49 protein-coding genes and 1 tRNA gene (1 of these 50 running past the window's edge) are annotated in these 56,720 nt (G+C 67.8%); 29 read left to right on the forward strand and 21 right to left on the reverse strand.

All coding sequences use genetic code 11. From position 1 onward, the window contains the following. Window positions 1-230: 230 nt before the first annotated feature. Window positions 231-2,282 (forward strand): oligopeptide transporter, OPT family, encoded by a 2,052-nt coding sequence (locus tag DOM67_RS01955; protein ID WP_110674008.1) that lies wholly within the window; start codon window positions 231-233, stop codon window positions 2,280-2,282. A gap of 19 nt (window positions 2,283-2,301) precedes the next feature. Here DOM67_RS01955 and DOM67_RS01960 read toward each other — a convergent pair whose 3' ends face one another. Next, window positions 2,302-3,174: an SMP-30/gluconolactonase/LRE family protein gene (locus tag DOM67_RS01960; RefSeq protein ID WP_110674009.1), complete on the reverse strand. Its 873-nt coding sequence runs from the start codon at window positions 3,172-3,174 to the stop codon at window positions 2,302-2,304. 254 nt (window positions 3,175-3,428) lie between these two features. Between DOM67_RS01960 and DOM67_RS01965 the strand changes: the two genes are divergently transcribed. Both DOM67_RS01965 and DOM67_RS01970 read left to right on the forward strand, forming a co-directional pair. Beyond that, on the forward strand, window positions 3,429-4,307 hold the full coding sequence (locus DOM67_RS01965) for a sugar nucleotide-binding protein (RefSeq protein WP_110674010.1): 879 nt from the start codon (window positions 3,429-3,431) through the stop codon (window positions 4,305-4,307). Beyond that, window positions 4,304-5,062, forward strand: coding sequence for a lysophospholipid acyltransferase family protein (locus DOM67_RS01970; protein WP_110674011.1), 759 nt, complete (start codon window positions 4,304-4,306; stop codon window positions 5,060-5,062). The genes DOM67_RS01965 and DOM67_RS01970 overlap by 4 nt, the downstream gene beginning before the upstream one ends. A 146-nt stretch (window positions 5,063-5,208) precedes the next feature. On the opposite strand, the gene fabB is transcribed toward DOM67_RS01970, so the two are convergent. Both fabB and fabA read right to left on the reverse strand, forming a co-directional pair. Next, the gene (fabB, locus tag DOM67_RS01975) at window positions 5,209-6,426 is read right to left on the reverse strand and encodes a beta-ketoacyl-ACP synthase I (protein ID WP_110674012.1); all 1,218 of its coding nucleotides are present in this window, start codon (window positions 6,424-6,426) and stop codon (window positions 5,209-5,211) included. A 13-nt stretch (window positions 6,427-6,439) separates the two neighbouring features. Beyond that, window positions 6,440-6,955, reverse strand: coding sequence for a 3-hydroxyacyl-[acyl-carrier-protein] dehydratase FabA (gene fabA, locus DOM67_RS01980; RefSeq protein WP_106418797.1), 516 nt, complete (start codon window positions 6,953-6,955; stop codon window positions 6,440-6,442). Window positions 6,956-7,221: 266 nt separating this feature from the next. Between fabA and DOM67_RS01985 the strand changes: the two genes are divergently transcribed. After that, the gene (locus tag DOM67_RS01985; protein ID WP_110674013.1) at window positions 7,222-9,054 is read left to right on the forward strand and encodes an EAL domain-containing protein; all 1,833 of its coding nucleotides are present in this window, start codon (window positions 7,222-7,224) and stop codon (window positions 9,052-9,054) included. Here the strand turns inward: DOM67_RS01985 and DOM67_RS01990 are convergent. The 8 genes from DOM67_RS01990 to DOM67_RS02025 form a co-directional block, all read right to left on the reverse strand. Next, window positions 9,045-9,539 (reverse strand): DUF2878 domain-containing protein, encoded by a 495-nt coding sequence (locus tag DOM67_RS01990; RefSeq protein WP_110674014.1) that lies wholly within the window; start codon window positions 9,537-9,539, stop codon window positions 9,045-9,047. The two genes, DOM67_RS01985 and DOM67_RS01990, sit on opposite strands and share 10 nt — an antisense overlap. Window positions 9,540-9,561: 22 nt before the next feature. Next, complete coding sequence (locus DOM67_RS01995; RefSeq protein ID WP_110674015.1) at window positions 9,562-10,842, reverse strand: cyclopropane-fatty-acyl-phospholipid synthase family protein; 1,281 nt, start codon at window positions 10,840-10,842, stop codon at window positions 9,562-9,564. Next, entirely contained in the window at window positions 10,839-11,636 is a 798-nt protein-coding gene (locus DOM67_RS02000; protein ID WP_110674016.1) for a DUF1365 domain-containing protein, read from the reverse strand. Before DOM67_RS02000 ends, DOM67_RS01995 begins: the two co-directional genes overlap by 4 nt. Beyond that, a complete protein-coding gene (locus DOM67_RS02005; RefSeq protein WP_110674017.1) occupies window positions 11,636-12,976 on the reverse strand; it encodes an FAD-dependent oxidoreductase in 1,341 nt (446 codons plus the stop codon). Before DOM67_RS02005 ends, DOM67_RS02000 begins: the two co-directional genes overlap by 1 nt. Next, the gene (locus tag DOM67_RS02010; RefSeq protein WP_110674018.1) at window positions 12,973-13,764 is read right to left on the reverse strand and encodes an SDR family NAD(P)-dependent oxidoreductase; all 792 of its coding nucleotides are present in this window, start codon (window positions 13,762-13,764) and stop codon (window positions 12,973-12,975) included. The genes DOM67_RS02005 and DOM67_RS02010 overlap by 4 nt, the downstream gene beginning before the upstream one ends. A 65-nt stretch (window positions 13,765-13,829) precedes the next feature. Next, window positions 13,830-14,273, reverse strand: a complete 444-nt coding sequence (locus DOM67_RS02015; RefSeq protein WP_110674019.1) for a nuclear transport factor 2 family protein — start codon at window positions 14,271-14,273, stop codon at window positions 13,830-13,832. A 61-nt stretch (window positions 14,274-14,334) separates the two neighbouring features. Continuing rightward, a complete protein-coding gene (phrB, locus tag DOM67_RS02020) occupies window positions 14,335-15,750 on the reverse strand; it encodes a deoxyribodipyrimidine photo-lyase (RefSeq protein WP_110674020.1) in 1,416 nt (471 codons plus the stop codon). Between the two features lie 50 nt (window positions 15,751-15,800). Further along, a complete protein-coding gene (locus tag DOM67_RS02025; protein WP_110674021.1) occupies window positions 15,801-16,718 on the reverse strand; it encodes a MerR family transcriptional regulator in 918 nt (305 codons plus the stop codon). A gap of 702 nt (window positions 16,719-17,420) precedes the next feature. Here DOM67_RS02025 and DOM67_RS02030 point away from each other — a divergent pair. Beyond that, a complete protein-coding gene (locus tag DOM67_RS02030) occupies window positions 17,421-18,326 on the forward strand; it encodes a TIGR01777 family oxidoreductase (RefSeq protein WP_110674022.1) in 906 nt (301 codons plus the stop codon). Between the two features lie 23 nt (window positions 18,327-18,349). Here DOM67_RS02030 and rapA read toward each other — a convergent pair whose 3' ends face one another. Beyond that, on the reverse strand, window positions 18,350-21,295 hold the full coding sequence (gene rapA, locus DOM67_RS02035) for an RNA polymerase-associated protein RapA (RefSeq protein ID WP_110674023.1): 2,946 nt from the start codon (window positions 21,293-21,295) through the stop codon (window positions 18,350-18,352). A gap of 180 nt (window positions 21,296-21,475) precedes the next feature. Here rapA and DOM67_RS02040 point away from each other — a divergent pair, with 180 nt between their 5' ends. Continuing rightward, window positions 21,476-21,706 carry a hypothetical protein gene (locus DOM67_RS02040; protein WP_110674024.1) on the forward strand — a complete coding sequence of 77 codons (231 nt, stop codon included), beginning with the start codon at window positions 21,476-21,478 and terminating at the stop codon, window positions 21,704-21,706. Between the two features lie 125 nt (window positions 21,707-21,831). Here DOM67_RS02040 and DOM67_RS02045 read toward each other — a convergent pair whose 3' ends face one another. From DOM67_RS02045 to ispB, 6 genes are all read right to left on the reverse strand, one after another. Next, window positions 21,832-22,644: a metal ABC transporter permease gene (locus DOM67_RS02045; RefSeq protein WP_110674025.1), complete on the reverse strand. Its 813-nt coding sequence runs from the start codon at window positions 22,642-22,644 to the stop codon at window positions 21,832-21,834. A gap of 167 nt (window positions 22,645-22,811) precedes the next feature. Then, window positions 22,812-23,594 (reverse strand): molybdopterin-binding protein, encoded by a 783-nt coding sequence (locus DOM67_RS02050; RefSeq protein WP_232825106.1) that lies wholly within the window; start codon window positions 23,592-23,594, stop codon window positions 22,812-22,814. Beyond that, on the reverse strand, window positions 23,581-24,462 hold the full coding sequence (locus DOM67_RS02055) for a cytochrome b/b6 domain-containing protein (protein WP_110674026.1): 882 nt from the start codon (window positions 24,460-24,462) through the stop codon (window positions 23,581-23,583). The genes DOM67_RS02050 and DOM67_RS02055 overlap by 14 nt, the downstream gene beginning before the upstream one ends. 145 nt (window positions 24,463-24,607) lie before the next feature. Further along, complete coding sequence (locus tag DOM67_RS02060) at window positions 24,608-24,946, reverse strand: hypothetical protein (RefSeq protein WP_110674027.1); 339 nt, start codon at window positions 24,944-24,946, stop codon at window positions 24,608-24,610. Between the two features lie 166 nt (window positions 24,947-25,112). Continuing rightward, window positions 25,113-25,189: transfer RNA gene (locus DOM67_RS02065), tRNA-Pro, on the reverse strand. A 193-nt stretch (window positions 25,190-25,382) separates the two neighbouring features. Beyond that, window positions 25,383-26,357, reverse strand: a complete 975-nt coding sequence (gene ispB / locus DOM67_RS02070) for an octaprenyl diphosphate synthase (RefSeq protein WP_110674028.1) — start codon at window positions 26,355-26,357, stop codon at window positions 25,383-25,385. Window positions 26,358-26,781: 424 nt separating this feature from the next. On the opposite strand from ispB, the gene rplU reads away from it, so the two are divergent. The 17 genes from rplU (at window position 26,782) to DOM67_RS02155 (ending at window position 44,905) form a co-directional block, all read left to right on the forward strand. Then, the gene (rplU, locus tag DOM67_RS02075) at window positions 26,782-27,093 is read left to right on the forward strand and encodes a 50S ribosomal protein L21 (RefSeq protein WP_035470431.1); all 312 of its coding nucleotides are present in this window, start codon (window positions 26,782-26,784) and stop codon (window positions 27,091-27,093) included. A gap of 32 nt (window positions 27,094-27,125) precedes the next feature. Next, window positions 27,126-27,383, forward strand: coding sequence for a 50S ribosomal protein L27 (rpmA, locus tag DOM67_RS02080; protein ID WP_110674029.1), 258 nt, complete (start codon window positions 27,126-27,128; stop codon window positions 27,381-27,383). A gap of 178 nt (window positions 27,384-27,561) precedes the next feature. Then, a complete protein-coding gene (gene cgtA / locus DOM67_RS02085; protein WP_110674030.1) occupies window positions 27,562-28,758 on the forward strand; it encodes an Obg family GTPase CgtA in 1,197 nt (398 codons plus the stop codon). A 50-nt stretch (window positions 28,759-28,808) separates the two neighbouring features. Then, window positions 28,809-29,945 carry a glutamate 5-kinase gene (gene proB, locus DOM67_RS02090; protein ID WP_110674031.1) on the forward strand — a complete coding sequence of 379 codons (1,137 nt, stop codon included), beginning with the start codon at window positions 28,809-28,811 and terminating at the stop codon, window positions 29,943-29,945. 212 nt (window positions 29,946-30,157) lie between these two features. After that, the gene (gene rpsT, locus DOM67_RS02095; RefSeq protein ID WP_106418782.1) at window positions 30,158-30,424 is read left to right on the forward strand and encodes a 30S ribosomal protein S20; all 267 of its coding nucleotides are present in this window, start codon (window positions 30,158-30,160) and stop codon (window positions 30,422-30,424) included. A gap of 211 nt (window positions 30,425-30,635) precedes the next feature. Then, window positions 30,636-32,249, forward strand: coding sequence for a murein biosynthesis integral membrane protein MurJ (gene murJ, locus DOM67_RS02100; RefSeq protein WP_110674032.1), 1,614 nt, complete (start codon window positions 30,636-30,638; stop codon window positions 32,247-32,249). Window positions 32,250-32,352: 103 nt separating this feature from the next. Then, a complete protein-coding gene (gene ribF / locus DOM67_RS02105; RefSeq protein ID WP_110674033.1) occupies window positions 32,353-33,519 on the forward strand; it encodes a bifunctional riboflavin kinase/FAD synthetase in 1,167 nt (388 codons plus the stop codon). 115 nt (window positions 33,520-33,634) lie between these two features. Then, complete coding sequence (ileS, locus tag DOM67_RS02110; RefSeq protein ID WP_110674034.1) at window positions 33,635-36,508, forward strand: isoleucine--tRNA ligase; 2,874 nt, start codon at window positions 33,635-33,637, stop codon at window positions 36,506-36,508. A 46-nt stretch (window positions 36,509-36,554) separates the two neighbouring features. Beyond that, on the forward strand, window positions 36,555-37,070 hold the full coding sequence (lspA, locus tag DOM67_RS02115) for a signal peptidase II (RefSeq protein WP_110674055.1): 516 nt from the start codon (window positions 36,555-36,557) through the stop codon (window positions 37,068-37,070). Beyond that, complete coding sequence (fkpB, locus tag DOM67_RS02120; RefSeq protein ID WP_110674035.1) at window positions 37,067-37,534, forward strand: FKBP-type peptidyl-prolyl cis-trans isomerase; 468 nt, start codon at window positions 37,067-37,069, stop codon at window positions 37,532-37,534. The genes lspA and fkpB overlap by 4 nt, the downstream gene beginning before the upstream one ends. A 69-nt stretch (window positions 37,535-37,603) precedes the next feature. Then, window positions 37,604-38,605 (forward strand): 4-hydroxy-3-methylbut-2-enyl diphosphate reductase, encoded by a 1,002-nt coding sequence (gene ispH, locus DOM67_RS02125; RefSeq protein ID WP_110674036.1) that lies wholly within the window; start codon window positions 37,604-37,606, stop codon window positions 38,603-38,605. A 122-nt stretch (window positions 38,606-38,727) separates the two neighbouring features. Next, entirely contained in the window at window positions 38,728-39,231 is a 504-nt protein-coding gene (gene pilV, locus DOM67_RS02130; RefSeq protein ID WP_110674037.1) for a type IV pilus modification protein PilV, read from the forward strand. Beyond that, window positions 39,231-40,184, forward strand: a complete 954-nt coding sequence (locus tag DOM67_RS02135; protein ID WP_110674038.1) for a PilW family protein — start codon at window positions 39,231-39,233, stop codon at window positions 40,182-40,184. Before pilV ends, DOM67_RS02135 begins: the two co-directional genes overlap by 1 nt. Beyond that, complete coding sequence (locus DOM67_RS02140; RefSeq protein ID WP_110674039.1) at window positions 40,177-40,662, forward strand: PilX N-terminal domain-containing pilus assembly protein; 486 nt, start codon at window positions 40,177-40,179, stop codon at window positions 40,660-40,662. The genes DOM67_RS02135 and DOM67_RS02140 overlap by 8 nt, the downstream gene beginning before the upstream one ends. Beyond that, window positions 40,646-43,954: a PilC/PilY family type IV pilus protein gene (locus DOM67_RS02145; RefSeq protein WP_157958769.1), complete on the forward strand. Its 3,309-nt coding sequence runs from the start codon at window positions 40,646-40,648 to the stop codon at window positions 43,952-43,954. Before DOM67_RS02140 ends, DOM67_RS02145 begins: the two co-directional genes overlap by 17 nt. A 142-nt stretch (window positions 43,955-44,096) precedes the next feature. Further along, window positions 44,097-44,543, forward strand: a complete 447-nt coding sequence (locus DOM67_RS20050) for a type IV pilin protein (RefSeq protein WP_110674041.1) — start codon at window positions 44,097-44,099, stop codon at window positions 44,541-44,543. A 152-nt stretch (window positions 44,544-44,695) separates the two neighbouring features. Continuing rightward, window positions 44,696-44,905, forward strand: a complete 210-nt coding sequence (locus tag DOM67_RS02155; protein ID WP_110674042.1) for a hypothetical protein — start codon at window positions 44,696-44,698, stop codon at window positions 44,903-44,905. A gap of 45 nt (window positions 44,906-44,950) precedes the next feature. Here the strand turns inward: DOM67_RS02155 and DOM67_RS02160 are convergent, their stop codons facing one another. Further along, window positions 44,951-45,487 (reverse strand): GspH/FimT family pseudopilin, encoded by a 537-nt coding sequence (locus DOM67_RS02160; protein WP_110674043.1) that lies wholly within the window; start codon window positions 45,485-45,487, stop codon window positions 44,951-44,953. Between the two features lie 81 nt (window positions 45,488-45,568). On the opposite strand from DOM67_RS02160, the gene thiO reads away from it, so the two are divergent. Beyond that, on the forward strand, window positions 45,569-46,654 hold the full coding sequence (gene thiO / locus DOM67_RS02165; RefSeq protein WP_110674044.1) for a glycine oxidase ThiO: 1,086 nt from the start codon (window positions 45,569-45,571) through the stop codon (window positions 46,652-46,654). Window positions 46,655-46,766: 112 nt separating this feature from the next. Continuing rightward, on the forward strand, window positions 46,767-48,407 hold the full coding sequence (locus DOM67_RS02170) for an NAD+ synthase (protein ID WP_110674045.1): 1,641 nt from the start codon (window positions 46,767-46,769) through the stop codon (window positions 48,405-48,407). 146 nt (window positions 48,408-48,553) lie between these two features. On the opposite strand, the gene DOM67_RS02175 is transcribed toward DOM67_RS02170, so the two are convergent. After that, window positions 48,554-49,366: an outer membrane protein assembly factor BamD gene (locus DOM67_RS02175; protein ID WP_110674046.1), complete on the reverse strand. Its 813-nt coding sequence runs from the start codon at window positions 49,364-49,366 to the stop codon at window positions 48,554-48,556. A 119-nt stretch (window positions 49,367-49,485) separates the two neighbouring features. Here DOM67_RS02175 and rluD point away from each other — a divergent pair, with 119 nt between their 5' ends. The 3 genes from rluD (at window position 49,486) to clpB (ending at window position 54,014) form a co-directional block, all read left to right on the forward strand. Then, entirely contained in the window at window positions 49,486-50,445 is a 960-nt protein-coding gene (gene rluD / locus DOM67_RS02180) for a 23S rRNA pseudouridine(1911/1915/1917) synthase RluD (protein ID WP_110674047.1), read from the forward strand. Between the two features lie 29 nt (window positions 50,446-50,474). Beyond that, window positions 50,475-51,245: a peptidoglycan editing factor PgeF gene (gene pgeF / locus DOM67_RS02185; protein ID WP_110674056.1), complete on the forward strand. Its 771-nt coding sequence runs from the start codon at window positions 50,475-50,477 to the stop codon at window positions 51,243-51,245. A 183-nt stretch (window positions 51,246-51,428) separates the two neighbouring features. Further along, window positions 51,429-54,014 (forward strand): ATP-dependent chaperone ClpB, encoded by a 2,586-nt coding sequence (clpB, locus tag DOM67_RS02190; RefSeq protein WP_110674048.1) that lies wholly within the window; start codon window positions 51,429-51,431, stop codon window positions 54,012-54,014. Window positions 54,015-54,150: 136 nt separating this feature from the next. Here clpB and DOM67_RS02195 read toward each other — a convergent pair whose 3' ends face one another. Next, window positions 54,151-55,713, reverse strand: a complete 1,563-nt coding sequence (locus DOM67_RS02195) for a sugar porter family MFS transporter (protein ID WP_348627293.1) — start codon at window positions 55,711-55,713, stop codon at window positions 54,151-54,153. Window positions 55,714-56,192: 479 nt separating this feature from the next. On the opposite strand from DOM67_RS02195, the gene DOM67_RS02200 reads away from it, so the two are divergent. Next, on the forward strand, window positions 56,193-56,720 hold the start of the coding sequence (locus DOM67_RS02200) for an acetolactate synthase 3 large subunit (RefSeq protein WP_110674050.1). The gene runs 1,197 nt beyond the window's last position; only the first 528 of its 1,725 coding nucleotides appear in the window; its start codon is at window positions 56,193-56,195; the stop codon falls past the right edge of the window.

The raw sequence follows: 56,720 nt of genomic DNA on the forward strand, positions 1-56,720 counted from the left end.
TCGCTGCGCGACGTGCAAAACCGCTCCCGGCGGTTTTTGCGATGGGCGCCTTCCCTGGCCGACATCCCGCGTGACATCGCCTTACCGGCGGTGTGACTCGACGCCTTGCGGGCGGCGGATTAGAATGGCGGGTTCGATAGCCTTCTAATGATCACCCCGGTGCCGACGTCCGCGTCGCCGCCAGGCTGGGGCCCGGCGGGCCCTGTCTTCCAGCTCGAGAGTCTCTTGTCATGTCACACCGGATACCCGACGCCGTCAGGCTGCCTGAACTGACGCTGCGAGGTGTTTTGCTGGGTGCCGCCATCACCCTGCTGTTTACCGCCTCCAACGTCTATCTGGGGCTCAAGGTGGGCCTTACCTTCGCCTCGGCGATCCCGGCTGCGGTGATCTCGATGGCGGTGCTCTGCCGCCTGCCAGGCGCCAACAAGCTCGAGAACAATATGGTGCAGACCCAGGCCTCGGCGGCGGGCACCCTCTCGGCGATCATCTTCGTGCTGCCGGGACTACTGATGATCGGCTACTGGCAGGGTTTTCCGTTCTGGCAGACGTCGGCGATCTGCGCCATCGGCGGCATTCTGGGCGTGCTCTACACCATTCCGCTGCGCCGGGTGATGGTGGTGCAGAGTGATCTGCCCTATCCGGAGGGGATCGCCGCGGCCGAGATCCTCGAGGTCGGCAGCCAGGCGACGCAGCGCGCCGAGTCCGCGCCGGAGAGCGCCCGGCGCGAGCAGACGGGGGCCGGCGAGATCGCCCTCGGCGCCGGCGTGGCGGCGGCGTTCGCCTTCGCCAGCGGCGGGCTGCGGCTGCTGGCGGAGAGCATCAGCGTCTGGTTCGCGGTGGGGCGCAGCGCCGTCCAGCTCGCTACCGGCTTTTCGCTGGCGCTGGTCGGGGCCGGCTACCTGGTGGGGATCGTCGGCGGCATCGCGATGCTGATCGGCACGCTGATCGCCTGGGGGATCGCCGTGCCCTGGCTCACCGCGATCACCCCGGCGGCGGGGCAGGGCCTGGCCGCGGCGGGGATGGCGCTATGGTCGGAGAAGGTGCGCTTCATCGGTGCCGGAACCATCGGCATCGCCGCGCTGTGGACCCTGGCAACGCTGTTCAAGCCGATGCTCCAGGGTATCCGCGCCTCCTTCGGGGCGATGCGCGGTGGCACTGCCGCGCGTCCGCCGCGCCGCGAGCAAGACCTGCCCGCCGGCCTGCTGCTGGGGCTGGCCGCGCTGCTGCTGGTGCTGCTGACACTGGTCTTCGCCCACTTTCTGCATCAGGCGGCGCCGACGCTGGCGGCGGCGTGGCTGTGGACGCTGACCCTGGGCTGCGTGCTGTTCGCCGGCGTGTTCGGGTTTCTGATCGCCGCCGCCTGCGGCTATATGGCGGGCCTGGTGGGGTCGTCGAGCAGCCCGATATCGGGCATCGGCATTGTCGCGGTGATCCTGGTCTCGCTGATGCTGCTGGGCTTCGGTGCCGTCAGCGATGCCTTTGCCAGCCTCGACCCGGCGATCGCCCAGCGCCTGCCGACGGCGCTGGCGCTGTTCGTCACCTCGGTGATTCTGGCGGTGGCGGCGATCGCCAACGACAATCTGCAGGATCTCAAGACCGGTTACCTGGTCGGGGCCACCCCGTGGCGCCAGCAGGTGGCGCTGATGATCGGTTGTGTGGTCGGTGCGCTGGTGATCCCGCCGGTGCTCTCGCTGCTCTACCACGCCTACGGCTTCGCCGGCGCCATGCCGCGCCCGGGCATGGATCCGAGCCAGGCCCTGGGGGCGCCGCAGGCATCGCTGATGACCGCGATCGTGCGCGGCGTCTTCGATCACGACCTCGAGTGGGGCATGCTCGGCATCGGCCTGGCGCTGGGGGCTATGCTGATCGGGGTCGACGAGCTGCTGCGCCGACGCGGCGGCAGCGCACGGTTGCCGGTGCTGGCGGTGGGGATCGGCATCTACCTGCCGCCGAGCATCATCATGCCGCTGGTGATCGGTGCGGTGATTGGCTGGCTGATCGAGCGGCGTCTGCGCGCACGTGCCCGGGCGCGCGGCGTCGAGCTGACGACCTATGCCGAGCGCCCACGTCGGCGTGGGGTGCTGCTCGCCTCGGGGCTGATCGTCGGCGAGAGTCTGGTCGGTGTCGTGTTGGCCGGGGTGATCGGGCTGAGCGGGTCGCCGGCACCGCTGGCGCTGGTCGGCGCCGGCTTTGCCGGCACCGCCAAGTGGCTGGGGCTGCTGATTTTCGTCCTGGTCTGCCTCGGCTTCTATCGCCGCGTGCTGCGTCCGCACGGTGCCTGAGGTCGGCGCTCGCTGCGTTTCACACCGGCAGTGATAGCGGCGTCTGTGCGCTGCCGCCGACCTCCACCGCAATTTCGAACAGCGCCCCCGCGAGCGGTTCGTCGGCACAGCCGATCGCCGCCGAGGTGACGAACAGGCGGTCGAGTGCCTCGCCGCCGAAGGCGCAGGAGGTGGGCCGCGATACCGGCAGCGCGACCTCGCGGTCGAGGCTGCCGTCGGGGTGGTAGCGGGCCACGCGCTGGCCATCCCAGATCGCCAGCCACAGGCCGCCCTCGCGGTCGCAGGTCATGCCGTCGGGGTAGCCGCTGCCGGGGGCGAGACGAATGTGCTCGCGCTTGCGCGAGAGCTCGCCCGAGGCGCTCAGGTCGAAGGCGAAGACGGTCTGGCGGGCGCTGTCGTTGTGGTAAAGTGTGGCCCCGTCGGGTGAGATCGCCGGGCCATTGGTGATGTGGTAGTCGCTGTCCATTTCGACCAGGCCGCGGCCGTCGAGGCGGTAGAGATAGCCGCCGGCATGGACCTCGGCATCGTCCATCGAGCCGAACCACAGCCGGCCGTGGCCGTCGCTCTTGGCGTCGTTGAGGCGGTCGCCCTCCGGCAGCCATTCGATCGGCGTCAGCCGCTTGCCCGGGCGCGGCCCCTGCTCGAGATCGACATCGAGCTCGACCACCCCGGAGCGCAGTCCGGCGACGAAGCCGCCGGTATCGCGCGGCAGCAGCCAGCAGCAGGCCTCGCTGAGCGTCCAGCTGCGCCGGGTATCGTCCGCGGGGCGCCAGGCGTGAAGGCGGGCGCCGAGAATATCGACGAACAGCAGGGCGTCGTGGGCCGGCGACCAGACGGGACCTTCGCCCAGTTGGGCGTTGACTTCCCACAGCGCGGTGGCGTCTCGGGACATGGGGGTTCTCCTGTCGAAAGGCGGTGGCCTCCAGCATAGCCCGAGTCCGCTGGGCCTGTTGAGATTCCCATCGCCGCGCGGTGACTCTCGACCGGTCCGGGTTTGACGCCCCGGATCTCCGCGCGGCGAGCCGACATAGATCAAGGAGAGAACAGCGTGGAAGCTATCGAGGCGGGTGCCGCAAGGGCACAAGTCACCGAGCGGCGAGCCATCGCGCTAGAAGCCATCGAGCCACCAGCCCTCGAGGTAGCCGCGTGAAGTGCCTGCTCGTCCATCCCCGCCACTGCCTCGGCGTGGCGCTGACACGTCTCGCCGAGAGCCGCAGCGATATCACCTTCGCCCCGCTCGAGCAGCTGCCGGATGTGGCCACGCTGGCGGCACTGGGTGCGAATGCGGTGATCGTGCCGCCGCTGTCGGACCCGGGGCAGGCCGAGCCGGCCGAGGTCTACGCCCACTGCGATCACGTCGAGGCGCTGATCGATCTGTGCCGGCAGCAGCAGATCGCCCTGATCTGGTGCGTCTCGGACACCCTGTTCGAGGATGGCGCCGATACCCCGATCGACGAGACCACGATGCCCGCGCCACGGGACGAGACCCTGCGCCGGCTGGTCACCACCGGCGAGCGCTTGCGCGCTCATCCGCGCCATCTGGTCCTGCGTCTGGGGCCGCTGTTCGGGCTGGACGGCGAGGATAGCTGGCTCGGCCCGCTGATCGAGGCGCTGTGCGGCGGCGAGGCGACCCGCTCGGCCCAGGACCTGATCGTCTGCCCGACCTCGGTCAGCGCGGTGGCGCGGGCGCTGTGCGGGATCCTGCTGCAGCTCGACAGCGGCGCCAGCGCCTGGGGCACCTACCATCTCTGCGGCGTCGAGCCGATCAGCCGCTACACCTTCGTCTCGGTGGTCAGGACCCAGCTGGCGACCCGCCTGGAAGGCGTCGGCCAGCCCGCCGAGCTGGGTGAACTCAAGGCGCTCAATCAGCACCACGACACGCCGCTGCGGCGGGTGCTCGACTGTCGCCGGCTGCTCGATGTCTTCGGCATCCACCAGAAGGCGTGGCGGGTGGAACTCGGGCTGATGCTGGATAGCTGGTGTCAGCAGCACTATGGAAGCCAGGAAGCGGTGGCCGAGAGATGAACGTGATTCGCAGTCTGATCTTCTATGCCGGCTATTTTCTGGCGATTCTGGTCTCGGGGCTGCTGATGCTGCCGCTGGGGATGATGCTGCCGCTGCGCGGCCGCTTCCGCCTGTTCAACTGCCACAATCGCTTCATCATGCGCTGGCTGTCGCTGACCTGCGGCGTGCGCTATCGCGTCGAGGGGCGCGAGCGCGTGCCCGAAGGGCCCTGTGTGGTACTGGCCAACCACCAGAGCGAGTGGGAGACGGTCTATCTGCAACTGCTGAAGACGCCGATCTGCACGGTGCTCAAGCAGGAGCTGCTGAGTATTCCGCTGTTCGGCTGGGGGGTGCGCCTGCTCAAGCCGATCCCGCTGGATCGCTCCAAGCCCTCCACCGCCATGCGCCAGGTGCTCTCCCATGGCAAGCAGCGGCTGGACGAGGGGCTCTCGGTGCTGATCTTTCCCGAGGGCACGCGGGTGGCGCCGGGACAGCGGCGGCGCTTCAACAAGAGCGGGGCGGTGATCGCCTGCCGCGCCGGGGTGCCGGTGCTGCCGGTGGCGCACAATGCCGGCGAGCGCTGGGGACGCCACTGGGTCAAGCAGCCCGGCGAGCTGAGGGTGGTGGTGGGTGAGCCGATCGCCACCGAAGGGCGTACGCCGGATGCCGTGATGGCGGACGTGGAACAGTGGATCGAGGCACGTCTGGAGGAGATCTCCGAGGTGCCGCGGCCGCCGCAGGGCGTGCGCGAGGCGCCGACCAAACTGCCCTCCTGAGCGCGGCTTGGCATCCACCCCATTCAGCCACGCGCGCTGCACGCAGCGAGCGTGAAACCATCTCGGATGCCAGCCAGAAACGAGAAGTCCGGCCACGAAAAAGGCGCCCCGAGGGGCGCCTTTTTCACTGCCGATCTGACCCGCGCTCAGCCGTCGTAGCGGTCGAACACCAGACAGGCGTTGGTGCCGCCGAAGCCGAAGCTGTTGGAGAGCACGCGCTTGACCTCGACGTCGTCACGGCGCGTTCGCACGATATCGAAACCGCTGGCCTGCTCATCGAGATTGTCGATGTTGGCCGAGGCACACAGGAAGCGGTGCTCCATCATCAGCAGCGAGTAGATCGCCTCCTGGACCCCCGTGGCACCCAGCGAGTGGCCGGTAAGCGACTTGGTCGAGCTCATCGCCGGCGTGCTGTCACCGAAGACCTCGCGGATCGCCTTGAGCTCGGCGACATCGCCCACCGGCGTGGAGGTGCCGTGGGTGTTGACGTAGTCGACCTTGCCTTCCAGCCCGGCGAGCGCCTGACGCATGCAGCGCGCCGCACCTTCACCCGAAGGGGCGACCATGTCGTGACCGTCGGAGGTGGCGCCGTAGCCGGTGATCTCGGCATAGATCTTGGCCCCGCGCGCCTTGGCGTGCTCCAGCTCTTCGATCACCAGCATGCCGCCACCGCCGGCGATGATGAAGCCATCGCGATCGGTGTCGTAGGGGCGCGAGGCTTTCTCCGGCGTGTCGTTGTAGCCGGTGCTCAGCGCGCCCATGGCGTCGAACAGGCACGACAGCGTCCAGTGCTCCTCCTCGCCGCCACCGGCGAAGACCACATCCTGCTTGCCCAGCTGGATCTGCTCGACCGCGCTGCCGATGCAGTGCGCGGAGGTGGCGCAGGCCGAGGAGATCGAGTAGTTGATCCCCTTGATCTGGAACGGTGTCGCCAGACACGCCGAGACGGTGCTGCCCATGGTCCGCGTGACGCGATAGGGGCCGACACGGCGCAGGCCCTTCTGGCGCATGATATCCGCCGCTTCGACCTGGTTGGCGCTGGAGGCGCCACCGGAGCCGGCGATCAGACCGGTGCGCGGATTCGAGACGACGTCGGCTGCCAGCCCCGAGTCATCGATCGCCTGTTGCATGGCGATATAGGCATAGGCCGCGGCGTCGCCCATGAAGCGCAGCTGCTTGCGGTCGACGAGCGCGTCGACGTCTATCTCCACGCTCCCCGCCACCTGGCTGCGGAAACCGAGCTCGGCGTATTCCGGCTTGTAGCGAATGCCGGAGCGTCCCTGGCGCAGGGCATCCAGTACCTGCTGGGCGTCATTGCCCAGACAGGACACGATACCCAGTCCGGTGACTACCACTCGTTTCATGGAAGCCTCCCGCTCAGAAAGTCTCAGTGTTGGTGAAAAGGCCGACACGCAGATCCTTGGCCTGATAGATGTCCTTGCCATCCACTGCCAGGGTGCCGTCGGCGATCCCCAGGACCAGGCGACGCGTGATCACGCGCTTGATCTCGATGTGGTAGGAGACCTGGCCAGCATCGGGCAGGATCTGGCCCGAGAACTTGACCTCGCCGCAACCCAGTGCCCGACCGCGCCCCGGATTGCCCAGCCAGCCGAGGTGGAAGCCGACCAGCTGCCACATGGCGTCGAGGCCGAGGCAGCCAGGCATCACCGGGTCACCGGGGAAGTGGCACTGGAAGAACCACAGGTCGGGATGGATATCCAACTCGGCGATGATCTCGCCCTTGTGGTACTTGCCGCCGTCCTCGTTGATCTGCGTGATGCGATCGAGCATCAGCATGTTGGGCGCGGGGAGCTGGGCGTTTCCGGGGCCGAACAGTTCCCCCCGGCTGCATTTCAGCAGATCGTCGTGGCTGAAAGAGTGCTGTCTGGTCACTAGATCGTTCCGAGAATCGAAAAAGAGTGTGCCCCAAGGGTTGCGAGGCGGGGCCAGTCTAATGGCTGTGGGCAGCGAATGCACGTGAGCCGAAGGCTAGTCTTGTGCGCTTTTGCGTGCAATCACGACCTGCCTGGCCACGCACCTGGTGGGTGACGCCGGCCGCGCTTGCCCTGGCGCGCGCGGAGGGGGCATGATGCGAGGTGGGAGCGAGTGGGTGAGTATCGACCTGAGTCGATTCGTATAACGACCATAACCGAAGATCTATGTGGCCTTCTTTTTCGCTGAATCGACCGTTGGTCTGGCTGGGACTCGCGGCGCTGGCCGCCGCCAGCCTATTGCCGTTTCTGATGCTTCGCCTCGCGGCGCTGGCACTGGTACTGGTCGGTCTGGCCGATGGCTGGCGTCAGATACGTCTCGAGCATCAGCGCCGCCGGCTCAGCGAGCAGGCGCTCGAACTCTCCCAGGACGGCATCATGATCACCAATGCTGCCAACCGTCTACTCACTGTCAATCCCGCCTTCACTCAGATCACCGGTTACACCCTCGATGAGATCGAGGGGCTCGACCCCTCTGCGCTCGCCTCCGGGCGCCATGACAAGGCCTTCTACGATCGCTACTGGCAGGCACTCGCCGCCACCGGGCGCTGGGAGGGCGAGATCTGGAACCAGCGCAAGCACGGCGACCAGTACCCCGAGTGGCTGCGCGTGCGCGCCTGCCACGACAGCAAGGGGCGGGTGTCACACTATGTCGGTCTGTTCACCGATATCAGCCGCCACAAGGCGCGCGAACAGGACCTGCGGCGGATCGGTTTCGAGGACCCGCTGACCGGGCTGCCCAACCGGCGGCGGCTGCACGATCTGCTGGCCTCCCGGCTGCGTCACCTGCGCGCCGGCGAAGGTCTGGATCTGGCCCTAATCGATATCGACGGCTTCAAGGCGATCAACGACGGCCTGGGGGTGGACAGCGGTGACCGCCTGCTGGCGCGCTTCGGCCAGCGGCTGGCGGCGCAGGTCGCCGGCGGTATCGTGGGACGGCTCGGCGGCGACGAGTTCATGGTGATTCGTACCACCACCTTCGACGATCACGAGACGTGGGTGGCCGGGCTGCGCCAGCACCTGAGCGAGCCGTTCGAGATCGACAGCAACACCCTGCGTCTGGGGCTGACCATCGGTAGCTGCCGCGCGCCGGAGGATGGCAAGGAGGCGGGTGTGCTGTTCCAGCGCCTGGAGTCGGCGCTCTACAGCGCCAAGCGCCATGGCCGCAACCATGACCGCCGCTTTCGTCCATCGCTGGAGGTCGAAGGCGACCGTCAGTTGGCGATCATCAACGATCTGCGCCAGGCATTGGCGCAGAACGAGCAGCTCGAGGTCTACTACCAGACCCAGCATCGCCTCGACGATGGCGAGCTGATCGGCATGGAAGCGCTGCTGCGCTGGCATCATCCCCAGGAGGGCATGATCCCCCCCGGTGACTTCATTCCGCTGGCGGAGCGCCACGGGCTGATGCCGGCGCTGGGCGCCTGGGTCATCGATCAGGCGGTGGCGCAGCTCGCCAACTGGCGCGCCCAGGGGCTGGTGGTGGTACCGGTGTGGGTCAATATCTCGGCGCTGCAGCTGATCCAGGGCGACCTCGAGTCGCGCCTGATCTCGACCCTGGGCCAGTACCGTGTGGCTCCGCACTACCTCGGACTCGAGCTCACCGAGTCGGTGCTGCTCGACGAGCGCGCCGGCGATATCTCGCCCCGGCTGGAAGCGCTGCGCCGCGAAGGGCTGCAGATCGCGATCGACGACTTCGGCACCGGCTACTCCTCGATGGCCTATCTCAAGCGGCTGCCGATCGACAAGCTCAAGCTCGACCGCGAGTTCATCCGCGCACTGCCCCACGATCACGCCGATGCCGCCATCACCTCGGCGGTACTGGCCATGGCCCAGGGGCTCAACCTCGACGTGATCGCCGAAGGGGTGGAGACCGAGGCACAGCGCAGTTTCCTGATGGCCCGTGGCTGCCGCCACGTGCAGGGCTTTCTGTATGCCCGACCGCAGCCCGCGGGTACCGTGGCGCAGCGCTTGAAGCCGGCCAGCACGACCTACGCCTGAGCGCTGGCAGCCCCACCCAGCCGCCGGCTGACCTCGGCGCACAGCCCCGCCCAGACCAGCGCTTCCACGACCAGTGCCCAGGTGGTGATCTCCGCCCCGGCCAGCGCCGCCCCCGAGAGATAGCTCAGCGGCCCACCCACGGCGCCACACACGAGCGCCAGCCAGCGATGCGGCCAGAGCCACGCCAGACAGTGGTGGAGGGTGGTGGCGAACAGTGGCCACAGCGCCCACAGCCACAGTGGCCAGCCCGAAGCCAGACGGATGCCTCCGAGGGCGACCAGGGTGCCGTCCACCGCCATGCCCGCCAGCGCGAACCCCAGCCACCAGCGCCACTCGCCGGAGCGCGCCAGCCAGCGCCAGTGGGCGGCCAGAATCAGTACCAAGGCGAGCATGGCCGGCACCGAGCCGCCCAGCACGCAGACGAACCAGCCGATCTGGAAGACCAGGGCATTGAGCACCAGCGCGAGCGGGCGGCGCGGGCTCATGACCGTAGGGCTGGTGAGGGTTTCACGGCTGTCCGCTGAGCGGTGCCCGGCGCGCGCCGGGCTTGGCCAGCAGCAGATGGCAGGTGCCGATGGCGCGTTCGACGAAGCCACCCTCGCAGTAGCACAGGTAGTAGCGCCACATGCGGATGAAGCGTTCGTCGTAGCCCAGCTCGCGCACCCGTTCGAGGCTCGCCTCGAAGCGCTGGCGCCACTCGCGCAGGGTGCGCGCGTAGTGCAGGCCGATCTCGTCCAGGTCGAGCACATTGAGCTGGGTATGCCGGCTCAGTGCGCTCAGGATGGCGGTATGCGAGGGCAGAAAGCCGCCGGGAAAGATATAGCGCTTGATGAAGTCCATCTCGCGCTTGGCCGCCTCGAAGCGCTGATCGCGGATGGTGATGCACTGCAGCAGGGCCAGGCCATCTTCCGTGAGCAGACGGTCGACGCAGCCGAGATAGGTCTCCAGATACTGATGACCCACCGCCTCGACCATCTCCACCGAGACCAGGCGGTCGTAGCGCCCGGTCAGCGCGCGGTAATCCTCGCGCAGCAGGGTGATCTGCTCCTCCAGCCCGGCCTCGCGCACGCGCTCGGCGGTGTAGGCGTACTGGGCCTCGGAGATGGTGGTGGTGGTCACTCGACAGCCCCGGGTGCGCGCGGCATGGATCGCCAGGCCGCCCCATCCGGTGCCGATCTCGAGCAGGTGGTGATGGGATTCTAACGCGAGCTTGTCGAGGATGAGGTCGAGCTTGTGGGTCGAGGCCTCCTCCAGGGTCGCCGCCGGATGCGGAAAGACGGCGCTGGAGTACATCCAGTGGTCGCGGTCGAGGAAGGTCGCGAACAGCTCGTTGCCGAGATCGTAGTGGGCGGCGATATGCCGTCGTGCGCGCGCGCTGGTGTTGCGCTGCACCGCGTAGAGCGCCGCCAGTGCCCAGCGGCTGACACGCGCCGTGCCGTTCTCCATGCCGGTGTTGACGTGCTCGACGTTGCGCGCGAACAGGCGTACCAGGGCCACCAGGTCGTCGACCTCCCACTCGCCATCCATGTAGGACTCGGCCACGCCGACGGTACCGCCGAGGGCGAAGCGCCGCCACACCGCGGGGCTGTGCACGCGCACGCAGAGCGTCAGGGTGTCGGCCGCTGCGGGATCACCGCGGCCCAGGCGGTGACGCTGGCCACCTTCGTGCAGCGTGATCACGCCGCCATCGAGCGCGTCCAGCGCCTTCAGGATGCGCGGCCGCAGCCAGCGCGACAGACGCGGCGCGTCACGGCGCCGGTCGACGGTCGAGGAGGGGGCGGTGGTCATGGCGAATTCTGCTCTCGTCCTGGGTGATCGTGAAGGGGGGTACGCTTGAGCCACAGCCTGAGCGCCTGCCAGTGAATCGCGGCGATCGTCTTCAGCGTCATCAGCGGATGGCGCAGCAGCTCGCCGACCAGCGCGCGCCGGGTCGCCGGCGCCAGGCTCAGGGTCAGGGTGGCATCGAAATGCCGGGCCTCTTCGGCCCAGGTTTCCATGTGCATCAGCAGGCGCGCGTCGGGCCGGTTGAAGCGCCAGCGGTAGATCATCGCCATCGGGTTGAACGGCGACACGTGCAGACGCTTGTCGAACTGCGCATGGCACAGGTGGCGTGTGTCGTCGATCCAACAGGCGTAGACCTGGCGTTCGCCCCAGGGCGTGTTGGTCACCTCGCCGAGCACGGCGCGCAGGCGCTCGTGGCGATCATAGACGTAATAGAGCGTCAGCGGATTGAACAGCACCCCGAACAGGCGCAGCTGGGTCAGCATGCGGATCGGGCCGTCCGTGACCTCATTCAGTTCTTCGCCCAGCTCTTCGCCCAGTTCTTCACTTAGCCGCTGGCGCACGGCATCCGCCAGCGGCAGTGCGTGCGGCGCCAGATAGTCCTCGCGGCGAAAACGTGCCGGGGCGTAGCGCCGGGTGCCGAAGCCGGGGGTGCGGGCCAGCAGCGCCGGCAGCTCATCGAGGTCGAGCCACAGCATCCACACCCGGTAGTCGAAACGGTGCTGGGTGGGGACGAAGCGGCGGTGACGCAGCCGCCCGGTGGCGAGCCGGCTGTGCCAGCGGCGTGGGGCAGACGCCATCAGGCCACCTCACTGCCGGCAGGACTGGCGTCGCCCGGCGCCGGTGCGGCGGCAGCGCCGTCGATCGCCTGGGCCACGCGCCAGGCGCTCCACACCCCATCTTCGTGGAAGCCATTGCGCCAGTAGGCGCCGCAGAAGTGGGTCCGGCGCGCCGGCTGGGAGATCTCGGCGAAGCGCGTCTGGGCGTGCTGCGCGGCCAGCGTGAACTGTGGATGGGCGTAGTCGAAGCGCGCGAGTATCTGCGCCGGATCGATCTGCGCCTCGTCGTTGAGGGTGACACAGAAAGTGGTGTCGCTCTCCAGCCGTTGCAGGATGTTCATGTTGTAGGTCACCGGCACGCAGGCCTCGGCATCGCGGCCGTCGAGGCGGTAGTTCCAGCTCGCCCAGGCGCGGCGGCGGCGTGGCAGCAGGCGGGTGTCGGTGTGCAGCACCACGCGGTTGCTGGCGTAGCCGATGGCGCCGAGGATATCGCGCTCGGCCGCGCAGGCCTGCGTCCCCAGAATCGCCAGGGCCTGATCGCTGTGGCAGGCGAGCACCACCTGATCGAAGCGTGCCTCGCCCCGGGGAGTGGTCAACGTCACGCCGTCGGCGTCGCGGTGTAGCGCGGTCACCGGGCTCTGCAGGTGTACCCGCTCACGGTAGGGCGCGATCAGGGGCTCGATATAGCGCCGCGAGCCGCCGCTGACGGTGTACCACTGGGGGCGATCGCTGACCGACAGCAGGCCGTGGTGGTGGAAGAACCGAATGAAGAAGCGCGCAGGGAAGGCGCGCATGCCCGCCTCGCTGGCGGACCAGATCGCCCCGCCCATGGGCAGCAGATAGCGACGGCGGAAGTCCTCGCCGTAGCCGCCCGCCGTGAGGTACTCGTCCAGGCTCAGCTCCGGGGGCAGGCGGTCGTTCTCGAAGTCGCGGATGGCGCGGCGATTGAAGCGCAGGATATCCGCCAGCATGCGGTGGAAGCGCGGGCGCAGCAGATTGCGCCGCTGGGCGAACAGGGTGGCCAGGGTGTGGCCGTTGTACTCGAAGTCGCGCCCGCGCTCGTGCACCGAAAAGCTCATCTCGGTGGGCTGGGTGGCGACGCCGAGCGATGCCATCAGCGCCTGGAAGTGAGGGTAGGTGCGGTCGTTGAAGACGATGAATCCGGTGTCGATGGCGTACTCGTGGCCGGCATGCTCGACGTCGATGGTGGCGGTGTGCCCGCCCAAGCGCGCACCGGCCTCGTAGAGCGTCACCTGGTGGCGCCGCGACAGGTAGTGGGCCGCGGCCATGCCGGCGATGCCGCCGCCGATCACCGCGATGCGCTGCCCCGCAGGCGAAGAGGTCGTACCCAGCCCACTCATGCGTCGTCTCCGTCACGCCCGCGGCCGGCGATACGCAGGCCGAAACGGCGCCGCAGGGCTGGTGGCAGCACCCCCAGCGCCTTGACCAGATAGGTGAAGCGGCGCGGGAAGTGAATATCCAGCCGCCGCCTGGCCAGCCCCTCGACGATGTACTCGGCGGCGCGCTCGGCGCTGATCTGCATCGGCATCGAGAAGTCGTTGCGTGCGGTCAGCGGGGTCTCGACGAAGCCCGGGTGGATCACGCTGACATCGATCTCTTCCGCGGCCAGGTCGAGGCGCAGCGACTCCAGAAAGTGCGAGATCGCCGCCTTGGAGGCGCCATAGGCCTCGGCACGCGGCAGCGGCAGATAGGCGGAGGCGCTGGAGACCGCGGCGAGCAGTGGGGGCTGGGTGCGCCCCTCGGCACGGCGCAGTAGGGGCAGGGCGGCATCGATGGCGTAGAGCGTGCCCAGAAAGTTGGTGGTGAAGACGCGCTCGACCAGCTCGACGTCGAACTCGCGCACGTCGAGGTATTCGCAGGTGCCGGCGTTGAGCAGCGCGATGTCGAGCCCGCCGAACGCCTCCTCGATCGCCGCGCCGGCACGCCGGGTCGCAGCGCGATCGGTGAGATCGGCGGGCACCACCAGGGCGTTGGGATGACCCGCGGCCAGTGCCTCGAGCGCCTCCTCCCGGCGTGCGGTGAGCGCCACCCGGTGGCCGTCGGCGAGCAGGCGCTTGGCCAGCGCCTCGCCGATGCCGGAGGTGGCGCCGGTCAACCAGATGCGTCGGGTTCCGGATAGGCTGGCCATGGTCTCTCCCTGCTCTCTTCAATCGTCGATGGCATGCGGCGCTCAGGTGACCTGCTCGCCCCGGTCTAGAGTCGCTGCTTGATCCGGCGTACCGCCCAGCCGATCAGCGGTAGCTGCTCGTAGAGCATCTCGCCGACGTCATAGTAATCGCGGTGGCGACACACCCGCTGATCTTGCCAGGTGAGGTGTGAACATCCGGCCACGCTCAAGGTACGTCCGCTGCGCACTTTCGGATGCGCATAATGCATCGTCCACTCGAGAAAGCAGCGCTCCGCCTGAGTGTGCTGCTGGTGGAAGTCGAAGTGACAGTGGCTGACCTCGGCCATCAACTCGCGGTAGTAGGCCATGACCGCGCGTCGCCCGACGTGGTGATGCAGGGGGTCGGTGAAGTCCACGTCATCGCTGTAGCACTCGGCGAGTGCCGTCAGGCCGTCATGGGTCAACGGCTGGAACAGGCTACGGAAGTGAGCGATCGCTTCGGCGCTGACGCCGGCGGATGATGCGGTCATGGCACTCTCCCGATGAGTGACGAGGCCGGGCGCCGGCGCATTGGGCGCGGCAGAGGGGCGCTCAGTCGAGCTCCTTGAAGGCGTCCAGGGCGCGCTGGCGGGCCCGTTTGTGATCGACGATCGCCTGGGGGTAGCCGGTGGCGCGGCGTTCGCTGGCGCTGGGCTGATGGCGCGACTTGATCGGCAGATCGGCCAGTTCCGGCACCCAGTGGGCGATGAATTCGGCCTTGGGGTCGAAGCGCTCGGACTGCGTGATCGGGTTGAAGATCCGGAAGTAGGGCGCGGCGTCGGTACCGGTGGAGGCGGCCCACTGCCAGCCGCCGTTGTTGGAGGCGAAGTCGCCGTCGACCAGGTGCGCCATGAAGAACGCCTCGCCGCGGCGCCAGTCGAGCAGCAGATGCTTGCTCAGGAACATCGCCGTGAGCATGCGCAGGCGGTTGTGCATCCAGCCGGTGGCCACCAGCTGTCGCATGGCGGCGTCGACCAGCGGGAAGCCGGTCTTGCCTTCGCACCAGGCGTTGAAATCCGGATCGCTGTGGCGCCACTTGAGCTTGGCGGTATGGCTCTGGAACGGCTGGTGCTGGCAGATATAGGGGAAACCCACCGCGACATGCTGGTAGAACTCGCGCCAGATCAGTTCGCTCGCCCAGCTCTTGAGGCCGGCGTCGCCGTCGGCCAGGTGGCCGCCGTTGTTGGCCATCACCGCCTGCAGGCACTGGCGATGCGAGATCATGCCGGTGGCAAGGTAGGCCGAGAGTTCGCTGGTGCCGGCGAGGGCGGGAAAGTCGCGGTCCGTGGCATAGCGGCGGGCGCGCGCGTCGAGAAAACGCTCCAGCTTGTCCGCCGCGGCGTCCTGTCCGGCGACCCAGGTATGCGCGTCGACCCGATCGGAGCGATCCGCGTCGGGCAGTGCCGGGATAGCGTTGCGAGTCAGCGTGAGCGCGGATTGGCACGCAGGGGTGTCGCGCAGGGCCAGCTGCTCGGCGGTGACCCGCTGATGCCAGGCCTTGGCGAATGGCGTGAACACTTTGTAGTAGTCGCCCTGACCGGTGAGCAGCTCACCCGGTTCGAAGGCGATATGGTCGGTGTAGTCATGGACGGTGATGCCGGCCTGATGTAAGTGCTTGCTCACCGCGGCGTCGCGCTGACGCTCGTCGAGGGGATACTCGCGATTGAAGTGCAGGGTGGTCACATCGTGCTCGCGAACGATCTCTTCGAGCGCCTGGGGCGCCTGGGAAAAATCGCCGATATCGCGGTAGAGCAGCGGGATATTGAGGGCATCCAGGGCGTCGCTCAGGGCGCGCACGCCGCGGTGGATGAACTCGATCTTGGCGGCTCCGTGCTGGTGACGGCGCCACTGTTCACGGGTGGCCAGAAAGACCCCGATCACCGGGCCGCGCTGGGCGGCGGCGCTCAGCGCGGTATTGTCGAGCGTGCGTAGGTCGTTACGAAACCACACCAGCTGCAGATCGGACATGGGCACTTCCTTGTGGCCATCTCGGGGGAACGGTCACCGGGGGGACGCGCTCAGTCTTCGTTGTCGACGATCGAGCGCAGCCGGCTGAGTGCCTGGGTGGTGTCCTCGCCCAGCACCGCGACCTCGGTGTTCTCGAAATCGCTGACGCGAATACGCGCCACCGGCCCCACCAGACACACCGGCACGTCGCTCTGCTCGGCCAACCGCGGTAGCTGGCGGCGCACCAGGTCGCTGCGCTCGGCCTGGCCGCTGGCGAGCAGCAGTGCCTTGACGCCGAGCCGGTCGACCGCCATCGGCAGCTCGCTCAGGGCCACCTCGCCGTCGATCAGCTGAATGCGATAACCCGCCGCCGAGGCCGCCAGAGCCATCAGCATGGCCCAGAAGCCGCTGCTGTCATCGGGCAGCCGCGCGATCAGCAGCTCGCCACCGCTGTTGGTCTGGTTGGCGTGGTAGAGGCGCGTCCCGATACGGGTACGCAGGAAGGTCTCGAGCAGACGCCGCTGCAGGGTGGCACCGAACTGGTCGCCCCAGCGCTCTTCCAGCTGCTGAATGGTGGGCTGCCACAGTTCGGCGATACACAGACCCACCGGGTAGAGCGCCAGGCTCTGATTGAACAGCGTCTCCAGCCGCCCCATGTCGAGGGCGTCCACCGCATGGATCACGTGCTGACGCTGGCTCGACCAGTCGCCCATCTGCGGTGCCGGGGTCTCGACCGTCTCGGGCTGATCGAGCAGCTCGCGCACCTGACTCACGGGGACGCCGCGATTGAGCCACTGCAGAATGCGCTCGACGCGCTCGATGTCGTCGCGGGCGTAGAGACGGTGCCCCTTGGGCGTACGCTGTGGCCGAATCAGGCCGTAGCGACGCTCCCAGGCACGCAGCGTCACAGAGTTGACGCCAGTGAGGCGCGACACTTCACGAATGGGGTAGAGCGGCGCGGCGGTGGATTCCATAGCCTTGTAACTCATGCAAGTCCTCCTGCGAGGTCTCTGCGTGCGCCATCTCGTCGAATTGAACGCTTATCGATACTGCAGGTCGTCACCACGGAGCTTCGGGTCCACTTACGCTAAGGGATTGCTTTCTGAAACGCTGTTTACCAATTTTGCCCTGCTGCTCCGGCGACGTCACCTGGGTTCGCCGATGAATCGGTCATTGCCTCTTGTCATGGCCTCTTAATGACACGGGGACGTAATCTCTCAAGATCCATCGGCTCCGGCGAGACGATATTGATGTCCATGCATCCAGCATGGGTGAATGCATTGTACGCTTCAAGCGTTTTGTACAATTTTAATGTAATACGAAAGCGCTGTGTACCCGTCGGGGAGTACCGGTTTCAGGCGCTCCGGGGGTGCTGCGCGACAGTGTCGTCAGGGCGTCACTCGGCGCCTGAGACTGGCCGGTCGGGGCGCATCCGGTGCCGCTTTCATGGCGTGCGTGGGGCAGGGGTGGCAGGTGACGCAGGCATGTCCTGGTGTAGGGGCTGGCACCGTAGCGCCGCGGCAGGGCTCACGCTCTCCGTGGCGCCCCGAGCCATCCGGGCATCGATCTGGGGCCCGCGGGGGACCTGGCGTAGACTGTGACGAAGTGACGCGCGGCAGATGACGCAGCGCGCTACTGGCGCTGCTATGCTGTGAATATCGTACAATACTTGTATAACTGAGGTCAGTGCCATGCGACTTCTGATCACCGGCGGTACCGGTTTCGTCGGCCAGCGTCTGGTCGAGCGCGCCCTGGCGGCCGGCCACCAGGTCATGGTGGTATCGCGCCAGCCACAGCGCGCGCGGCAAAAGCTTCCTGCAGCCGTCTCGGTGGGCGACTCGGTGGCGGCGTTCGCCGACCAGCGCCCGCAAGGCATCGTCAATCTGGCCGGCGAGCCGATCGCCGACAAGCGCTGGAGCGACTCCCAGAAGACGCGGCTGATCGAGTCTCGCCGGCATATCACCCGCGAGGTGGTGGAGCTGTGCGAGCATCTGGCGCAGACGGGTGATGCCCCCGAGGTGCTGGTGTCGGGGTCGGCGATGGGCTTCTACGGCGATCAGGGCGAGCGCGACGTCACCGAGTCGACGCCGCCGCATGACGAGTTCGCCCATCGGCTGTGCGAGATGTGGGAGCGCGAGGCGAACAAGGCTGCCGAGGTCGGTACCCGAGTCGCCTGCGTGCGCATCGGGCTGGTGCTCGACGCGGAGGGCGGGACCCTGGCCCGGCTGCTGCCGGTGTTCAAGCTGGGGGCCGGCGGCCGTCTGGGCGACGGACGCCAGTACATGCCGTGGATCCATCGCGAGGATCTGGTCGCGGCGATCGAGTTCCTGCTCGCCGAGCCGTCACTCGAAGGGCCCTTCAACGCCTCGGCGCCGGCGCCGGTGACCAATGCCGAGTTCACCCGTGCACTGGGCCGCCAGCTACATCGGCCGACCCCTTTCCGGGTGCCGGCCACGCTGCTCAAGCTGGGGCTGGGAGAGATGTCGCGGCTGCTGCTGACCGGCGCCTGCATGCGCCCGGCGCGGCTCGAGGAGGCGGGTTTCCGCTTCACCTACCCCACGCTCGATGCCGCGCTGGCGGCGATCCTGCCGCGCTGAGGCCTAGCGGTGCCTAGCGGCGCCTAGCGCTGCTCGTTGTCCACGGTCACGATCACCCGCACCGCGTCGAGGCGCAGCGCGGCGCTTTCGATTGCTGCATCCAGGTCCGCGCGCTCCTGACCCAAGGCGGCCTGCTCGTCGGCACGGATCGCGCCACTGCGCTGGGCCAGCGCCTTGAGGCGCGCCAGCTCACCGTCGAGGGTGTCGCGCATCTCGGTCTGGGCGCGCTCGACCAGCGTCGGCAACTCGCGCAGGGCTTCCTGCTCGCCGCTTTTCAGCAGTGCGCGCAGCTGCTCGTGGCGCGACTTCAAAAGCTCCCGCGCGACCCCCTTTTTGACCCGCTGCAGATTGCGCGACAGGCCGCTGAAGCTGACCTTGTCCGAGAGATTGGCCCCGCTCTCGTCGAGCAGCACGCGAATGCCGGTGTCGGGCAGGAAGCGGCCCAGCTGAAGCTGCTTGGGCGCGGGGCAGTGGGTACGGTAGACCAGCTCCAGCATCAGCCGGCCACCGGGGATGCTGGGGTGCTTGAGCAGCGCCAGGGCGGTGTTGCCGAGGCTCGAGTCGAGCACGCGCTCAAGCATCGCGGTGACCAGCGGGTGCTCCCATGACAGCCGCTGGACGTCGTCCCGCGCCAGCGCCTGGGTGCGCGAATAGGTGACGGTGAAGCCCTCGTCGCCCTGGCTGAGTCCGGGCAGGCTATCGAGCATGTGCGAGCCGGGCGCCAGATGGGTCAGGGCGTTGCCCAGTTCGCGGCTGTCGACGCCGAGGATATCCAGCGCCTGATCGACATAACGCGGCAGGGCCGGATCGTTGTCCTGCTCGAGCACCGCGGCGATCACCGCATCGGCGCGCTCGGGGCGGCAGGCGTTCCACTCCAGCAGGCGATTGCGCCCGGCCTCGCGCTGGGCCAGGCGGTCGGCGTTGAAGGTGCGGGTCTCGTCGATCAGCGTGTCCACCCCGCTCTCGTCGTCGAGGCTCTCGCGCAGCGCTTCGCCGAAGGCGTCGAGCACGTCGCCACCGGCGGCGTGCGGTGCGATGAAGGCGTCGAGCCCGTCGCGGTACCAGCGCAGCAGCGTGGCGGTGGGGCTGTGGGCGATCACCGGCACGTGGATATCGATGGGGTGAAGCTGGCCGATACGGTCGAGGCGGCCGATGCGCTGCTCGAGCAGATCGGGGTGCCACGGCAGGTCGAACATCACCAGATGGTGGCAGAACTGGAAGTTGCGCCCCTCGGAGCCGATCTCCGAGCAGATCAGCAGCTGGCAGCCTGCCTCGTCGTCGGCGAAGGCGGCCGCGGCGCGGTCACGCTCGACCAGGCTCATCTCCTCGTGGAACACCGGCGCCTGCACGCCGGCGCGCACGCGCAGGGCCTCGGCCAGATCGATGGCGCTCTGACGATAGTGGACGATCAGCAGCACCTTGGTCTGGCGCCCGAGTGATTCCAGCAGGCCCATCAGCCAGGTGACCCTGGGGTCCTGCTCCCACCACGGAGTGTCCGCCTGTAGCGCGGCCTCCTGCACGGCGCGGTAGGCCGCCTCGGGGTAGAGGCGTGCCTCCCGCGGGCCGAGTTCGGCGGCATGCAGGCGGGCAGCGACATGGTCGTTGCCGGCGGCGAGCTCGTCGAGCTGGGCCCGGTAGGCCGCCGGCATGTCGAGCTCGGCGGTGTGCAGATGGCGCTCGGGGAAGCCGCCCACATGGCGCCGGCTGTTGCGGAACATCACCCGCCCGGTGCCGTGGCGGTCGAGCAGCTGCTCGCGCAGCTGGCGGCGGGCGCTGGCGCGCTGGGTGTCGTCGCTTTCGGCATTGGCGAGGGTGGCGAGCAGCGCCTGGCTGTCGCCGTCGCCCGCACCGATCACCGCGCTGACCGCGTCCAGCGCTGCAGCCTCGCCCGGCAGCCGGTCGAGGGCATCGATGGCGTCAGCCACCGCGGCATAGCCGGCCTCTTCGGCGCTGAAACGGTCGAGATCCTGGTAGCGATCCGGGTCGAGCAGGCGCAGCCGGGCGAAGTGGCTCTCCAGGCCCATCTGCTCCGGTGTCGCGGTGAGCAGCAGCAGTCCCGGAATGCGGGCGGCGAGGCGCGCCACGCAGGCGTAGCCCGGCCCCTCGGCCTGGGGCGTCCAGTCCAGGTGGTGCGCCTCGTCGACGATCATCAGGTCCCACTGGCTCGCTTCGGCCTGGCGCTGACGCTGCGGATTGGCGAACAGCCACGCCTGGCTGGCGAGAATGCACTGGCCGCTGTCGAAGGGATTCTCGTCGCCCCACGCCTCGCTCTGCGCCTCGTCTAGCAGGGTCACCGAGATCGAGAAGCGGCGCAGCAACTCGATCAGCCACTGGTGGGTGAGGCTCGGCGGTACCAGGATCAGGGCGCGGCTGGCGCGTCCGGTGAGCAGCAGCCGGTGCAGGATCAGGCCGGCCTCGATGGTCTTGCCCAGCCCCACCTCGTCGGCCAGCAGCACGCGCGGGGCGTGGCGCCGCGAGACCTCGTCGGCGATGTAGAGCTGGTGCGCGATCAGATCGATGCGCGGGCCTGCCAGGCCCAGCGCCGGGCTGCGCGAGAGGCGCTGATGATGATGCAGCGAGCGGTAGCGCAGCTCGAACCAGTCGTTGCGGTCGACCTGGCCGGTGAGCAGACGATCCTGGGCCTGGTGAAAGCGCATGCTGTCGGAGAGGCGCGCTTCGGGCAGGGTGGCAGCGGTGCCCTGTTCGTCGTGGCCGTGGTAGACGATGCAGCCGGCGTCGATCTCGACGTCGCTGACCGTGAGGGTGTGGCCCTCGGCATCGACGATACGATCCCCCGCGGCGAAGATGACCCGGGTCAGCGGCGCCTGGCGCGCGCTATAGGTGCGCGTCTCCTGGCTGGCGGTGAAGAGCACGGTCACGCTGCGGGCGTCGACGCTGAGAATGGTGCCTAGTCCCAGCTCGGTTTCGCCGTCGCTGATCCAGCGCTGGCCGGGGGTGAAGTCGCTCATGATGCCTCGGTATGCTCAACTGCGGGAGGAGTGGGCGACGCATTCTAGCGTAAAGGCGTTGCAGTCTTAAGCGCTGCGCGTCTCGGCAGGCGGCGATGCTACACTGCTGCCGCGTTCGGCAGTAGCCGGAAGGCAGGCGGCGCGGCTAAGACGATCGATTCATGGACAGCGGGAGGCAGGATGGCGACGACGGGACAGCGCGACGGTTTGCGACGCATGGCGATCGCCTCCCAGGCGGTGGGCTTCGTCGCGATCATCGCCCTCGAGACCTGGCTCGGCGACGCGGCGCGCCCGTGGCAGGGGGTGACCCTGGCACTGATGCTGGTCGCCGCCGGCTGGCTGGCGCTGGTCAGACGCTACCGGCGCAATCGCGAGCGGCGCCGGCGCGACGCCGCCCGCGAGGAGGGCTGATACCGCCAGGGAGTTCGCGTCTGGTATGGCTGCTTTTCATCGGCAGCCAACGTGCCTGACGACAGCGGGCGCCGAGGCGCCCGCTATCATCCCTTCCCGCCCTGAGTTCGGGCGCGCGGGCGGCCTCACATCGGCGGTACGGTGCCGTCGATACCGACGATTACCACCTTGGCCGGGATCGGGTGCTGGCTCATGTCACCGGCGACGAATACGGCAGCGCCTTTTTTCAGCGTCTCCATCGAGGCTTTGCTCACCTTGACCACCGGCACGTCGCTGGGCACCTGGATCTGCTTGCTGCCGTTGCCGTAGTCCACCGTCAGGGTCAGGGTGCCATCCTGGGCCTGGGAGCTGTCGACCGTGCCGTTGGTCATGGTCGAGGCGCTGTCGGCGCCGCCGAGCTTGCCGCTGGAACCCTGATGCGTCGCGGCGGAGACGGTGCCGTTGGTCATGCTCGAGCCGCCGCCGGCGCCGCCCAGTTTTTCACCGCCGGCATTATCGCCGCCCATCTTGTCGCTGCCCATGGTCTCACCGCTGGCGCCCTGCTGCATGGCACCGCGGGGGGTGTCCCAAGGGTAGTCGCCTTCGCCGGTGCCGCGCATCGAGTCGGGGAAGACCACCACTTCCTGGGCCTGTGACGGCTTGCCGTCGGCGCCGGGCACGTTGGCGGTGCCGATGAAGGTACCCTCTTTGATCTGATCGAGGCTGCTGCGGGTGACGCCGGCGAGACGCGTGGCGTCGTCGAAGGTGACCTTGTGGACCTTGCCGTCCGGGTGCGACTCGACGCTGAAAGCGTGATCGCCGACCTCGGTGATGGTGCCGCGCAGATGCTGGGGCGCATCGCCGTTCTGTGCCGCCAGGGCGGTGGCGGCGACGCAGCCGAGCGCCAGCCCGGCCAGGGCGCGGCGCAGGGCAGTGGCGGTGAAGCGGGGGATAGCCATGGACGAATCCTTCCGTATCGGAGTTGGGTGTGCTCGCGCCATGGCCAAGATCCATGCGTCATGGCGAGGATTTGAGTGCAGACCATGGCGCGAGAATGTCAAGTCGGCGGCCCCTGGCTCGCCTGTGCTGCGCAGCCCCTGGGGCACCCGCTACGCGTGATTCGGGCTCAGATACCGGCGTACCAGGTATAGCCCCGATCTTCCCAGTAGCCGCCGCGGCCGTCGCCGATGTCGTCGAAGTGGCTGACCAGGGTGATCCCGGAGAGATACTTGGCCATCTTGTAGCCCAGCTGGCGCTCCGCGCGCAGACGTAGCGGCGCGCCGTTGGCGGTGGGCAACGGGGCGCCGTTGAGCGAGTGGGCGAGGATCGTCTGCGGGTGGCGCGCCTCCACCAGGTCGAGGCTCTCGTAGTAGAAGTCCTTGCCATTCAACTGGTCCATGCAGTGGAACACCACGTAGCGCGCCTGTGACTTGACCCCGGCGCGCGCCAGCAGATCGCCGAGCACCGGGCCCGTCCACTGGCCGATCGCACTCCAGCCCTCGACGCAGTCGTGGCGTGTGATCTGGGTACGCGCCGGGAGCGCGCGGATCTCGTCGAGCGACAGCGACAGTGGTGTCTCCACCAGGCCATCCAGGGTCAGTCGCCAGTCGGCGAAGCCGTTGGCCGCCAGTTCCCGGTAGCGTCCTGATTGCGGGTCGGTGGAGCCGTTGGGGCGGAACACCGGGTCGATCATCGATGCCGGATACTCCGGCGCCAGCCCGCGCTCGCCGGCGAGGAAGCGCTGCACGCGCAGGTTGAGGCGCTGGGCCAGATTCAGCGTGCCGGCAACCTGCTCGCTCTGCGACAGGCGGTCGCAGCCGGCGAGACCGAGCGCGGCGGCACCCAGCGCCGAGCGCTGGAGGAAGCGGCGCCGCGAGGCGTCGCGGCGGCCGGAATCACGACGCATCATGCTGGTCTCTCCCGCTGCGGATGGTTGGCGTGGTGGACGTGGCTGCGGGCTCCTCGGTGACGCGCGGCCCGCCGGTGAGCATCCCCTTGAGCTGACGCCAGGGGCCGCTCAGCAGCACCATGGCGATATGTATCAGGAAGAACAGCACCAGTGCTGCGGCGACGATGAAGTGAATCGAGCGCGCGCTCTGGCGCCCGCCGAACAGCTCCAGCAGCCAGGGAGCGGCGGCGTTGAAGGTGGGCGACATGCACAGGCCGGTAACGATCATCAGCGGCAGCGCCACCAGCAGCACGCCCAGGTAGCTGAGCTTCTGCAGACCGTTGTAACCGCCGTGGGGGCCGTGGAAGCGCAGGCGCAGGTGATCCAGCAGGTCGCGGCCCAGCCCGCGCCACTGGGCGCCGGAGAGCCACAGGTCGCGGCGCAGGTGGCAGCTGAGCAGGGCATAGAGCACGAACAGCGCCCCCGCTCCCGCGAACAGCCAGGCGAAGAAGAAGTGCCACAGCCGGCCCATGCTGAGGTACTGATAGCTGGGCAGGGTGCTCCAGGCGGGGAAGCCGCGCACGCTTTCACGTCCGTTCGCCGCGGAGTAGCCGAGCACCCCGGTGGTATCGAAGACCCAGGGGCCGAGGGCGGTCTGGCCACGAATGTCGCCGTTCGGGGCGCGGATGGCGTAGAGCTCCAGCCAGGGGTCGTCGAAGTGGGAGGCGCTGCCCCAGTAGAGTGCGGGATGGGCGTTGAAGATCTGCAGACCGCTCATCAGCATCACCACCAGGCACCACAGATTGAACCAGTGCCAGAGCCTGACCGGCAGCGGGTGGCGCCGGCGGCCGCGGGGCGCCGAGGCCGTGGTCGGGAGCGAGTCGGGCATGCGCCGTCTCCTTCGAATGTTCACCTGGGGGCGTGCTGGCCCTTGCTGATGAGCCGGTCCTATCGGGACGGCCCTCTCCAGCATGGCACAGGATCGGCGCTCTGCCCGCGGCGACGCGAGCGCGCAACAGCAGCGTTCGAGCGTCTCAGGGTGACTCGAGCACCGGCGAGCACTGCTCCAGCGTCTTGGCCAGCGCCGGCGGGCGGTTGTCGTCATCGGCGCCGGGGTCGTGGGCGCGTTTCATGCGGCGCACCTCGGCGGCGCTGAAACGTGCCTGCAGTGCGGTGGTCACGCACTCGCAGTAGCGCGCTACCTTGGGGCCATCGATGCCGGTGGCGGTGAGGTTGGCGCGACACTGGGCCTGGGCGCTGGTGACCTCTTGCGTCGACCACGGCGGCGGGGCAGGGGGCTCGTCGGCGCGGGCGCCGCCGGCCACCAGCAGTAGACCGAGGCCGAGCGCTACGAGACGGGGGGAACGAGGCATGGCGGGTCTCCTGGCGAGGGCGGGGCAGACAGCGCGAGATGAGTGCGCGGCGCTCTGTCACTGTAGCGCTACCCCGCGGCGCTGCCCATTGGCCTTTTGCCTGGCGGCAGCCTGACAAGCAAAATGCCCGCTTCGGCGGGGCCGAAGCGGGCATTTTTCAATACGATGGTCGGAGTGACAGGATTCGAACCTACGACCTCTGCCTCCCGAAGGCAGCGCTCTACCAAGCTGAGCTACACTCCGACTTTTGCGCCGAGCCAAACTCGACGGAGCTGAATTATACGCATCCCTGACGCGTACGCAACCCCTTCTTTTGCAACTCTCTCTTGAGCGACCAGCCGCTTTCGCCACGCCCTGTCCGGACACCCGCTGAGGAGGTTCACGTCACCCGCAGCGGGTGGTCACGACACCGCCGAGCCCCCTTGGGGTGAGCGCGTCACACCTGACGCTCGACGGCGATGCGGGTCAGCGTCTCCATGCTCTCGCGATAGACGCTGGGCGCGAGCAGCGCGAGCTGGTCGCGGGCCTTTGCGGCCATCTCTTCGGCGCGGCGCTGGGTATATTCGAGGGCGCCGGTCTCGCGCACGATCGCCAGCACCTCGTCGAGCCGCTCGAGGCCGCCATCAGTGATCGCCTGACGGATCAGTGCCGCCTGTGCCGGGGTGCCCTGGCGCATGGCGTGGATCAGCGGCAGCGTCGGCTTGCCCTCGGCCAGATCGTCGCCGACGTTCTTGCCCATGGTCTCGGCATCGCCCTGGTAGTCGAGCAGATCGTCGATCAACTGGAAGGCCAGCCCGAGGTAGCGGCCGTAGAGCTTGAGTGCACGTTCGGCGTCAGGGTCCGCCTCGGCCAGGATCGCGCCGCTGTGGGAGGCCGCCTCGAACAGCATCGCGGTCTTGCCCTGGATGGTGTCGAAGTAGTCCGACTCCTCGATATCGGCGTTGCCGATATTGGTGAGCTGCTGGACTTCGCCCTCGGCGATCACGCAGGTTGCCCCGGAGAGCACCTGCATGATGCGCATCGAGCCGACTTCCACCATCATCTGGAACGAACGCGAATAGAGGAAGTCACCGACCAGCACCGAGGGCGCGTTGCCCCAGGTCTCGTTGGCGGTCGCCTTGCCGCGCCGCCGGCTCGACTCGTCGACCACGTCGTCGTGCAGCAGGGTCGAGGTATGCATGAACTCGATCAGCGTGGCCAGGGTGATATGGCGGTCGCCGCGGTAGTCGAGGGCGCGTGCCGCGAGCAGCACCAGCAGCGGGCGCAGGCGCTTGCCGCCGCTCTCGATGATGTACTGGCCGATGGTCTCGACCAACGGGATGCGCGACGCCAGCTGACTGAGGATCGTGCGATTGACGGCGGCGAAGTCCTCAGCCACCGCCGCATGAATGGATGCAGCGTTGGATTGCATGATCGGCTTGTCACAGGGGGAATCGGGTGGGCCGCTCGAAGCCCCGGGGCCGAGAGGCGACGTGAGCGGCTATGCTAGGTGGCGCCCCGAAGTGCGTCAAGCCGCGCCCGGGCGTGGGCTTGCTCCGGGCATGCGCAATCGCTATAATCCGCGACCCGACTCGTCACGCTCCCTGTTAGATGGTTGCCGGAAGGGGCACCACTCGACGCAGGTCTCGAAGAGCACCGGTCATGCAAGGCAAGGCACCACAAGGCTTCGTGCGGCCAACGCACCCTGACGGTGGCCTGTCCATGCTGACCCGCTGGTGAAGCACGGCCCCGCGGCCGTCTTCGACGAGTCGACGCACTTGGCCCAACGGTTGGGGCCAGATGAAGTTTGTTGCCCGACTGAGCTGATAGCCCGACGCGGGCCCCGGAGAGATTCCATGTACGCTGTAATCAAGAGTGGCGGTAAGCAATACCGTGTCCAGGAAGGTCAGACGCTGAAGCTCGAGAAACTCGAGATCGCGACTGGCGAGACCCTGGAATTCGACCAGGTTCTGCTGGTTGCCGACGGCGACGACGTCAAGGTCGGCGCGCCGCTGGTCGAGGGTGCCAAGGTGGCTGCGGAGATCGTCTCCCACGGCCGCGGCGAGAAGGTTCATATCATCAAGTTCCGTCGCCGCAAGCACCACATGAAGCGTCAGGGCCACCGTCAGTGGTTCACTGAAGTCAAGATCACCGGAATCTCCGCCTAAGCGGATCGTTCCCCCAGAGAGAGGTATTCACCATGGCACATAAGAAGGCCGCTGGTAGTACGCGTAACGGTCGCGATTCAGAATCGAAACGCCTGGGCGTCAAGCTGTTCGGCGGGCAGAAAGCGACTCCCGGCAATATCATCGTGCGCCAGCGCGGCACCAAGTTCCACGCCGGCACCGGTGTGGGCATCGGCAAGGACCATACGCTGTTCGCGCTCACCGATGGTGTGATCAAGTTCGAACAGAAAGGCCCGAAGAACCGCAAGTTCGTGAGCGTAGTCTCCGCCTGAGACCTCACGAACGCTGCTGAAAAAGCCCCGCTCAGGCGGGGCTTTTTTGTATCCCCGCCTGCACTGGCGGACACCTGTCGTGGCGTTGGGTCGTTCAGGACGTCCAGGCATCGTGGTGTTCGGGGCGAAAAGGGTGTTCGGGACATAAGAGGCGGCAGGCCGTCGCCGGGAGAGAATCATGCAATTCGTCGACGAGACATCGATCACCGTCGAGGCTGGCAAGGGGGGCAACGGCTGCCTCAGTTTCCGGCGTGAGAAGTTCGTGCCCAAGGGTGGCCCCGACGGCGGCGACGGCGGTCACGGCGGCAGCGTCTACCTGATCGGCGACGAGTCGCTCAACACCCTGATCGACTTCAAGTTCCAGCGCTTCTACAAGGCGCAGAACGGCCAGCCCGGCCAGGGCCGCCAGATGAGCGGCAAGGCGGGTGAGGATCTGCACGTCAAGGTGCCGGTGGGGACCACGGTGATCGACGAGGACACCCTCGAGGTGATCGCCGATGTGACTGCCGAGGGGCAGGTGGTGCTGGTCGCCCAGGGCGGTCGGCGTGGGCTCGGCAATATCCACTTCAAGTCCTCCACCAACCGCGCCCCGCGGCGTACCACGTCGGGCACCGAGGGCGAGCGGCGCAAGCTGCGCCTGGAGATGAAGGTGATGGCCGACGTCGGCCTGCTGGGCATGCCCAACGCCGGCAAGTCGACTCTGATCCGTTCGGTCTCGGCGGCCAAGCCCAAGGTCGCCGACTACCCCTTCACCACGCTGGTGCCCAACCTGGGTGTGGTCAAGCTGGGCACCCACGAGCACTTCGTGATGGCCGATGTGCCCGGGCTGATCGAGGGTGCCTCGGACGGTGCCGGGCTGGGGCTGCGTTTCCTCAAGCACCTCACCCGTACGCGCCTGCTGCTGCACGTGGTGGATGCGGCCCCGTTCGACGAGTCCGATCCGGTGGCCTCGGTGACGGCGATCGCCGAGGAGCTCGAAAGCTTCTCGCCGGCCTTGTCGGAACTGCCGCGCTGGTTGGTGATCAACAAACTCGATCTGCTGCCCGAGGCCGAGCGCGAGGCGCGGGTCGAGGATATCCTCGCGCGGCTGGCGTGGCAGGGGCCGGTCTATCGCATCGCGGCGATTGCCGGTGACGGCACCGATGCGCTGGTGCAGGCGGCCCATCGCTGGCTCACCGAACAGCGCCAGCTGGAGCACGAAGACGAAGCCTTCGCCGAGCGCGAGCGCGAGATGCGGGCGCGCATGGAGGCGGAGTCGGTGGCACGGGTCGAGGCGCATCAGGCGCGGCTGCGGGTCAAGCGCGGCGAGGTCGCGGCCGAGGATGACGACTTCGACGATGACGACTATGACGTCGAGGTCGAATACACCCGTTGAGGTCTGGCGGGCGTGCAGCGCAGTGTCAGTGAGAGTCGGAGGGCGAAGTGATGGCGGCGGAGCGGGAACTGGGACGGGCGTCGCTGTCGGCGGCGCGGCGGGTCGTGGTCAAGATCGGCAGCGCCCTGCTGACCAACGATGGGCGCGGCCTCGACGATGCCGCCATTGGTGGCTGGGTCGACCAGATGGCCGCGCTGCACCAGCGCGGGGTCGAAGTGGTGCTGGTCTCCTCGGGGTCGATCGCCGAAGGCATGGTGCGGCTCGGTTGGCATAGCCGGCCGAGCGCGGTGCATGAGCTGCAGGCCGCCGCCGCAGTGGGCCAGAGCGGGCTGTCGCAGTGCTACGAGAACCACTTCGCCCGCCACGGTCTGCGCAGTGCCCAGGTGCTGTTGACCCATGACGATCTCTCCAACCGCAAGCGCTATCTCAATGCGCGCTCGGCGCTGCGCACGCTGGTGGCGCTCCATGTGGTCCCGGTGATCAACGAGAACGATACCGTGGTCACCGACGAGATCCGCTTCGGCGACAACGACACCCTGGGTGCGCTGGTGGCCAATCTGCTCGAGGCCGATGCGCTCTTGATCCTGACCGATCAGGAGGGGCTCTACGATGCCGATCCGCGTCATGAGCCGTCGGCCCGATTGATCGCCGAGGCCGAGGCCGACGATGCCGCGCTCGACGCGGTGGCCGGCGGTGGCGGTGTACTGGGCCGCGGGGGCATGGCGACCAAGCTGCGCGCGGCGCGGCTGGCGGCGCGCTCTGGCGCCGTGACCGCCATCGCCAGCGGGCGTCAGCCGCAGGTGTTGACCCGGCTGCTCGAGGGCGAGGCGCTGGGCACGCTGCTCAAGCCGCTGCATGCGCCGCTGGCGGCGCGCAAGCGCTGGCTCGCCGGGCAGCTGCAGGTGCGCGGCACGCTGACCCTCGATGCCGGTGCGGTCAAGGTGCTGCGCAGCCACGGTTCGAGCCTGTTGCCGGTGGGGGTGAAGCGGGTCGAAGGCCAGTTCCGGCGCGGCGACATGGTGGTCTGCGTCGACGAGCAGGGGGCGCGGGTGGCCAAGGGTCTGGTCAACTATGCGAGCGCCGACGCCCAGCGTCTGGTGGGCCAGCCGAGCCAGCGTATCGGCGAGATTCTCGGCTATGTCGAGGCGCCCGAGCTGATTCACCGCGACAATCTCGTGGTGCTGTGAAGCTGGTGTCGCGCAAAGTCGTTGTGATAGAATCCCGCATCCTCTCAGACATGGCCCGTGAAAGACTGTCGGAAACGACGGTCGGCTTCGCTTCTCACGAAGCGCGGCAGCAAGATTCGGCCGACTCATTCAGGATTGCCTGAAGCGGTTTCGAGGCTGTCCTGGGTGATCTACATACAGAATTGACTGTCAACATCTCCAAGGAGTCGACGGTGGCGAATACCAAGCAAGCGCGCAAGCGCGCACGTCAGGCGGAAGACCGCCGCAAGCACAACGCGAGTCAGCGTTCCATGGTCCGCACTTACATCAAGCGCGTGATCAAGGCGATCCAGGCTGGCGACCAGGCTCAGGCCAACAGCGAGTTCCAGGCCGCGCAGCCGGTCATCGACCGCATCGCCGACAAGGATGCCTTCTCCAAGAAGAAGGCCGCGCGCATCAAGAGTCGCTTGAACAAGCGAATTAAGGCGCTGGCTGCCTGAGCCGGACGCGCTTGATGAAAAAAACCGGCTTCGGCCGGTTTTTTTGTGACCGGCCATCCCTGGCGGTCACCCTTCGGGCCGTCGCGGAGCGACGTCGCAACCGGCTCCCGGCAGGTTGCGGTGACCGGCCATCCCTGGCGGTCACCCTCCGGGGCCTTCGCGGTGGCTGGATAGGGTGAATATCACGGGCGCGAGCGCATGACGAGGCCGCATGAGTAGACAGACGCGCAAGCGCGAATCCGAGGCGGTGGCGGAAGCGGCCACCACCGGCACGGCGACGCCGGTCACCCGCGGTGGCCTGCTGCGCTCGGGCATGGTGGTGAGCGTGATGACGCTGCTCTCGCGGATGCTGGGTCTGGTGCGCGACGTGGTGATCGCCACGCTGCTGGGGGCCGGTAGCGGGGCGGATGCGTTCTTCGTCGCCTTCAAGATTCCCAACTTCATGCGCCGGCTGTTCGCCGAGGGGGCCTTCAACCAGGCCTTCGTGCCGGTGCTCTCAGAGTACGCCACCCAGCGTACCCGGGCCGAGGTGCGTGAGTTACTGGATGCGGTCTCCGGCAGCCTGAGCGTGGTGCTGGCGCTGATCACCGCGCTGGCGATCGCCGCTGCGCCCTGGCTGGTGTGGCTGTTCGCCCCGGGGTTCAAGGCCGACCCGGGCAAGCTCGCGCTCACCGCCGAGATGTTGCGGCTGACCTTTCCCTATCTGCTGCTGATCTCGCTGACCGCCTTCGCCGGCAGCGTGCTCAATACCTGGGAGCGCTTCGCGGTCCCCGCCTTCACCCCGGTGCTGCTCAACCTGAGCCTGATCGGCGCCGCGCTGTGGCTGACGCCATGGATGAGCGACCCGGCGCTGGGGCTGGCCTGGGGGGTATTGATCGCTGGTGCGGCGCAGCTGCTGTTCCAACTGCCGTTCCTGTTGCGGCTGGGGCTGATGCCGCGGCCGCGGCTGGGCTTTCGCCATCCCGGGGTCCGGCGCATCCTGCGGCTGATGACGCCGGCACTGTTCGGGGTCTCGGTATCGCAGATCAACCTGCTGCTGGATACCGTGCTGGCCTCCTTCCTGGTCTCCGGCAGCGTCTCCTGGCTCTATTACTCCGACCGTCTGGTGGAGCTGCCGCTGGGGGTGTTCGGCATCGCCATTGCCACGGTGATCCTGCCGGCGCTCTCCAAGCGGCATGCCGAGCAGTCGCGCGAGCACTTTGCGCGCATGCTCGACTGGGCGCTGCGCATGGTGCTGCTGATCGGACTGCCGGCGGCGCTGGCGCTGGTACTGCTGGCCGAGCCGCTGCTGGTCAGCTTGTTCCACTACGGTGCGATGACCGACCACGACGTGGTGATGGCGGCACGCAGTCTGCGCGCCTATGCGCTGGGGCTGCTCGCCTTCATGCTGATCAAGGTGCTCGCCCCGGGCTACTTCGCCCGCCAGGACACCAAGACCCCGGTCAAGATCGGGATCGTGGCGATGGTCGCCAACATGGTGATGAACCTTGCCCTGATCGTGCCGCTGGCGCATGCCGGACTGGCACTGGCGACGGCGCTGTCGGCGTTTCTCAACGCCGGGCTGCTCGGGCGCGGGCTGCATCGTCAGGGCGTGCTGCGCTTCCAGCCGGGCTGGGGGCGCTACGCTTTCCAGGTGGTCGGCGGCTGCGCGCTGATGGCGCTCGGGCTGTGGTGGCTGACCCCCGACTGGCATCAGTGGACCGCGTGGCATGCGCCGCGCCGCGTGGGCTGCCTGCTGGGACTGGTGGTCGGCGGCGCGACGCTCTACTTCGTGTGGCTGGCGCTGACCGGCGTGCGCCTGCGACACTTCCGGCTGCGCGGCTGATGGGCTGGCGCGGCGCGGGTATAATGAAGCCCCCGGCGTCGGCGGCTGGCGCGCTGTCGCCTACTGCCGCCGTGCGGCCCGCGTTGACACGGGAATGGACTCTATGGAACTGATTCGAGGCTTGCACAACCTGCCCGTCGGGGGCATCACGCGCAGCGGTGCGCCGCGCGAGTGTGTCGCCACCATCGGCAACTTCGATGGCGTGCACCGCGGCCACCAGGCGATTCTCGAGCAGCTGAAGTCGCTGTCGCGCAGTGCGGGTCTGCCGGTCACGGTAGTGATCTTCGAGCCCCAGCCGCGGGAGTACTTCGCCGGTGACCAGGCACCGCCGCGGCTGACCCGGCTGCGCGACAAGGTCGAGCTGCTCGCCGCCCACGGCGCCGATCGCATCCTCTGCCTGCCGTTCAACGACGCCCTGCGCAGCCTCACCGCGCGCCAGTTCATCGAGCGCGTGCTGATCGATGGGCTGCGCGTGCGCCATCTGGTGGTGGGTGACGACTTCCGCTTCGGCTGCGATCGTGCCGGCGATTTCGCGCTGCTCGAAGCGGTCGGACGCGAGTGCGGCTTTGCCGTGGAGCATACCCGCACCTTCGCCCTCGATGACGAGCGCGTCTCGAGCACTCGCGTACGCACCCTGCTGGCCAGCGGCAATTTCTGCCAGGCGGCGCGCATGCTGGGACGCCCCTTCGCCTTTCAGGGGCGGGTGGTGCGTGACCGTCAGCTCGGCCGCACCATCGGCGTGCCCACCGCCAACATCCCGCTGACCCGGCGCCCGCTGGCGCTGCGCGGGGTCTTTGCTTGTGCCACTCGACTGCCCGACGGCAGCTGGGTGCCGAGTGTGGCCAATATCGGTTGGCGGCCGACCGTCGGCGCCCATCAGCCGATGCTCGAGGTCCACGTGCTCGAGCGACAGCTCGAACTCTACGGCGAGTCGCTCAGTGTGGTGCCCTGCGCACGGCTGCGCGGCGAGACCAAGTTCGCCGATTTCGATACCTTGGTGAGGCAGATCCATCACGATCTGGACCAGGCGCGGCGCTATTTTCAGGCGCCCGCCGCTGCGCCCGACATCAATCAGGCGCCCACCGCCGCGCCGGACATCAATCAGGCGCCCACCGCCACGCCGGATGCGCCGAACACGGACTCCGCCGGCCTGGCCAGTCTGGCGCCGCCAGCGGCACGCTTCCCGCTGGCCTCGGCGCCGCTGCCGCACGAGGCTGCGGTGGCCGACTCGCCCCCGGGCCCGGCGCGCGATCCGCGCACGGATGAGTGAACGGCCCGGCACTCCAGCGGTATGACCACAGCCTTGAGCTTAATGACCACAGCCTTGAGCGGTATGACCACAGCCCGAGCGACACGCACACAGCCCTGAGCGAACCGAAAACACCATGAGCGACTACAAGCACACGCTGAATCTGCCCTCGACCGACTTCCCCATGCGCGGCAACCTGCCGGCGCGGGAGCCGGCCCGCATCGCGCAGTGGAACGATCTGCGCCTCTACGCCAAGCTGCGTGAAGCGCGCCGTGGCCGCGAGCGCTTCGTGCTCCACGATGGCCCTCCCTACGCCAACGGCAGCATTCACATCGGTCATGCGGTCAACAAGCTGCTCAAGGATTTCATCGTCAGGTCGAAGAACCTGGCCGGCTTCGACTCCCCCTATGTGCCCGGCTGGGACTGCCACGGCCTGCCCATCGAGCACAAGGTCGAGACCACCCACGGCAAGCACCTGCCCGCCGACCAGGCGCGCGCGCTGTGCCGCGAGTATGCCGCCGCCCAGGTCGAGGTACAGAAAGAGGGCTTCGTGCGCCTCGGCGTCCAGGGCGACTGGGATCACCCCTACCTGACCATGAACTTCGCCAACGAGGCGGGCGAGATTCGTGCCCTGGCCGAGATGGTCAAGGGTGGCTATGTGTTCAAGGGGCTCAAGCCGGTCAACTGGTGCTTCGACTGCGGCTCGGCGCTGGCCGAGGCGGAGGTCGAGTATCAGGACAAGCAGTCCGATGCGATCGACGTTGCCTTCCCCTGCGCCCAGCCCGAGGCGCTGGCTGCGGCCTTCGGCCTCGACGCGCTGCCCAAGCCGGCCAGCGCGGTGATCTGGACCACCACGCCCTGGACCATCCCGGCCAACCAGGCGATGAACGTGCACCCGGAGTTCACCTACGCCCTGGTCGATACCGGCGAGCGTCTGCTGCTGCTGGCCGAGGAGCTGGTGGAGAGCTGTCTCGCGCGCTACGGATACCAGGGCGAGACCCTCGCCACCGCCCCCGGGGCGAGCCTGGAACACATCGCCTTCCACCACCCGCTGGCCAGTGCCGACGCCGGCTACGCACGGTTGTCGCCGCTTTATCTGGCCGACTACGTCGAGCTGGGCGCGGGCACCGGCATCGTGCACTCGGCGCCGGCCTACGGCGAGGATGACTTCCACTCCTGCCGCCGTTACGGCATGAGCTTCGACGAGATCCTCAATCCGGTGCAGGGCAACGGCGTCTATGTCGACACGCTGCCGCTTTTCGGCGGTCAGATGATCTGGAAGGCCAATCCGCAGATCGTCACTGCCCTCGATGAGGCGGGCGCGCTATTGGCCCACGAGAAGATCACCCACAGCTACATGCACTGCTGGCGCCACAAGACGCCGGTGATCTACCGCGCCACGGCGCAGTGGTTCGTCGGCATGGATCGCCAGGGGCCTGACGGCCGAACGCTGCGCGAAACGGCGCTGGCGGGCGTCGAGGCGACCGACTTCATTCCTGCCTGGGGCAAGGCGCGGCTGCACAGCATGATCGCCAACCGTCCCGACTGGTGCATCTCGCGCCAGCGCAACTGGGGTGTGCCGATCCCGTTCTTCCTGCACAAGGCCAGCGGTGAACTGCACCCGCGCACCGTCGAACTGATGGAGGCGGTGGCAAGCCGCGTCGAGGTCGAGGGGATCGACGCCTGGTTCAAGCTCGACCCCAGCGAGCTGCTGGGTGACGAGGCCGCCGACTACGACAAGGTCACCGACACCCTCGACGTGTGGTTCGACTCCGGCACTACCCACTGGCACGTGCTGCGCGGCTCGCACCCGCTCGGCCACGACCAAGGGCCGCGGGCGGATCTCTATCTCGAAGGGTCGGATCAGCACCGCGGCTGGTTCCACTCGTCGCTGCTCACCGGTAGCGCCATCGACGGCCACCCCCCCTACAAGGCGCTGCTGACCCACGGCTTCACCGTCGACGAGAAGGGCCGCAAGATGTCCAAGTCGCTGGGCAACGTGGTCGCGCCGCAGCAGGTGATGGACAAGCTGGGCGCCGACATCCTGCGCCTGTGGGTCGCCTCCACCGACTACTCCGGCGAGATGGCGGTCTCCGACGAGATCCTCAAGCGCACCGCCGACGTCTACCGGCGTATCCGCAACACCTCGCGCTTTTTGCTCGCCAACCTCAACGGCTTCGACCCGGCCGCGCATGCGGTCGCCAGCGACGCCATGCTGGCGCTCGACCGCTGGGCGGTGGACCGCGCCGCGGTGCTGCAGGCGCGGATCGAACGCGCCTATGCCGAGTACCGTTTCCGCGACGTCTACCAGCAGGTCCACGACTTCTGTGCCCGCGACATGGGCGGTTTCTATCTGGATATCATCAAGGATCGCCAGTACACCACCCAGCCCGACTCGCTGGCCCGCCGCAGCTGCCAGACCGCGCTCTACCATATCGTCGAGGCGCTGGCGCGCTGGATCGCACCGATCCTCGCCTTCACCGCCGAGGAGATCTACGAGAACATCCCAGGCGTGCGCGGTGAGAGCGTGCACCTGGAGACCTACTACGACGGCCTGTTCACGCTGCCGGCGGATGCCACCAACCTGCCGCCGGAACAGGCGGCGATGGACCGTGACTTCTGGGAGCGGGTGATCCAGGTCAAGCAGGCGGTCAACAAGCAGCTCGAAGCGGCGCGCAACGAGGGCGTGATCAAGGGCGCCCTGGACAGCGAGGTGACGCTCTACGTCGACGATGCGCTGCATGCGCTGCTGTCGCGCTTCGAGGACGAACTGCGTTTCGTGTTGATCACCTCGGAGGCGACCCTGGCGCCGCTGGGCGAGGGCGCCGATGCCCAGCCGACCGAGCTCGAGGGGCTCAAGCTGGCGGTGCGCCTGAGTCCCTACGAGAAGGACGAGCGTAGCTGGGAGCGGCGTCCCGATGTGGGTGCCGATCCGGCGCATCCGACGCTGTCGGCCCGCTCCATCGCCAACCTGCCGGGTGGCCCGGGTGAGGTACGCCGTTTTGCCTGACGTCAACGCCACCTCCCGTTCTGGCCAGGCCGACGACGCCGCGCGCATGCGGCGTCCGCTGCGCTGGCTGTGGCTGTCGCTGCTGGTCATCGTGCTCGACCTGGGCGTCAAGGCGCTGGCCTCGGCGCATCTCGACTACGGCCGGCCCCTCGAGGTGCTGCCGGTGTTCAACCTGACGCTTTTGCATAACACCGGCGCCGCCTTCAGCTTCCTCGCCGAGCATGCCGGCTGGCAGCGCTGGCTGTTCGCGCTGATCGCGATCGGCGCCAGCGTGGGGCTGACGCTGTGGCTCAACCGGCTCAAGCGTCACGAGACGCTCACCGCGATCTCGCTGGCGCTGGTGATCGGCGGCGCCATTGGCAACCTCTACGATCGCCTGGTTCACGGCTATGTGGTCGACTACCTGTCGTTCCACTGGGGCGGCTACTATTTTCCGGCTTTCAATCTGGCCGACAGCGCCATCACCCTGGGCGCCATCGGCCTGATTCTGCAGTCGCTGTTCGAATCCCGGCGCGGGGCCAAGACGAGCGCGGCGGGAACCGATGAGGAGAACACTCGATGACGCGCGATGATCAGCCTGCCGACGACCGCTACCGGGTCGGCGAGGGCATGGAAGTGACCCTGCACTTCACGGTGAAACTCGAAGATGGCCAGGTGGTCGACTCCACCCGCGACAAGTCACCGGCGACCTTCCAGGTCGGCGACGGCAACCTGCCGCCGGGCTTCGAGGCGCCAATGACCGGGATGGCGGCGGGCGAGAGCGGCAGCTATACGGTGTCGCCGGAGCACGCCTTCGGCCAGCACAATCCGCAGAACGTCCAGCGCCTGGCACGCGATACCTTCGAAGAGGCGGTCGAGCCGGGCATGGTGATGTCCTTCGCCGACCCCGCCGGCGGCGAGCTGCCGGGGGTGATCGCCAGCGTCGACGAGCGCCATGTCGAGGTGGACTTCAATCATCCGCTGGCGGGGCGTACCCTGACCTTCGACGTCGAGATCCTCGACGTGCGTCCGGCCACCACCCATTGAGGTAGCACGGCGCGCCCCTTGGCGGGCGCCCGGTGCTGCCCCGACTCAGCGCTCAGGCGCGAGGTTTGCATGACACAGGATCAGCCCAAGACTCAGCCGTCGACGCGGCCCCCGCTGCAGATCAAGCTGGCCAACCCCCGTGGATTCTGCGCCGGGGTCGACCGTGCCATCGACATCGTCAATCGCGCGCTCGACGTGTTCGGGCCGCCGATCTATGTGCGCCATGAGGTGGTCCATAACCGCTTCGTGGTCGACAGCCTGCGCGAACGCGGAGCGATCTTCGTCGAGGAACTCCACGAGGTGCCCGATGACGTGATCGTGATCTTCTCCGCCCACGGAGTGTCGCGGGCGGTGCAGAAGGAGGCCGAGCAGCGCGGGCTCAAAGTGTTCGACGCCACCTGCCCGCTGGTGACCAAGGTGCACATGGAAGTGCTGCGCTATGCCAAGCGCGGCCAGGAGTGCATTCTGATCGGTCACGCCGGCCACCCTGAGGTCGAGGGCACCATGGGGCGTTACGACACCCGTCACGGCGGCGCCATCTATCTGGTCGAGGATGAGCAGGACGTGCACGAGCTGCCGGTGCGCGACCCCTCAAGGCTGGCCTTCGTCACCCAGACCACGCTGTCGATGGACGATACCGCCAAGGTGATCGACGCCCTGCGCGAGCGCTTCCCGGAGATCCAGGGACCGCGCAAGGATGACATCTGCTACGCCACCCAGAACCGCCAGGATGCGGTGCGCGAGCTGGCCCAGGGCAGCGAGCTGGTGCTGGTAGTGGGCAGCGTCAACAGCTCCAACTCCAACCGCCTGCGCGAGCTGGCCGAGCGCATGGGCACCCCCGCGCATCTGATCGATGACGCCGCCCAGATCGACGCCGCCTGGCTCGAGGGCGTGACCAGCATCGGTATTACCGCCGGTGCCAGCGCCCCCGAGGTGTTGGTGGAGGGGGTGATCGAACGGCTCACCGAGCTCGGCGCCGCCCCGCCCGAGGAGCTCGATGGGCGCGCCGAGACCATCACCTTTTCCATGCCGCGGGAGCTGCGCGAGCAGGTCATCGTCAGCGAAACGTGATCGCACCCTAAACTCCCTCTCTCCCTGGCCGATACAAGGTAAAAGAATGTAACCACTGGCAGTGCCGGTGGTCTTTACCCTGTCGGCCGTCGGTTTTCCGATGGCTCCCTGCGGAGCCGGGTGTGTCCCAGTCTCATCACGGCTTGCGCCAACAGCGCGGCCTCTCTCTCATCGAAGTCCTCGTCGCCATGCTGGTCTTCAGCATCGGCCTGCTGGGCACTGCGCAGCTGTTGGCACAGCAACAGCGGCTGGGGCAGGAGTCCAGCCACCGCGCCATGGCGACGATCATGGCGGAGGACCTGCTCGAGCGCGCCAAGCTCGACCCCGAGCGTCGCCAGCACTTCGTCGGCACCTTCGATACGGGCGCCGGCCAGCAGGATGCCGCGCCCGCGGCTCTGCGCCAGTGGATGACGGCGTGGACGGGGCGCTCCGCGTTGCCGGCGCCGAAGGTCTGTGTCAGCGCCTCGTCCGGCGATATCCCGGATAGTGTCGATGTCCAGGTCACCCTGGTCTGGTATTCACGCATCGGGCTGACCGCGCCGGCGCAGCTGCCGACGTGCGTGAGTGAGCGGGGCGATGACAACCATCAGCGCTGGGTGATGCTCTCGGCCTGGGTGGGTGCCTGATGGCGGCGCCGGTCGGGGGACGCGGCCCGGGGCGAGCCGATGCCGGCCATCGGCAGGCCGGGGCGACCCTGATCGAACTGATGGTCGCGATGGTGCTGGCGCTGGTGATGATCCTGGCGCTGACGCGGGTCTATCTCGCCAGCGCCGAGAGCGCCAGTGATGCCACCGCGCGGGCCAGCCTGACCGACAAGACGCGGCTGCTCCATGAGCGCTTCAATAGTGAGTTCCGGCGCGCTGACTTCTGGGGCCGTGTGCCCGCCGACGCCGAGCGCCGGGGTACGCTCACGCTGGGCAGCGACTGCGATGGCGACTTCGCCTTCGGGCGCAGCGTCCAGGCGGCGTCCGATCGCCCGCTGGGGGTGTGGGCGTCGACCACGCAGCCCAAGGCGTGCTCGCTGCAGAGTCCGCTGGCCAAGCAGTCCTATGTGGTCATCCGCTACGCGACCGAGACGTGCGCATCCGGCGGCTGCGGTGGTCCGGCGCTGAAGAGTTTCTATCCCTATGCGAGCTTCTTCAACGGTACCCCGCCCGCCGAGCCCGAGCGTGCCGATGCCAACGATCTGTGGCGCTATGGCGGCAGCCTCTACTACCTCAGCCAGCAACAGGGTGGCACCTCCCTGCGGCGGCTGCGGCTTTCCGGCGCTCGCCTGCGCAATCAGGAGGTGCTGGAGGGGGTCGAGGCGCTGGTCTACCGCTGGTACGTGGCCGACGCCGGCGGTAATGATGGCCGCTGGCAGACCACTGCCAACCTGAGCGCGGCGATGGCACCCCGCATCCAGGCGGTGGAGATCGAAGCGGTGGTCTCTGTGGCCACGCGCGCTACCTACCAGGATACGCAGCAGTACACGTTGAGCGATGGCACTCGGGTCGATCCGGTGCGGGGCCGGCTCTATCGGGAACTCGCCTTCGTGGTGCCGCTGGAGATGCATCGACCGGGAGGCGGCAATGGGTGACCGTCACGGACGCCATGCCCAGCGCGGCGTGGCGCTGATCATGAGTCTGATCTTCCTGCTCCTGCTGGCGATCGTGGCCGCGGCGCTGGTCGAGACCCTGGCCACCCAGAACCGCCTCGGGGTGGCGCATCAGCAGGCGCTTTCGCTGTTCCAGTCGCTGCAAGGCGTGCTCGATGAAGCCAGCCGCGAGCAGACCGAGTTGCGCGCGCAGGCCCAGCTCGCCAAGCCTGGCACGTCACAGGCGTGGCAGGGGGACAAACCTACGCTGCCTGCGGGCAGCGGGCTCCAGTTCGAAATGCTGCGCGCTGCCTACGGCTGTCTGGTGCCCGGCTACTCCAACGGCAGTTGCCTGCCGCTGGAGCTCGAGGCCAGCGGCGCGCGTGGCGCTGCCGCCGTCAACGCCCGGCAGGTGTTGGGGCTGCGGGTCGAAACGGTCGACGTCACGTCGGGAGGGGACAGCCGTGCGGGTATCTTCTGAGCACATCGCATGCGGCAGCCGCACCTCCCGTATCCGCCGCCGCTGGTCCGAGGCGGTAGTAACGCGTCTCTTGCTGTCTCTGGCGCTGCTGGCGACGCTGTGCGCGACCCTGCCAGCGGGGGCCGACGACACCGATATCTACCGTAGCCTCTACGATATCGAGTCGCGCAGCGCCAAGCCACAGGTGATGATCCTGTTCGACACCTCTGGCAGCATGCGCGACATCGTCGCCGGCGGCGGCGGCGTGAGCGAAGGTGCTCCCGGTGGCAGTACGCTCGACGGTATCGCTGGCGGTGGCGACGACGACAGCAAGATCAACATCGCCAAGACGGTGATCGATAAGCTGGTGCGCGACAATCCCCAGGTCGACTTCGGGCTGACGATCTTCAACTACAACGCCTACTTGCCGGATGGCGGGCGGATCATCTATCCGCTGCCCGGCAGCCGCGAGAGCGGCGGCGATACCCAGCGCGCGGCGCTGCGGGATACGCTCGAGCAACTCGACCCCGTGACCTCGACGCCGCTGTGCGAGACCTACTACGAGATCTTTCGCTACCTGAAGGGCGAGCGGCCAGCCTACGGTACCCAGCCTCGCGCTTTCGAGGACAGTAACCCGCCCTACAGCCGCGACGCGCTCGACGGCAACTACCGCTATTCGCCCTATCGCACGCCCTTGCGTCCGTGCGAGCCGCTCTACCTGATCTACATGACCGATGGCGTGCCGCAGAACGACACGGCTGCCAATGGCGCAATTGAAAGGCTGGTGAACGGCAGCAGCTTCTATCACGGCTGCGCCGACTATGACGCGCTCGACGCCTTTTCGCGGCCGATCCGCGAGCGCAACTGCCTGCCGGAGCTGGCCTACTACATGCTGCAGCAGGAGACCTTCAGCCAGGGCGAGACGCCACGCGGGCCGGTGACCACCTATACCATCGGCTTCGATACCGACCAGCGGCTGCTGGTCGACAGCGCCAGCCCGCTCAATCTGGCGCCGGGCAAGGCGTGCCCGACGACGCGCCAGGATACCCGTTACCATGGCCGCGACGCCTGCGTGGGCTACTTCACCGCCAACAACTCGGCCCAGCTCTACGCCGCCTTCCAGGGCGCCCTCGACGACGTGCTCTCGCGCAGCACCACCTTTTCGGCGCCGGCGGTCTCCGCCGCTTTCACCAACAACACCCAGAGTCTGGACCGGCTCTATCTGCCGCGCTTCCTGCCGCACAACGCGCCGCGGTGGAGCGGCAACGTCAAGCGCCTGGCGTTCGTCTCGCAGCAGTCCTGGCACGACGCGCGCGGTCAGGAGGCGTTCGATGCCCAGAATGGCGATATCCGCAAGGACGCCTACACCTGGTGGTCCGGTAGCGACGCGCTCGACCTCGACGCGCCGGATGGCAACCTGGTCGAAGCCGGGGGCGTGGGCGCCTTGCTGCGTCAGGCCGTGGGGCGCTCGCTGGCGGGGGAGGCAGGCGGTGACGGGCGCCACGTCTATACCCAGGAGCAGGGCGCGCTGCGCCCGTTGTCGCTCTCGCCTGAGCCCGGCTGGCTGGGCAAACCGGCCAACTGGGGGTTACCGGAGTGGACGCCGGAAGCCGAAATCGCGCGGCTGATCGCCTGGGCGCGCGGTGTGGACGTGGATGACGAGAATGGTGACGGCGTACGCAATGAGGCGCGTCCTTGGATTCTCGGCGACATCCTGCACAGCGACCCCATCGCGCTGAACTATGGCCGTCTCGGCAGCGGCGATGCCGACCGCAGCGATAACGCGGAGAAACTCTATCTTGCGTTCGGCACCAACGCCGGCTTTCTGCACTTTGTCGACGGTGACAGCGGCCAGGAGCAGTGGGCCTTCATGCCGCGCGCTCTGGCCCCGCTGCAGCCGACGCTGCGTGACAACCAGGAGGCCACGGATGATCAACCGCGCCACCCCTACGGCGTCGATGGTCCGGCCGCCTTCGTGCGCATCGACGCCGATCGGGATGGGCGCATCACTCCCGGCGATGGCGACCGCATGCTGCTGGCGTTCGGGCTGCGGCGCGGTGGTCGCGACTACTACGCGCTCGATGTCACCGACCCGGCGAAGCCGGCTCTGGCCTGGCAACTGAGCGCCGACGGCGCCTTCGCCGAGCTCGGCCAGAGCTGGGCGGCACCGATTCCGACACGGGTACCCGGACACGCCAACCCGGTATTCGTGATCAGCGGCGGCTACGACCCCGGGCGTGACGATCCCGAGCGCGATGCCTCCCAGGGGGATGTACAGGGACGCGCGTTGTACATCGTCGATGCCTTGACCGGCCGTTTGATCTACCGTGCCGACCCCTCCACGCCTGAGCACTTCGTCGACGGCAAGACCTTTCGCCAGGCGCTGCCCGCCCCGCCCCAGGTGGTCGACAGCAACAACGACGGTGTCGCCGATCGCATCTATCTGGCCGACGTGGTCGGCAATCTGTGGCGGCTCGATCTCGCGGGCCGCGAGGCAGACGACTGGCGGGTGCGCAAGATCGCCGCGCTCGGCGGCAGGGGGCGCGACAATCGGCGCTTCTTCAACAGCGTCGATTTCGTCGCGCTCGATGTCGAGGGGCGCCGCCAGCCACTGCTGCTGGTGGGCAGCGGCGACCGCGCCAATCCCAAGGCGGGGGGGGAGGATAGCCAGTTGGCGGCGGTTCACGATGCCTTCTTCGCCGTGCGTGATCCGGTCAGCGTGGCGGCGGCGGATGGTGGTCAGATCGAGCCGGTCACCGTGGATCAGTTGACCGATATCAGCGATCAGCGCTTCTGCGATCGTGATGCCGACAGCGCCGAGTCGGGTGGCGACAATGGCGGTGACGACGCAGCGCGGGCCTGCCTGCCGGCGTGGCAGTCGGGGGACGGCTGGGTGCTCTATCTCGATCACGGCTACAGTCTGCCGCTGACCGGTGCCAAGGCGCTCTCGCCGAGCGTGACCCTCGACGGTAGCGTCTACTTCTCCGCCTACGTACCCGACAAGCCCGACTCGATCTGCGTACCGGTGGTGGGGCGCAGCTATCTGTTCGGCATCGATCTGCTCACCGGCCAGGGCGTCAGCGCCGTCGGCGAGGGAGACAGCGAGCTGAAAAAGGGGCGGCGCGCGGTCGCGGCGGGGGAGTATCTGCTGGGGCGACCGGCGGTGCTGGTGCGTGGCGACGAGCTCTACCTGCAGGGGATCGGTGCCGCCTCTCTAGCGGGGCTGATCAAAGCCGGTGCGGGTGGTCAGGATGGCGGCATGCAGCTGCCTTATCGCGTGCGCCGCACCTACTGGTATGAGCCGCCGCCATGACGTCGCGACCGGCGAGACCGCGCCGGCGATGGCTCGCGGGCCGCCATCCCGGTACCCACGACTCCGACACCCATTGCCCCTTATCTCGACATCCAATGTGTCGACACACTGTCCCGAATCCCGGCAGCCGGACGGAGCACCCATGAAACAGTCTCAGCGTGGCTTCACCCTGATCGAGCTGATGATCGTGGTAGCGATCATCGGCATTCTCGCCGCGATCGCCATTCCCAGCTATCAGCAGTATGTGGAGCGCTCCCGGCGCAGCGATGGCCAGTCGCTGTTGCAGAGCGCGATGGCGCGCCAGGAGAGCTACTACGGCCAGTTTCTGCAATATGCCCCTGACGTGGCGACCCTCACCGGCCAGCCGAACGGCACCCTGGGCAACGCCGACTATCAGGTGGCGGTCTGCGGCAGCCAGACTGGCTGCGCCGGTGGTGGCTCCGGCCAGACGCCGCCGGCCGGGCAGTACGTGCGCATGACCGCCACCCCCGTGCAGGGTAGTCCGCAGCAGGGCGACGGCGTGCTGTGGATCGACTCCCAGGACAGTACCGGGCGGCTGCTGAATGGCACGGAGCAGGGGACATGGTGAGGCCGGATGGGGTGCCACCCGCAGCGAGAACACCGAGCGTGCGGGGGTATGGCCGGTTGAAAAACGCCGCGCTGTGGGCGGTGCTATCGATAGGGGGGCTTTCGATAGGGTGGCTAGCGGGGCCGGTGCCCGTGCTGGCGGACGACAGCAGGATGGCCAAGTGTGCGGTGCGTCAGGCCGACGGCACGCTGCGCATCCGCTGGATCGAGGTCGACGAGGTGCGTGAGGCTCAGCGTGCGCTGCAGCGCTTCCTCGACCGAGAGGCGCCCGGAGAGGGGCGCCAGGTCGAGCACTGTATCGGCGTGCGCGAGACCTTCTCCAGCGCCCAGGCGCGCGCCGCGGAGCGCACCACGCCGCGCTGAGCCACGCCCGGGTGGCTCAGGATGTTCCGCCTTTCTCAAAGGCTCTCAAGGGCAGCCGCTGCGATCGCCATAGGTCGGCGTCACCCGGCCGGCATCGTTGAGCGTCAGGCGGTTGCCGCCGCTGGGGTTGCAGATGAAGAAGCTGCCGAAGGCGCTGTGAAAATCCCACGGCGTGCTTTTGAAGGTGATCAGGCTGCCGCGATTCCAGCTCAGGGTGACACCCGTCAACGGGTGTTCGCCTGCCAGCCGACCACCCTTGTCGTCGACCCGATGCCATAGATAGCCCTGATTCCAGTTCTTGCCGCACTGGCCGTTGGTGCCGAGGGCGCAGAGCTGCCACGGCTGGCGGGTGGCGACAGCGAGCTGATGCAGGGCTTCCAGACGCTGGCGCAGGGCCTCGGTCTCGCTCGCCAGGCGGCGGCTCTCCAGCCAGCCGCTGGTGGAGATCGCGATGCCGGCGAGTACGCCGATGATTATCACCGTGACCATCAGCTCGATCAGGGTGAAGCCGCGCTGGCGGCGTCTCCTCGACCGCAGGGCGGCGGGCGCACGCGACAGGCGGTGAACGGTACGCGGGGCGATGGCGTGATCTCCTCGAGCTGGACGGGCCGGGCACGCTCGGCGGCGCGAGTGGTAAACTCAGGCTTTTGTCGGGATATCGACATGCAGCAGGATTTCTTGATCGTGGGCGGCGGCGTCATCGGTATGCTGACGGCGCTGCAACTGGCCGATGCCGGGCACTCGGTCGCGCTGGTGGAGCGCGGGCGCTGTGGCCGCGAGGCCTCCTGGGCCGGCGGCGGCATCGTCTCGCCACTTTATCCGTGGCGCTACTCGCGGCCGATCTCGGCGCTGTCGAGCTGGTCGGAGGGGCGCTACCCGGAACTCGCCGGCCGGCTGCTGGAAGAGACCGGTATCGACCCCGAGTTTCGTCAGAAAGGGCTGCTCTATCTGCGAGTGGCGGATGTCGCGGCCGCCCTCGACTGGGCACGTGAGGTCGCCAAGCCGCTGTCGCGGATCGACGCGGCGACTCTGTACGCCAAGGAGCCGCAGGCGGCGCCTGGATTCGACGGCGCGCTGTGGATGCCGACCCTGGGCAGCATACGCAATCCTCGCCTGGGCCAGGCGCTGCGCGTGCGTCTCGCTGCCAGCCCCGGGGTGACGCTGCACGAGGGGCGCGAGGTGCGTGCGCTGATCCAAGAGGGAGCGGCCATTCGCGGGGTCGAGACCGACACCGGGTCGCTGCGCGCCGGCCACACCGTGGTCTGCGCCGGGGCCTGGTCGAGCGCGTTGCTGGCGGCGGTCGGGGTCACCCTGGCGGTGCGTCCGGTGCGCGGCCAGATGATTCTGTTCAAGGCGCCGCCCGGGCTGGTGGAGCGGGTGGTGCTGAAGGATGGCCGCTACGTGATTCCGCGCGCCGATGGCCGCGTGCTGGCCGGCTCGACCCTCGAGGAGGTCGGCTTCGACAAGCAGACCACGGCCGCGGCGTTCGACTCGCTGCACGAAAGCGCCTGCAGCATCGTGCCGGCGCTGGCGGCGTGCCCGGTCGAACACCACTGGGCCGGGCTGCGCCCCGGGTCGCCCGAGGGGATTCCGACGATCGGCGCGGTGCCGGGAATCGACGGGCTGCACATCAACGCCGGGCACTACCGCAACGGCCTGGTGCTGGCGCCGGCTTCGACCCGGCTGCTGGTCGATCAGCTGATCGGCTGTGAGCCGATCGTCGACCCGACCCCTTATCTACCGCGCTGAGCGCGGATTTTGCCCTGGCCGCGGGCATGGGCGAAAATGGTCATGACGTCGCCGAGGCCGGTTTCGGGGCGCCAGCCAACCCTGTCGTAGCTGTCTGGAGAAGAGTGGACCCATGCAAGACCTGACCCTGGTAATGGCACAGCTCGACCCGCTGGTCGGCGATATCGCCGGCAATACCGCAGCGGCGATCGAAGCCGTGCGTGAGGCGAAGCTCGAGCACGACGCCGACGTGGTGGTATTCAGCGAGCTCTATCTCACCGGCTATCCGCCCGAGGATCTGCTGCTGCGCGAGGCGATGGAGCCGCGTCTGGCCGAGGCGCTGACCGAGATGGCGCAGAAGATCGCCAAGTTCGCACCGCAGACCCTGGTGGTGATGGGGTATCCCGGCCTGCGCGATGGCCAGCGCTACAACCTGGCCGGTGTGCTGCTGGGAGGCGAATGGCGGGGTGAGTACGCCAAGCAGGCGCTGCCCAACTATCAGGTGTTCGACGAGGACCGCTACTTCGAACCCGGTACCCAGCCGCTGGTGATCGAGCACGCCGGCGCGCGGCTCGGCATCCTGATCTGCGAGGATCTATGGGATGGTGCACCGGTCCGGCAGTCGGCGCAGGCCGGCGCCGATATCCTGGTCACCCTCAACGCCTCGCCGTTCCACCTCGACAAGCCCGCCGAGCGCGAGCGGTTGTTCGCCACCCGTGCCCGTGAGGTGAGCCGGCCGGTGGTCTACGTCAACGCCATCGGCGGCCAGGACGAGCTGGTCTTCGACGGCGGCTCGCTGGTCCTGGATGCCCAGGGCGAGGTCGCGGTGCGCGCGCCGTTCTGGCTGGCCGGGCTGATGCCGGTGCGCTTCGTCGCCGCGGACGGGGACTGGCGCCCCGAACCGGGCGAGCGCGAGGCGCTGCCGGAGAGCGAGGAGAACCTCTACTGCGCGCTGGTTACCGGGCTGCGTGACTACGTCAACAAGAGCGGTTTCAAGGGTGTGGTCATGGGGCTCTCCGGGGGCATCGACTCAGCGCTGTCGCTGGCGATCGCCGTCGATGCGCTCGGCGCCGATCGGGTCCATGCGGTGATGATGCCGTATCACTACACCGCCGAGATCTCTCGCGCCGACGCCGCCGAACAGGCGCAGCTGCTCGGCGTCGGCTACGAGGTGATGCCGATCGCGCCGATGGTCGAGGCCTTCGCCGCCACCCTGGCCGATAGCTTCAGCGGCCTGGGTGCGGATACCACCGAGGAGAATCTGCAGTCGCGGGTACGCGGCGTGCTCCTGATGGCGATCTCCAACAAGAAGGGGCTGATGGTCCAGACCACCGGCAACAAGAGCGAGATGGCGGTGGGCTACGCCACCCTCTATGGCGACATGGTCGGCGGCTACAATGCGCTCAAGGATGTCTACAAGACCTGGGTCTACCGGCTGGCCAGGTGGCGCAACACCCAGTCAGCGGCGATTCCCGAGCGGGTGATCACCCGCCCACCCTCCGCCGAGCTGGCCCCTGACCAGCAGGACAGCGATTCGCTGCCGGGTTACGACGTGCTCGACGCCATTCTCGAGCGCTATATCGAAGGCGACATGAGCGCCGAGGCGATCATCGCCGCCGGCTATGACCGCGACGATGTCTATAAGGTGGTCAAACTGGTCGATCGCAACGAGTACAAGCGACGCCAGGCGCCGGTGGGCGTGCGGGTGACGCTGCGCGGCTTCGGGCGCGACCGGCGCTATCCGATCGTCAATGGCTGGCAGCCCGGCAACTAGCTGGCGAGCGACTCGAGGCCACAAAAAAACCGCGACCACCAGGTCGCGGTTTTTTGTTCTCTGCCATGGCTGGCGGACCCGCTTCGGGTCGCCCCCTTCATCAACCAGCACTTCCGGTGATGTTTGAGGGGCGGAGGCGCCACGGCTCAGCCGTTGGCGGTGAGCGGTGGATTCACCTTGACGTGCTTGGGCTCGAAGGTATCGCCATCGAGCTGGGCATTGTCGGGGTCGTTGGCGATCAGCGTCTTGAGCACGGTCTGGGCGCGGTCGCGCATGTCCAGACCCAGATAGCCCTCGACCATCACCGCCAGGGCATCGCGGGTGGCGGTGGACTTGGGATAGTGCTCGATCACCCAGCGGCCGCGCTCGACCGCGGCGACATAGGCGCCCTTGCGCAGGTAGAAGTCGGCCACCTGCAGCTCGTGGCGCGCCATCACGTTGCGCAGATAGATGATGCGCTGGCGCGCGTCCGGTGCATAGGCGCTGTCGGGGAAGCGCCGCACCAGCTCGCCGAAGTCGACGTAGGCGTCACGTGAGGCACCCAGGTCGCGCTTGGAGATATCGATCAGCTCCAGGCTTTCGAGGCTGAAGCGTCCGGCCTGATAGGCGGCCAGGCCGCGCATGTAGTAGGCGTAGTCGACCTGCGGATGATCCGGATGCAGGCGGATGAAACGGCTGGCGGCGGCGCGCGCCTGCTCCCAGTTCTCCACCTTGTAGTAGGCGTAGATCAGCTCCAGCTGCGCCTGCTCGGCGTAGCGGCCGAAGGGGAAACGGGTGTCGAGCGCTTCCAGCTGGGTCACCGCGGTAGAAAAACGGCCGGCATCGAGCGAGCTCTGGGCCTGCTGGTAGAGATCCTGCTCCTGCAGATCGGGGGCGGGCTCGTTACTGGCGCACCCGGCGAGCAGCGCGCCCGAGATCAGCAGGGCGCCCAGTGCGGGAAATCGCGCTGAAAATCGCATCGTCATCCTCGTATCAACCAATCCCTGGCGGCCGTGATAGAATCCGCCGAATCCGCTCACTATAAAGCAAACCCCGGTAGCGGCGAAATGTACCGGCGAAACGGAACCCTTCCCGACGTATGGCCGACATCCTCAAGCGTGACGAGCGCATACCCGAGCATTTGGCCGGACGACGTCTGGACCAGGCGGCGGCCGAAATGTTCCCCGAGTTCTCCCGCGAGCGCCTCAAGAGCTGGATCCAGCAGGGCGAGCTGAGCCTCGACGGGCGTACGGCGCGGCCCAAGGACAAGGTGTTCGGCGGCGAGCGGCTGGCGCTCGATGCCCAGTTGGAGGCCGAAACCCGCTGGGAGGCACAGGACATCCCGCTGACCATCGTCCACGAAGACGACGCGGTGGTGGTGATCGACAAGCCCGCCGGGCTGGTGGTGCATCCCGCCGCCGGCAACCCCGACGGCACCCTGCTCAATGCCCTGCTGCACCACTTTCCGGCACTGGCCGGTATCCCCCGCGCCGGCATCGTCCACCGTCTCGACAAGGACACCACCGGGCTGATGATGGTGGCCAAGACGCTGGAGGCCCAGACCGCGCTGGTCGAGCAGTTGCAGGCGCGCAGCGTGTCGCGGGAGTACGATGCCATCGTGGTCGGCACCATGACCGCCGGTGGCACGGTGGATGCGCCGATCGGGCGCCATCCCAAGGATCGCCAGCGCCAGGCGGTCACTGCCGGCGGCAAGCCGGCGGTGACCCACTACCGGGTGCAGGAGCGCTTCCGCGGGCATACCCATGTGCGCTGTCGCCTGGAAACGGGGCGCACCCATCAGATCCGCGTGCATCTGGCCCACGTGCGCTACCCGCTGGTTGGCGACCCGGTCTACGGCGGGCGGCTCAAGCTGCCTGCCGGGGCCGGCGAGTCGCTCAAGACGCTGCTGCGCGATTTCCCGCGCCAGGCGCTGCATGCGCACAAGCTACGCTTCACGCATCCCGTCAGCGGCGACACGGTGGAGTGCCGCGCGCCGCTACCCGATGACATCTTCCTGCTGCTGGATGCGCTGCGTCAGGACCGGGAGGGTGAGGCATGAGTCTGAGCGAAGATGCCGGGCTGCCGGGCATGACCCCGCCGGCCAGTGATGCGCCGACGCTGATCCTGCCCGACTGGGCGGCGCCGAGCACCGTCGGTGCCTTCGTCACCACGCGTCAGACCGGCCCTAGTCGCGGCCACTTCGCCGCCTTCAATCCCCAGGGCTTCAAGGGCGACGATCCGCACACGGTGGCGCGCTGCCGTGAGCTGCTGTCGCTCGAAGTGGGCGATGGACGCCCGCTGTTCTGGCTCAAGCAGGTCCACGGTGCGCGGGTGATGCAGCGCTATCAGCCCGCGTACCGCGAGACCCCGCCGGAGGCCGATGCCGCCGTCACCTCCCGGCGTGACTACGCCTGCGTGGTGCTCACCGCAGACTGCCTGCCGGTATTCTTCTGCGATCGCGCCGGCACCCGGGTGGGGGTGGCCCACGCCGGCTGGCGCGGGCTGGCCGGTGGGGTGCTGGAGGCCAGCGTGGCCGCGCTGGGGGTCGATCCGAGCGAGATTCTGGTATGGTTCGGGCCGGCGATCTCGAATGCCCAGTTCGAGGTCGGCCCGGAGGTATTCGAAGCCTTCGTCGCGGTCCAGCCGGAGGCGGAGAGCGCCTTCGACCGCAGCCCCTACCGGCTCGGCCACCATATGGCCGATCTCTACAAGCTGGCGCGCCTGCGCCTCGAGCGCCTGGGGATCCAGTCGATCAGCGGCGGCCACTTCTGCACCGCCTGCGACGAGGAGCGCTTTTACTCCTACCGTCGTGACCAGGGGCGCACCGGGCATATGGCCAGCGTGATCTGGCTGCGCTGAGTCGCGCTATCCGGCTTCCCTTCTGTTTCAGATTCCACATGAATGAGATTCGTCTGCGTCCATTTGGCGCAGGCGAATTTTTCATGCGTGACGCTTGAATTGTGCAAACATACCTCCATCTAGCTGTCAACTGATGAACTGACTCGCCGCCGACCCATTCGGCTGGCGTCTGGAGGGAATCCGATGCGTATGGATCGCATGACCACGAAGTTGCAGAACGCTCTGGCCGAGGCGCAATCGCTGGCGGTTGGCCGTGGCCACAACCAGCTCGACCCGGGGCATCTGCTGATGGCGCTGCTGGAGATGCGCGACAGCGGCGTCAAGGGACTGGTGCAGAAGGCGGGCGGTGACGTCAGCCGCCTGCGCGAGGGGCTGGCGAGTTATCTCGACAAGCTGCCCGAAGTCGGCCAGTTCGATGGCAATGTCAGCATGAGCCAGGACCTGGGTCGGTTGTTCAATCTGGCCGATCGTGAGGCCCAGAGCCGCGGTGACCAGTACATCGCGATCGAACTGGTGCTGCTTGCCGCGCTCGATCTCAAGGGCGGTGTGGCCAAGGTGCTGACCCAGGCCGGGCTGGAGCGCAAGCGTCTGGCCACGGCGATCAGCGAGGTGCGCGGCGGCGCCCAGGTCGACGATGCCAACGCCGAGGAGAAGCGCGAGGCGCTGGAGAAGTACACCCTCGACCTGACCGCGCGGGCGACCGACGGCAAGCTCGACCCGGTGATCGGCCGCGACGACGAGATCCGTCGCACCATCCAGGTGCTGCAGCGGCGTACCAAGAACAACCCGGTCCTGATCGGCGAGCCGGGCGTGGGCAAGACCGCCATCGTCGAAGGGCTGGCCCAGCGCATCGTCAACGGCGAGGTGCCGGAGGGGCTCAAGGAGAAGCGCGTGCTGTCGCTCGACATGGGCGCGCTGCTGGCCGGGGCCAAGTTCCGCGGCGACTTCGAGGAGCGGCTCAAGGCGGTGCTGAACGAGCTGGCCAAGGAAGAGGGTCGGGTGATCCTGTTCATCGACGAGCTGCACACCATGGTCGGCGCGGGCAAGGCCGACGGCGCCCTGGATGCCGGCAACATGCTCAAGCCGGCGCTGGCCCGCGGTGAGCTGCACTGTGTGGGGGCGACCACCCTCGATGAGTATCGCCAGTACATCGAGAAGGACGCGGCGCTGGAGCGGCGCTTCCAGAAGGTGCTGGTGGACGAGCCCAGCGAAGAGGACACCATCGCCATCCTGCGCGGGCTCAAGGAGCGCTACGAGGTCCACCACGGGGTCGACATCACCGACGGCGCGATCATCGCCGCGGCCAAGCTCTCGACCCGCTACATCACCGATCGCCAGCTCCCCGACAAGGCGATCGATCTGATCGACGAGGCGGCGTCGCGCATCCGTATGGAGCTCGACTCCAAGCCGGAGGAGATGGATCGTCTCGACCGGCGCCTGATCCAGCTCAAGATGGAGCGAGAGGCGCTGAAGAAGGAGACCGACGAGGCCTCGCGCAAGCGCCTGGAGAATCTCGAGACCCTGATCACCGAGCTCGAGCGCGAATACGCCGATCTCGAGCAGGTGTGGAAGGCCGAGAAGGCGAGCATCCAGGGGGCGGCCCAGTACAAGGCCGAGCTCGAGCAGGCGCGGATCGACCTCGAAGCGGCGCGGCGCCAGGGCGATCTCGGACGCATGTCCGAGCTGCAGTACGGGGTGATTCCCAAGCTCGAGCAGCAGATCGCCGAGAGCAGCGAGAGCGAGTCCAGCGATGCGGCGGAGCATCAGCTGCTGCGCTCCAACGTGACCGAGGAAGAGATCGCTGAGGTGGTGTCGCGCTGGACCGGGATTCCGGTGGCCAAGATGCTCGAAGGCGAGCGGGACAAGCTGCTGCGCATGGAGGAGGCGCTGCACGAGCGGGTGATCGGCCAGGATGAAGCGGTCACCGCGGTGGCCAATGCCGTGCGCCGTTCCCGAGCCGGCCTCTCCGATCCCAACCGGCCCAACGGCTCGTTCCTGTTCCTCGGGCCCACCGGGGTGGGCAAGACCGAGCTGTGCAAGTCGCTGGCCGGCTTCCTCTTCGATACCGAAGAGGCGATGGTACGCATCGACATGTCAGAGTTCATGGAGAAGCACTCGGTGGCGCGCCTGATCGGGGCACCGCCGGGCTATGTCGGTTACGAGGAGGGCGGCTACCTGACCGAGGCGGTGCGGCGCAAGCCCTACTCGGTGTTGCTGCTCGACGAAGTCGAGAAGGCGCATCCGGATGTCTTCAACATCCTGCTGCAGGTGCTCGAGGATGGGCGTCTGACCGATGGCCAGGGGCGCACGGTGGATTTCCGCAACACGGTGATCGTGATGACCTCCAACCTGGGCTCCGATGTGATCCAGCGCATGAGCAGCGAGGAGTCCGACTACGCGGCGATGCGTGATGCGGTGATGGCCGTGGTGGGCAACCACTTCCGCCCCGAGCTGATCAACCGTATCGACGAGGTGGTGGTGTTCCACGCCCTTGGTCAGGAGCAGATCCAGGCGATCGCCTCGATCCAGCTCGAACGCTTGCGTCAGCGGCTCGCCGAGCGCGATCTGGGGCTCGAGGTCAGCAGCGACGCCATGGCCCAGCTGGCGGTGGTGGGCTTCGATCCGGTCTATGGGGCGCGTCCGCTCAAGCGCGCGATCCAGAACCGGATCGAGAACCCGCTGGCCCAGGATCTGCTGGCGGGGCGCTTCGCCCCGGGCGACACCATCCGGGTGCACGCCGAGGGCGACCATCTGGTGTTCGCGACCTGACGTCGGCGGATACTCGCTGTACGGCTAGTGACCACGACAGAGCCCCGCCGAAAGGCGGGGCTCTTGTCTTGTCTGGGCCGCGGTTCTCACGCCCCCGATACCTTCCGAGGCCAGAGATCGCGCCTGGGGCGTCTGTTCAGGCGCGGGCGGGCTGGCGCCGCTGCGCTGCCGGGTCGCTGCCGCCGCGTACCAGGCGGCGCTGCAGCTCCTCCAGCGAGACGCCCTTGGTCTCGGGCATCAGGAACATCACGAACAGCACCTGCAATACCATCATCACGGCGAAGAAGGCGAACACCGGCCCGCCGTTGAAGTGCCCCAGCACCGTGGGCATCAGCAGTGCGATGCAGGCAGCGCAGATCCAGTGCACCGAACTGCCGAAGGACTGGCCGCGGGCGCGCACCTGGTTGGGGAAGATCTCGGCGATGAAGACCCAGATGATCGCCCCCTGGCTGATGGCGTGTGCGGCGATGAACAGGCACAGCAGCAAGGGCACGTCGAGACCACCCAGATCGCCGGAGAAGAAGGCGCGCGAGATCAGCACCAGCGAGGCGATATAGCCCACCGAGCCGATGTAGAGCAGGGTGCGCCGCCCCAGGCGGTCGATCAGCGCCATGCCGAGCATGGTGAACAGCAGGTTGATCACCCCGATGCCCACGGTCGAGAGCAGGGCAGCGCTGCTGCCGAGCTGGGCCGCTTCGAGCACCCTTGGGGCGTAGTAGATGATGAAATTGATACCGGAGAGCTGATTGAAGAAGGCGATCAGGAATGCCAGCAGAATGGGCAGGCGATAGCGGCCGGAGAAGAACGCCGGTCGCGCCTGCTGCTCGTCACTGTCGTCGGCGGCGCGGATCGCGGCGACCTGGGCGTCGACATCCGCCCGAGGGTCGAGCTGCCGCAGTACCGCGGCGGCGCCTTGGGTGTCGTTGCGGTGTAGTATCAGCCAGCGCGGGCTGCGCGGAATGCGGAACACCATCAGGGTGTAGATCAGCGCCGGCACCGCCTCGACACCGAGCATCCAGCGCCACGCCTGGCCGTCGATCAGCGCGCCGATCACATAGTTGGAGACGAACGCCATCAGGATGCCGAACACCACGTTGAACTGGTAGAGCCCCACCAGCAGGCCGCGACGCTCACTTGGCGCGATCTCCGAGATATAGGTGGGCGCCGCCACCGAGGAGACGCCCACACCGATGCCGCCGATCAGCCGGAAGAACGAGAACCAGTAGGGGTCGCTGGCCAGCGCCGAGCCCACCGCCGAGACCAGATAGAGTCCGCCGATCAGCAGTAGGGTGGCGCGCCGGCCCAGGCGGTCGGTGGGGTAGTTGCCCCAGATGGCGCCGATCACCGTGCCCCACAGGGCCATCGACATCACCAGCAGGCCGTGCTGCAGGTCGCTCAGCCCCCACAGGGCCTGGATGGGCTTGTCGGCGCCGGAGATGACCGCGGTATCGAAGCCGAACAGAAAACCGGCCAACGCTACCGTGATCGACCACTGGACGATACGGGACATGGAACTCCTCCTACTCCGGGGCCAGCGGCGCGGCCTGTATGAGATGAATCGATTCAGCTTGCGCATTACAGCAAGGGATCGGCGGAGATGCGAGCACTCGCCGGTAGACTTTCGTCGCGTTTCGGTAAGCGCAAGGGTGGGGTGAACGGCGGATGCGCCGATGTTCCCCCGGGCCATTGGTGAATGCATGCGAGGGGCGAGGAGATTGTCGAGGAGGCGAAATGCGGGGTTCGCCCCATCACGCCACAGGGCGCCGTGCCAGCGCTGATGCCGGGGCCCGCCAAGGTTGACAGTCCGGGAACGCTGGGAGAATCTAGGCGACTCCTGATTGCGGGCGCAGCCATTGCCGGGCGACCCCTGGTCGCTGCGTGAAGGGTAGGTTCTGCGTGACCTCTACCCGCCTGTCGAAGGAACTCTTTCTCAGGAAAGAGGGGAACGGGCCACCCGCTCGTCCCCGCCAACCCCACACGGCGATCTGCCGTGCCGGGAGCCGTGTCGACCTGCTGGTCGTGACGGTTTCCATGAGTGCGGGTCCCCACCCAGGGCCCATAGCCAGGATTATGGCATCAGGCGCCGACGGCACGTCGGTAGCGGCGTACCGCCGCATTAACGCTACGCGATCGCGGAAATCGCGCAGTGGCACTCGAACCTCCAGGGGAGACTCACCAGTGGAATTACTTTCCGGCGCCGATATGATCGCCCGCTTCCTGAAAGACGAAGGGGTGGAGCATATCTACGGCTACCCGGGCGGTGCGGCATTGCACATCTACGATGCCCTCTTTCGCCAGGATAGCGTCAAGCACATTCTCGTTCGCCACGAACAGGCCGCGACCCACGCCGCCGACGGCTATGCCCGCGCCACCGGCAAGCCCGGCGTGGTGCTCGTCACCTCCGGCCCCGGCGCCACCAATGCCGTCACCGGTATCGCTACCGCCTACATGGACTCGATTCCCATGGTGGTGCTGTGCGGCCAGGTGATGAGCCACCTGATCGGCGAAGACGCCTTCCAGGAGACCGATATCGTCGGCGTGACGCGTCCGGTGGTGAAGCACAGCTTCTCGATCAAGCACCCGAGCGAGATCCCCGAGGTATTGAAGAAGGCGTTCTACCTGGCCGCCACCGGACGCCCCGGTCCGGTGCTGGTGGACATTCCCAAGGACATGACGTCGCCCACCGAGCGCTACGAGTACGTCTAT

The sequence above is a fragment of the Salinicola sp. RZ23 genome, from assembly GCF_003206675.1.
Taxonomy (GTDB): Bacteria; Pseudomonadota; Gammaproteobacteria; order Pseudomonadales; family Halomonadaceae; genus Salinicola; species Salinicola endophyticus.

Excerpts from the sequence above, each read along its gene's own strand:
- DOM67_RS01955 (WP_110674008.1), top strand. The coding sequence starts at position 231 with ATGTCACACCGGATACCCGACGCCGTCAGGCTGCCTGAACTGACGCTG.
- DOM67_RS01960 (WP_110674009.1), bottom strand. The coding sequence starts at position 3,174 with ATGTCCCGAGACGCCACCGCGCTGTGGGAAGTCAACGCCCAACTGGGC.
- DOM67_RS01970 (WP_110674011.1), top strand. The coding sequence starts at position 4,304 with ATGAACGTGATTCGCAGTCTGATCTTCTATGCCGGCTATTTTCTGGCG.
- fabB (WP_110674012.1), bottom strand. The coding sequence starts at position 6,426 with ATGAAACGAGTGGTAGTCACCGGACTGGGTATCGTGTCCTGTCTGGGC.
- DOM67_RS01985 (WP_110674013.1), top strand. The coding sequence starts at position 7,222 with ATGTGGCCTTCTTTTTCGCTGAATCGACCGTTGGTCTGGCTGGGACTC.
- DOM67_RS01990 (WP_110674014.1), bottom strand. The coding sequence starts at position 9,539 with ATGAGCCCGCGCCGCCCGCTCGCGCTGGTGCTCAATGCCCTGGTCTTC.
- DOM67_RS01995 (WP_110674015.1), bottom strand. The coding sequence starts at position 10,842 with ATGACCACCGCCCCCTCCTCGACCGTCGACCGGCGCCGTGACGCGCCG.
- DOM67_RS02000 (WP_110674016.1), bottom strand. The coding sequence starts at position 11,636 with ATGGCGTCTGCCCCACGCCGCTGGCACAGCCGGCTCGCCACCGGGCGG.
- DOM67_RS02005 (WP_110674017.1), bottom strand. The coding sequence starts at position 12,976 with ATGAGTGGGCTGGGTACGACCTCTTCGCCTGCGGGGCAGCGCATCGCG.
- DOM67_RS02010 (WP_110674018.1), bottom strand. The coding sequence starts at position 13,764 with ATGGCCAGCCTATCCGGAACCCGACGCATCTGGTTGACCGGCGCCACC.
- DOM67_RS02015 (WP_110674019.1), bottom strand. The coding sequence starts at position 14,273 with ATGACCGCATCATCCGCCGGCGTCAGCGCCGAAGCGATCGCTCACTTC.
- phrB (WP_110674020.1), bottom strand. The coding sequence starts at position 15,750 with ATGTCCGATCTGCAGCTGGTGTGGTTTCGTAACGACCTACGCACGCTC.
- DOM67_RS02025 (WP_110674021.1), bottom strand. The coding sequence starts at position 16,718 with ATGAGTTACAAGGCTATGGAATCCACCGCCGCGCCGCTCTACCCCATT.
- DOM67_RS02030 (WP_110674022.1), top strand. The coding sequence starts at position 17,421 with ATGCGACTTCTGATCACCGGCGGTACCGGTTTCGTCGGCCAGCGTCTG.
- rapA (WP_110674023.1), bottom strand. The coding sequence starts at position 21,295 with ATGAGCGACTTCACCCCCGGCCAGCGCTGGATCAGCGACGGCGAAACC.
- DOM67_RS02040 (WP_110674024.1), top strand. The coding sequence starts at position 21,476 with ATGGCGACGACGGGACAGCGCGACGGTTTGCGACGCATGGCGATCGCC.
- DOM67_RS02045 (WP_110674025.1), bottom strand. The coding sequence starts at position 22,644 with ATGGCTATCCCCCGCTTCACCGCCACTGCCCTGCGCCGCGCCCTGGCC.
- DOM67_RS02050 (WP_232825106.1), bottom strand. The coding sequence starts at position 23,594 with ATGATGCGTCGTGATTCCGGCCGCCGCGACGCCTCGCGGCGCCGCTTC.
- DOM67_RS02055 (WP_110674026.1), bottom strand. The coding sequence starts at position 24,462 with ATGCCCGACTCGCTCCCGACCACGGCCTCGGCGCCCCGCGGCCGCCGG.
- DOM67_RS02060 (WP_110674027.1), bottom strand. The coding sequence starts at position 24,946 with ATGCCTCGTTCCCCCCGTCTCGTAGCGCTCGGCCTCGGTCTACTGCTG.
- ispB (WP_110674028.1), bottom strand. The coding sequence starts at position 26,357 with ATGCAATCCAACGCTGCATCCATTCATGCGGCGGTGGCTGAGGACTTC.
- rplU (WP_035470431.1), top strand. The coding sequence starts at position 26,782 with ATGTACGCTGTAATCAAGAGTGGCGGTAAGCAATACCGTGTCCAGGAA.
- rpmA (WP_110674029.1), top strand. The coding sequence starts at position 27,126 with ATGGCACATAAGAAGGCCGCTGGTAGTACGCGTAACGGTCGCGATTCA.
- cgtA (WP_110674030.1), top strand. The coding sequence starts at position 27,562 with ATGCAATTCGTCGACGAGACATCGATCACCGTCGAGGCTGGCAAGGGG.
- proB (WP_110674031.1), top strand. The coding sequence starts at position 28,809 with ATGGCGGCGGAGCGGGAACTGGGACGGGCGTCGCTGTCGGCGGCGCGG.
- murJ (WP_110674032.1), top strand. The coding sequence starts at position 30,636 with ATGAGTAGACAGACGCGCAAGCGCGAATCCGAGGCGGTGGCGGAAGCG.
- ribF (WP_110674033.1), top strand. The coding sequence starts at position 32,353 with ATGGAACTGATTCGAGGCTTGCACAACCTGCCCGTCGGGGGCATCACG.
- ileS (WP_110674034.1), top strand. The coding sequence starts at position 33,635 with ATGAGCGACTACAAGCACACGCTGAATCTGCCCTCGACCGACTTCCCC.
- lspA (WP_110674055.1), top strand. The coding sequence starts at position 36,555 with ATGCGGCGTCCGCTGCGCTGGCTGTGGCTGTCGCTGCTGGTCATCGTG.
- fkpB (WP_110674035.1), top strand. The coding sequence starts at position 37,067 with ATGACGCGCGATGATCAGCCTGCCGACGACCGCTACCGGGTCGGCGAG.
- ispH (WP_110674036.1), top strand. The coding sequence starts at position 37,604 with ATGACACAGGATCAGCCCAAGACTCAGCCGTCGACGCGGCCCCCGCTG.
- DOM67_RS02135 (WP_110674038.1), top strand. The coding sequence starts at position 39,231 with ATGGCGGCGCCGGTCGGGGGACGCGGCCCGGGGCGAGCCGATGCCGGC.
- DOM67_RS02140 (WP_110674039.1), top strand. The coding sequence starts at position 40,177 with ATGGGTGACCGTCACGGACGCCATGCCCAGCGCGGCGTGGCGCTGATC.
- DOM67_RS20050 (WP_110674041.1), top strand. The coding sequence starts at position 44,097 with ATGAAACAGTCTCAGCGTGGCTTCACCCTGATCGAGCTGATGATCGTG.
- DOM67_RS02155 (WP_110674042.1), top strand. The coding sequence starts at position 44,696 with ATGGCCAAGTGTGCGGTGCGTCAGGCCGACGGCACGCTGCGCATCCGC.
- thiO (WP_110674044.1), top strand. The coding sequence starts at position 45,569 with ATGCAGCAGGATTTCTTGATCGTGGGCGGCGGCGTCATCGGTATGCTG.
- DOM67_RS02170 (WP_110674045.1), top strand. The coding sequence starts at position 46,767 with ATGCAAGACCTGACCCTGGTAATGGCACAGCTCGACCCGCTGGTCGGC.
- DOM67_RS02175 (WP_110674046.1), bottom strand. The coding sequence starts at position 49,366 with ATGCGATTTTCAGCGCGATTTCCCGCACTGGGCGCCCTGCTGATCTCG.
- rluD (WP_110674047.1), top strand. The coding sequence starts at position 49,486 with ATGGCCGACATCCTCAAGCGTGACGAGCGCATACCCGAGCATTTGGCC.
- pgeF (WP_110674056.1), top strand. The coding sequence starts at position 50,475 with ATGACCCCGCCGGCCAGTGATGCGCCGACGCTGATCCTGCCCGACTGG.
- clpB (WP_110674048.1), top strand. The coding sequence starts at position 51,429 with ATGCGTATGGATCGCATGACCACGAAGTTGCAGAACGCTCTGGCCGAG.
- DOM67_RS02195 (WP_348627293.1), bottom strand. The coding sequence starts at position 55,713 with ATGCATTCACCAATGGCCCGGGGGAACATCGGCGCATCCGCCGTTCAC.